The following is a 53,522-nucleotide window of genomic DNA, read 5'->3' as shown; positions in this document are numbered from 1 at the left end:
GGTGGACTCGCATGTCCGCGAGGTCGGTCTTTCAGCCGCCCACGATGTGCTGGAAAAGTTCAGGGCCTATGCCGATCACATGCCGCGCCAGATTCTCGATCAAATCGACGTCGTCCGACCGAAGATCATCGCGCTCATTGCCAATGTTCAGAGCCGGGCGTAGGGTGGATTAGTTGGTTGGCCGGCAGGCGTGATCCACCCTGCTTCTCCACGTATGGCGAAGAGAGCCGGTTGCGCTCCGCTAACCCGCCATACGAAGCTTTACGAACCCCGCGCCATCTTCTCGAACTTCTTCACCAGCCGCTCCCGCTTCAGCCGCGACAGTCGCTGGATCCAGAACACCCCGTCGAGCTGATCGATCTCATGCTGATGACACACGGCGCGTAGCCCATCCGACTCCTCGGTCTGCATGTTGCCGTCGACATCCTGATAGCTGATCCGCACGCGGGCGTGGCGCTGGACCTCGTCGTTGACGCCGGGCATCGAGACGCTGCCTTCGCGGTGCAGGAGCATCTCTGCTGAGGCCCAGTCGATCTGCGGATTGACGTAGGTCCGCGCGCCATCCTTTGGGTCGAGTTCGAGCACCACGACGCGCAAGGGAATGCCGATATGCGGCGCAGTGATGCCGATGCCGGGCGCCGCGTGCATCGTCTCGAGCAGGTCCTGTGCGAGCTCCCGCAGCGCGTCGTCGAACACGGTCACGGGCCGTGCCGGGATCGCGAGCCGGCGGTCGGGATAGCGAACGATCGGGTGGATGGTCATGATCTCTGGGGCTCGACGGTGACGATTCCAAAGCGGCGCAGCGCGGGTGGCGTTGCTGCCATAGCAGGCCGCCGCGCGGGTCAGCCGACCTCTATGTTCATCTCCGCAATCAGCCGCTCGCGACCCGCCAGGGAGTTCAGCGCCTTGTCACCCAATTCCCGCGCGACGAGGTTGAGCAGCGCTTCACAGAAGACGACATAGGCGCCCATGCTGTTCGAATAGAAGCTGCTCGCGTGGGGGATGAAAAAGGCATGCTCGGCAGGAGGAACGAGCGGTGACGACCGGGAATCCGTAATCGCGATCACCCTCTGGCCGTTCGAAGCCGCAACCCGGCCCACCTCTGCGACGCTGCGCGTATAGGGCGCGCAGCTCGCGACGATGACGACGTCGCCAGGGTCGAGCTGTGACAATGCCTCGGCGACGCCGAGGCGCGGCGCGTCGAGCAGCGCGACGTCCGAGCGCACCATTCCCAGGCAATAGGTGAGAAAGCTCGCCAGCGAATGGAATTGGCGAACGCCATGGACACGAATACGGCGGGCATTTGCCAGCAGCTTCGTGGCCCCTTGCAGAGCGGCTCCGTCCAGCTGTCCGAGGAATCCGTCGACATTCGCTGCCGTTTCCCGCGCCAGCTGCGCGAACGCCTGGACTTCGGCATTGCCGGCGGACGGCGCGGCCATCAGCCGGCCGGCCTGGCGGCTGTAGAAATACTGCTGCTCGTTCGCGATGGCCTTGCGGAAGACCGCCTGGAAATCGCTGAAGCCTTCGAAGCCGAGACGTTTCGCCAGTCGGGTCAGCGTCGACGGATTGATGCCGAACTGATCGGCAAGCTCCGAGATCGAGCGAACCGCCGACTGTTCCGGTGCTTCCACCAGCTTAGCGAAGACGTCGTGCGCTTTGGAGCCGAGCGAAAAGCCTGCCTCGTCGCGGCCAACCGAGAGCGCGAGTGCCCTGAGATCCTCGATGGTGCGCGGCGGCACCGCGATGGCTTCCTCTGGCATCACCCTAGATCCTGTTCACGCCGCGAAGGGCACCAGCCCATCCCGCATATCGAAGCGAGCCGCTTCGTGCGCTCCATCGTAGACAGACCACTCGACCTTGTCAGCCCCGACCCGGAAGACGGCGCTTGCGAGCGTGTTCTCGACGTCGCTATCGGCCGGGTCTGTGCGGTAGATCGGCAATTCCGCGTCGGCCGCGTCCCACAAGATGTCGAGCGCGCGGGCTTGCGGTTCCGACTGGAGCGTTTGGCCGAGCAGCATCTCGCCGCGCCGTTGTCGCACGCCGGACGAACCGGTGACGATCTGCGACATGCGCCCGGTGTCGGCATGGGTCAGATGATTCGAATGGACACGCGGCGTCCGGACCCGATCGACCGACAGGGCCCGGGCGGTGAACTCGACGCTGAGAAGCCGCTCGTCACCGGCTTGCGCCAACGTCAGGTGAAATGCGCCGGCGCGCGGCGCGGATTTGAGCACGGTGAGTGCCGCGTCGAGGTCCGGCGCGTCGAGTATCGCGCGGGCGAGCACCATGCGCGGCGTGCCCGCGCCGCCGGCCAGCGGCCTGATATTGTTGACGGTCTGGACCACTCCCTTCGACGTGGCCGCAAATGTGTGTCCCGGCAGCGAGCCCGGGTACACAAAGGCGGTGAACGGTGTGCCTCCTTCGGATGCAAGATGGGCGAGGGCGCAGTGGCCTGCAAAGTCGGGGTCGCCATCCTCGTTGTGGCCGATCACATGCGGAGAGCCGGGCAATTGCACGGTGGTGCAGCCATCCGGTGCCATCGCCCAGATATCGCCGCGGCAGTTCCACAGGAAGACGTCGTCGAAGGGCAGCGCCAGCCCGACGGCGAGGCCCTGCAGCTCAGCCCAGTATCTTGGAAACCGGTCCCGGACGATGGCCGCCATCTCGCCGAGCAAGGGATCGCCGCGGCGCGTCGTGAGCTCGCGCCACGCAGCAGAGGTGCGGAAATGATCCTGCAGGGCCGCTCGGCCGAAGCGCCCGAGGGTTGCTCCGACATCGAATGGCGAACCTGCGACATCGATGAAGGAAAGCCGGCGGGCGGCGTCATACGACATGTTGCAGAAACTCTTTCAGACGAGGGTTTTGCGGATTGGCCAGCAGCTCCCGTGGCTCGCCGTCGACTGCGATCTTGCCACCTTCCATGAAGATCAGCCTGGTGCCGACCTTGCGGGCGAAGGCCATCTCGTGGGTGACCACGATCATGGTCATGCCTTCCTCGGCCAGCGACTGCATGACGCGCAGCACTTCATGCCGCAGTTCCGGATCGAGTGCGGATGTCGGCTCGTCGAACAGCATCAGCTTCGGCTTGACGGCAAGCGCGCGGGCGATCGCGACGCGCTGCTGCTGGCCGCCGGACAGCTCGCTCGGATAGTGGTGAGCGCGGTCGGCGAGGCCGACCTTGGCGAGCATTTCCAGCGCCCGCTTTCGCGCATCCTGCCGCGACTCGCCGCGCACGCGGCGCGGGCCGAAGGCGACGTTCTCGAGCGCCGTCATTTGCGGAAACAGGTTGAATTGCTGGAAGACCATGCCGGCTTCCTGGCGGATCATGCGGACCATGCGGCCGCCGGCCTTGACGCTGATGCCATCGACGACGAGATCACCGCCATTGATCTCCTCCAGCGCGTTGATGCAGCGGAGCAGCGTCGACTTGCCGGATCCGGAGGGACCGATCAGCACGACCTTCTCGCCGGCCTCTATCGACAGGTCGACCTCGTTGAGGATCGTGACCTGGCCGAACCGCTTGGTGACCTTCTTGAACTCCACGATGCTCACAGGATGCGCATCCTCTTTTCGGTCATCCTGAGGATAAGCGTGAGCGCGCCGGTCATGATCAGGTAGAACATCGCCACGGCGGACCAGATTTCGACGGCGCGAAAATTGGCCGCCATGATTTCCTGGCCTTGCCGCGTGAGTTCGCCGACACCGATGACGATGAAGAGCGACGTATCCTTCAGGCTGACGATGAACTGGTTGCCGAGCGCCGGAATCATGCGGCGGAAGGCGAGCGGGCCGATGATGTAGAGAAGCACCTTCCAGAGCGGCAGGCCGAGCGCCAGACCCGCTTCCCGCAATCCTTTATGGACGGAGAGAAACGAGCCGCGCACGATCTCGGCGATATAGGCTCCGGCGTTGACGATGATGGCCATGATTGCCGCCGCGAGCGGGTAAATGCGGACATTCGCGAGGATCGGCAACGCGAAATAGATGAACATCACCTGCACGATGATCGGCGTGCCGCGGATGAGCTCGACATAGGCGAAGGCTATGGCGTTGAGGACGGCATCGCCGTAGGCGCGCGCCAGGCCGGCCGCGAAGCCGATCACTAGGCCGCCGGCGAGCCCGGCCAGCGCGATCAGCACGGTGAGGCGGGCACCCTTCAGGAGCTCAGGCAGGGCCTGCCAGATAACCGACCACTCGAAATCCATGAGAGCATTCCTCTAGGGAAGGCGCGCCGGCTAAAGCATGATCCGGAAAAGTGCGAAGCGGTTTTCCGAAAAGATCATGCTCAAACAACAACCTAAAGCGCGATGGCGATTTATCCTGATCTCATCGCGCTTTAGGCCGGCGCGCGCCACGGAACGTGGATCAGCTCTTCGGCGGCTCGGCGCCGAACCACTTCTTGTAGATGGCGGTGTAGGTGCCGTCGCCCTTCAGCTTGACCAGCGAGGCGTTGACCTTGGCGATGAGCTCGCTGCCCTTCGGGAAGGCCATGCCATATTGCTGGGCCATCATCTGCGGACCGACGGTCTTCACTTTCCCCTGACCGTTGGTCTTGATGTAGTAGAGGACGTTGGGGGTGTCGTGCATCGCGGCGTCCGCGCGTCCGGTCGCGACTTCGAGATAAGCGTTGTCGCTGTTGGGGAAGAGGCGGAGCTCCGTCCCCTTGAAGTGCTCCTTGGCGTAGTCGGTCGCCGACGTGCCGGTCTTCACGGCGAGCGTCTTGCCGGGAAGGTCTTCCGGACCCTTGATCGTGCTGTTGACCGGCACCATCAGCAGGAATCCGCTGTCGTAATAGCCGTCCGAAAAATCGATGACCTTCTTGCGCTCATCCTTGATGGTGATGCCGGCCAGCCCGACGTCGACCTGCTTGGTCTGGAGCGCCGGGATGATGCCGTTGAAGTCCATCGGCTGCAGTGTGTAGGTCACGCCGATATCCTTGGCGATGGCGGCCCAAAGGTCGATGTCGAAGCCGACATACTTGTCGCCCTCCTTGAACTCGAACGGAACGAAGGCCGTGTCTGTTGCGACGATCAGGTCGCCGGCACGAGCAGGCTGGCCGAGGGCCAGGGTTGCCGCGAAGGCCGCGGCGGCGGTCAGGCTGGCGAGCGCGAACTTCATTTGGGGGTCCCCTTTTGTTGGGATTGCCACGGAAGCCCCCACATCGTCGCACAAAATAGGAAAATTTAAAGTGCATCTTTTTGTGCAATGCATTGAATATTTGCACAATCTAGTGGCGGGTGATGCCCGGGGCGGGGCTGAATACCTTGGATGGAACCCGGTCGGCGTCCGGGACGGTTGCGTGCGAGTGATCGAGACACGCGGCATCGAGGACACTTAGTGCGGCCTACTGCGCCCTGATCCGCTGACGGTGCGCGGCCTGTTTGGCGCGATTGCCGCAGATGGCCATGCTGCACCAGCGTCGCCGATGACCGCGCGTGTGGTCAGCGAAGAGCAGCGTGCAGGCCGGTCCTTCGCAGGCCTTCACGTTTGAAAAATCTTCCACGCAGACAAATTGTGCCAGTGCGTCTCCGATGGGAGCGAGAAGGGCTTCGGGCGTGCGCCATCGGCGGATCGACTGCCGCTGGAGAGGCGACGGTGCGCCCTTCGGCGCAGCCACGATGCGGTCGAAGCAATCATCCCGCTGCAGCAGGCGATTGAGCGGCTCGAGTTCGGCGAGAGTCCTTGTCGTCAGGGGACGGCCCTTGTGCTTGCGCACAAAGCCTCGGAACCACTCGCGCAGGCTCCTTGCCTGATCTGCGACCTTGTCCAGCTCGCCGGGCAGCGCCTGGGAGCGAATGCTCCCAAGTGCGTCTGCAGGCACGAGCTGCGCCTGCTCGAGCCAGTTCAGCAGGCCCTCGCCATCATCGAGCCAGTCGAGGGGCGTATCGACTGGGGTGGCGATTGAATTCAGGAAATCCAGTCCGGGCGCATCGCCGACGAAGATCGCGGGAGGATGTTGGTTCATCGAAGGCTCCTGTTCCGGGCGCTGGCCCAATTCCATCACCCAACCGTGAACGTTGTTCCATAGATAACCGCCCTAATGCAGATTGACAAGTTACGTTCGTCGATAGTAACCAGTTTAAAGCTAATAAATGGGTTACTGACCCGAACCCCCGGAGGAGAGCGGCGATGTTGGCGAACGAAGTGACGGTTGTGCTGGTCCATGGCGCCTGGGCTGACGGATCGACTTGGGCCAAGGTCATCCAGCTATTGGCGGCCGAGGGCACCAGGGCCGTCGCGGCGCCGCTGCCGCTCACATCGTTCCGCGATGATGTGGCGGCGCTTGATCGGATCCTCGAGCGTGTAACGGGGCCGGTGGTTCTCGCAGGCCATGCCTATGCGGGGGCCGTGATCGGGGCGACGCGGAATGAGAGGGTGAGGGCGCTGGTCTATGTCGCAGCGCTTGCGCCGGACGAGGGCGAAACGGTCGCCGAAATGTTCTATCGCGCGGAACCGCACCCGCAGGCACCTAAGCTAGCGCCGGACCATCACGGCCTGATCTATTTGCCCGATGAAGCCTTTGCCGCCGCTTTCGCCCAGCGGGCGTCAGCCGAGGAGTTGACGCTCCTGACCGCGGTTCAGCGACCGATCTCGCCAGCCTGCATCACCGTCGCGGTCGATCGGCCGCTGTGGAAGGATCGCCCCTCGTGGTTCCTGGTTGCGGAGCAGGACCGGATGATCGCTGCGGAGACCCAGCGTTTCATGGCGGCGCGCATGAAGGCGCGCGTGCGAGCGCATCAGGTCGATCACACTCCCATCGTCACCGCGCCCGGGCTCGCGGTGGACATCATTCGCGAAGCCGTGCGCGATGCGGCCGCACTTGCGCGCTGAGATCAGAAACGTCGCCCCGCCAGGCACGAAGAATGGTTAGCGCCAGGCGGCGAGCGAACGTAACCTTTAATGTGGTAAAATACAGGTTACCAAACAGGAGCACCGCAATGTCTACCATCACCTATCGCACTGCCGACGTCGACGGCTGGAAGATCTTCTATCGTGAAGCCGGGCGTGCGGATGCGCCGACGCTGCTGCTGCTGCACGGCTTCCCGAGCGCGGGCCACATGTTCCGCGATCTCATCCCGCTGCTCGCCGATCGCTTTCACATCGTGGCCCCCGATCTGCCCGGCTTCGGGCAGTCGGACACGTCGGCGCGCGGCATGTTCGCCACCACCTTCGATCATATTGCCGAGGTCATCGATCGCTTCACCGAGGTGATCGGCCTAAAGCGCTTTGCGATCTATGTCTTCGACTACGGTGCGCCCACGGGCTTTCGGATCGCTGCAAAACACCCCGAGCGCATCACGGCGATCATCTCGCAGAACGGCAACGCCTACGAGGAAGGCTTGAGCGACGGCTGGAATCCGATCCGCGCCTATTGGCAGGATGCGTCGGAGCAAAACCGGCAGGCGTTGCGCGCCTTCCTCAAGCCGGAGACGACGATCTGGCAATACACGCATGGCGTTCCCGACGTGACCAGGATTTCGCCGGACGGCTATTCGCTCGACAACTACTATCTCTCGCGGCCCGGCGCCGACGAGGTGCAGCTCGATCTGTTCGGCGACTACAAGAGCAACGTTGCGCTGTACCCGGCCTTCCAGAATTATTTTCGCACCCATAAGCCGCCGTTCCTGGCGGTGTGGGGCAAGAACGATCCGTTCTTCCTGCCGGCAGGGGCGGAGGCATTCAAGCGCGACATACCGAATGCAACGGTGCGTTTCCTCGACACCGGCCATTTCGCGCTGGAGACCCACGCCGCCGAGATCGCAGCCGCCATCCGCGACTTCCTTGCCCGCTGACTTCGCAACCGCGCCTGCCTCGCAAGTGCCAAGCGTCATGGAGGCCGATGAGGCGCGCGGAAAAATGGTCGTGGTCCGCGACTCACACTGAAATGTTCGATGGAGGATACAGATGTCGAAATCAGTCGCTCTCATCACCGGCGCCAGTCAGGGCATTGGCAAGGCTACGGCAATCCGGCTCGCGCGTGACTTCTCCGCGCTAACCCTGGTGGCGCGCAGCCGTACCAGTCTGCAGCAGACCGCCGAAGCGGTGAGGGCGGTCGGCGCGGAGGCGCTGGTCGTCGATGCCGATCTGAGCCAGCCGTCGGCGGCGCAGATGGTGGTGGACAAGACACTCGAGGCGTTTGGCCGCCTCGACGTGCTGCTCAACATCGCCGGCGCCGTGCCGCAGATCGACCTGTTCGAGATGACGGACGAGCAATGGGAGGCTGGCCTCGCCTTGAAGCTGCACGGTGCGCGACGGCTGACGATTGCGGCGTGGTCGGCGCTCAAGGAGGCAAAGGGCTCGGTGGTGCTGATGTCGGGCAACTCGGCCCTGTTTCCGAAGGCGCCTTATGCGGCGGTCGGCACCATCAATGCCGCCATCGTTGCGCTGGCAAAGGCGTTTTCGGATCGCGGCATCGCCGATGGCGTGCAAGTCAACAGCGTCCTGCCCGGACCGGTCATGACGGGCCGCCGCCGCTCCTATCTCCAGCACTGGGCCCCGCTGCACGACATGACCGTGGAGGAGGCAACCGCCAACTTCCCGAAGGAAGCCGGCATCGCCCGCTATGGCGAGCCGGAGGAAATTGCCGAGTTGATGGCGTTCCTGGTTTCGCCGGGCGCGCGCTGGATGACCGGCTCGACGCTTCGCATGGACGGCGGTGAGGTGAAGTCGATCTGACGCAAAGGCTACTCGTCGAACAAAATACTTGTCAGTGGTGCTGACCCCTGACAGAGCGCGATGAGATCGAGTTGGCTGGATGATGCCATCGTGCCGGTGATTTGCCCGACGTGTCAAATCGCTTCCCGACATCGTCAGGCGACGCACCGGCAGCCGGGCTACTTTGCATGGGGTTGTTTTCGAGCTTTTTGGAACCTCGTCCCGAGACCCGCGATCACATCTGAGGGTGCGCGGCAAAATGCGACATCAAACGGTCTGGTGCGTGCTGCAAGATGCACCGCATTGAGGCCCGGATCCTCAATTGCACCAAATCGTCACGATGGAGGGACCTCCATGAAGATCGTCGTCATCGGCGGCACCGGCCTGATCGGCTCGAAAGTGGTCGCCCTTCTGCGCCAGGGTGGCCACGACGTCGTCGCCGCCTCGCTCAAGAGCGGCGTCAACGTCATCACCGGCGAAGGGGTCAAGGACGCCATGACCGGCGCACGGGTCGTGGTCGATCTCGCCAATTCGCCCTCGTTCGAGGACAAGGCCGTGCTGGAGTTCTTTGAGGTTGCCGGCCGCAATGTGCTCGCGGCGGAGGCCGCAGCCGACGTCCGGCACCATGTCGCTCTGTCCATCGTCGGAACCGACCGGACACAAGAGAACGGCTATTTCCGCGCGAAGGTCGCCCAGGAAAAGCTGATCGTGGCCTCCGGCATCCCCTACACCATCGTTCGCGCGACCCAGTTCATGGAATTTCTCGGCGCCATCGCCGCATCGAGTGCGCAAGGAAATACGCTCAGGGTTTCACCCGGCCTGTTTCAGCCGATTGCGGCCGACGATGTCGCGAGGTCCGTTGCCGGCGTGGCGCTCGAACCGCCGCGAAACGGCATAGTCGAGATCGCCGGCCCGGATCGCGCACCGTTCGACGAAATCGTTGCCCGCTATCTGAAGGCGACCGATGACCCGCGTGCGGTCGTGCGCGATCCAGAGGCACGATATTTTGGCGGCAAGGTCGAGCAGCATTCGCTGGTGCCGCTGGGCGAAGCGCGCCTCGGCCGCATTGGTCTCGACGAATGGCTCCGGCAGGCGCGCACGAAGGCCTGAGCGTTGCCCTCAAGGGCCTCTTGCACGCTTGGGCGTGCGTGAAGTCTCGGCGTTCTTCGCGCCTCGCGGCGCATCGGCGCCGCGGAATTTGACGTGCTCGATGAACGCGCGCAATTTTGGCAGGACCTGGCGTTTCCCCGGATAGTACAGAAAGACTCCAGGTCCCGTGACGGCAAAGGGCGCGAGCAGCGCTTGCAACCGGCCGTCGGCAATTGGGGCTCGGGCGAGGGGGGCGGGCACCTGCGCAAGGCCGACACCCTGGATTGCCGCACCCAGCAGCGAGACATAGTCGTGCGCGATGAGTGGCCCCGAGACGATTGCCTCGATTGATTTGTTGCCGTCCACGAAAGGCCAGGGCGCGATCGATCCGTTCGCGCGGCGCAGGCGGAGGCAAGCGTGCTCGCGAAGATCGTCGATGCGCTGCGGCCGCTTGCGCCCGCTAAGATAGTCGGGGCTGCCGACGACCATGAACGGGAACGGCTGCGTCAGCCTCACGGCGATCATATCCGGCGCGATGAGCTGGCCGAGACGGATACCGGCATCGAAGCCGCCTGCGGCAAGATCGACCATCTCCTCGCTTGCCGCGATCTCCACCTCGATCTCGGGATAGGCCTGGCAGAAGGCCGCGATCACCGGATCGAGGATCAGCGGCACGACCGAGCGGGGAACGGCGAGGCGCAGCAACCCGGCCGGTCGCTGCCCGAGGTCGCGCGCAGCCTCGCTGGCGGCGACGAGCTCCTCGAAGGCAGGTTTGGCGCGTGACAGGAATCGTTCGCCGGCTTCGGTCAGTCCGACGCTGCGCGTCGTGCGCGCGAACAGCGCGGCACCAATGCGCGCCTCGAGTGTGCGCACGGCCTGACTGACCGCCGACGGGGTCACCCCGAGTTCGGCGGCCGCACGATGAAAATTGCGGTGCCGGGCAACGACGAGGAAGGCCTCCACGCCGTCGAGCGCGCTCTGCCTGACTGTGAAGTTCTGCTTCATAGCCTGTCGAGATTATCGCGGATAGTCGCTGGCTGGAAGCGGTCCTACGTATGCGGCGAGACTTGAAGCCTTTATGGAGTCCTGCAAATGACCGATGTCCTTGATGGCGTGCGCGACCACTATGCGGCGAACGGCCTGACCGAGCGGCTGAAGACGGCGCTCACCGTCCTTGGGCCGGAGGATCAGCGGCTCGCGCCGCAGCAACTGGGAGCCCTCGACCAGTTCCACACCCGCGGCCTCGCGGCCACCGCCGAGCTCGCCAGGCTCGCTGGAATTACGGCCGAGATGTCGGTTCTCGATGTCGGCGCGGGTGTCGGCGGGCCGGCGCGCTTTCTCGCGTCGACTTATGGCTGCCGGGTGACCGGCGTCGATCTCAGCCAGCCGTTCGTTGATGCAGCGCGCTATCTGACCGGACGCACCGAACAAAGCGAGCGCGTGTCGTTCGAGACGGCCAGCGCGTTCGCGGTGCCGTTCGACAACGGCCGCTTCGACGTGGCGTGGCTCCAGCATGTCGCCATGAACATTCCGGACCGGGCGCAGCTCTATCGTGAGATCCGGCGCGTGCTGAAGGCGGGCGGCAGGTTTGCGACTTACGACGTCGTCTTGGCCGCCGGCGAGCCGCTCTATCCGGTGCCGTGGGCGCGAACGCCGGCGACGAGCTTTCTGCTGTCGGCCGCAGCTACGCGCGAGGCGGTCGAGGCAGCCGGCTTTCGCACGCTGGTCTTTCAGGACGACAGCGAGGCCGCCAAGGCCTGGGTCACCCAGCTTCGCGCGTCCGGACCGCCGCCGTCGCCTAATCTCGGCGTGGTGATGGGGCCGGACTTTGCCCAGCTCTCCGCCAATCTCGGACGAAATCTCCTGGAAGGCCGGCTCGGCATTCTGACCGCGGTGTTCGAAGCCGTACCCACAGCCGTCTGAGGAGACACCAGATGTCGACCGCAACCATCTTCCAGATTCATCTCGTTCTCGGCTACGTCCCGTGGCTGCTCTGCTTCTTTGCGTATGGCTGGCCCTGGCTCAAATCGATGGAGCCGGTCGAGGCGCAGCGCGTCATCGCCACTCTGCACAGCTTCCGCTTCTTCGGGCTGGTCTTCCTGATCCCCGGCGTGGTCGGGCCGAATCTGCCCGCCGGATTCGCCAGCTTCGCCGCCTATTTCGACTTCACGACCGGACTTCTGGCGATGCTGGCGCTTCTGACAGTGCGGGTGCCCACACTCTTCTGGCTGTTCGTCGTTGCCTTTAATCTCGTGGGGGCGGTCGACATCCTCGTCGACTACTATCATGGCAACCAGCTCGGCCTTGCGCCGCTAGCGGGGGAGCTGGGTGCCGTCTACGCGATCCCGATCATCTATGTGCCGCTGCTCATGATCACGCACGTGGCCGCGTTCTATCTGCTGGCGTATCGTCGGGGCCGGCTAGTGTCCGCCGTGGCGGCCGGATAGACGAAATCGAAGGCATTCTTCATCGCCGCGCGCTTCAGTGCGACACGAAGGGCGCGGCTAGAACCGCAAGCATGCCAAAAGCGGCAATGTTCCAGAACAGCGAGCGGATCAGCGGTATCCCGCAGATGTAGAGCGCAGTGTAAGCGATACGCCCGCCGAGATAGGCAAGCGATCCCCAATGGGTGAGCTCGTTGTGAACGCCAGTCGCCTGAGCGGTCAGAACTGCCGCTGCAAAGAAAGGAAATGTCTCCATGTAGTTGCGGAAATTGCGGTCGATCCGCCCGGGGATGGGTTTGAGCGGCGGCATCTCAAGGTCGCGCGGGCTTGCGGCCCATGCGAGCCCATACTGCGCGTTTGCGGCTTGCGCGGCAGCAACAAGCTGGAGGAAACCCCAAACACTCGCCGCCGTCAGCACCATTAGCTCGAAGCTCATTCCCATCCTTTTGTTCTCCTCCAAGCAGGCGGCCGGATTTCAGCAGCGCGTCGAATAAAGCGTCGCTGGGCGAAGCACGCCTCGGGCGCATCGGTCTCGACGAATGGCTCCGACAGGCGCGGACGATAGGCCTGAGTGTTGCCCTTAAGGGCCCTCTTGCACGCTTGGACATGCGGTCGCTGCGCCGCGCGGCGCTCTGGGAGATGCTGTATTTGTACTGTCACGTCTGCAGGTGCTCAGCGCAACGCGGTGCGGATTTCCTCGATCGTCCGGCCGGGCGCCTGAAGGTGAGGGTAGTGACCGATGCCGGGAAGAAGCGTGAGCTCGGCATGGATGCGCTCGGCGAGTTCGATGCCCATTTCCTTCTTGATATAGAGGTCGTCTGCGCCCCACACGACCTTCACTGGCGTTTTGAGCCGCGCCAGATTGGCCTCGAAGAACTCCTGATCGCGGGTGAAGAAGGAATAATAGTGGTAGAAGGCGTCCACACATGTCATCCCGCCGTGGCTCCATGCGCGTGCCATGTCATCTCTGAAATTCTGTGAAATCTCGACATGCGCGTCCTTCGGCAGGCCGCGCCGGAAGGTGTTTTCGAGGATTTCGTCGCGACCCGCGTTCATCGCGGCGCGGACGTGGTCCGAGGCGGGCTTCGACTTCAGCCCCTGCAAGTTCTCCCACATCAGGGCGGGCCGGTTGAAGGGCGCGAAGTCGCCCACGATGAGTGACCCGGCAACGTCGGGCTCATCGAGCGCCAGGAGCAGCACCGGCAGGGCACTGATGTCGGTCGCGTAGATCGTGAGATTCGAGCGATCGATACCTGCCGTTTCGAGATAGTCCTTCAGCACCCGCGCATAATCTCTGGGAGCGTAGGAGAAGCGGTCGACAGTCGGTCGCGACGAAAGCCCGAAGCCGGGCCAGTCGAAGCTGTGGACGTCATGGTTGTCGGCGAGGGCTTGCGAGATGTCTTTCCACGCAAGAACCGTTTCAGGAAATCCATGCAGCAGAAGCACGGTCCCGTTGGGATTCGGGCTGCGGACGACCATGCGCCGCAGCGTGATGTCGGGATCGATCACGACAGATCCGATCTCGACCTTGGGCTCCTGCACCTGGGCTTGCTTCGACATGTCGCCATTCCCCGCTCTGGCCGGCTGGTAGCGATCGACGTATGATCTCCAACAATACTATAGGAGCCCGACTCGGCGAAACCCGATCGTCCCAGGGTGCCCAAGGCGAGGTTGCTCTACCTGTTCCATCTCAAGTTCGTCTTGCCGCTCATCGAGCGCGTCATCACGAGATGCGACGTGCTCGCCGTCGTACGACGTTCAGCACGGATGCCAGGAGCACGAGCGCTTCGGACGTGGCAATGGCCTCAAAGACCACAAAATCGCGGTCGTGGTAGTCGACGGCTGATCCGTCCCGGAGCTGGCCGGAGATCAGCGTGACCCAGAGCGGGCCCGAGACGAGCGCCGAGGAGAGGGCGAGGATCAGTGTGATCCGACTGGCGGTGAGGCTCCGCGGCGCATTGCTGGCGAAAAGACTGTAGATCAGGAACGGAATGGCGCCGATCACGAGCAGGAAGCCGAGCGGCGGCCCCAGCAACGCCCAGAGAAAATACCAATCTGCGCCCACTCTTACCGGCTCCTTGGGAAAGCGTGGGCAAGGAAGCACGATTGGAACGCGCACGCCAACAGCGCCCACGCGGCTTATCCCGCCAATCCTGATATTTTTCCGACAAGCGGGCGAGGCCTGTCGACTTCCGCTGTTCCCATTCGTCTTCCACCCAGAGAAACCCTTTCGGGAGACCTGGAATGAACAATTCTCACTATCGCTGGGTGATCGTCGCCGCCGGCGGCCTGCTTGGCTGTGTGGCGATCGGCGGCATGTTTTCGTTGCCGGTATTCCTGCAGCCGATCGCAAAGGACACCGGGTGGTCCGTGACGGGCATCTCCAGCGCGATGACGATCGGCTTTCTCGCGATGGCCTTCACCAGCATGGCATGGGGCACGCTGACTGACCGGTTCGGCCCGCTGCCGGTGGTGCTGACGGGATCGGTGGTGCTGACCTTGAGCCTGTTTCTCGCGAGCCACGCGACCTCACTGATCGCGTTCCAATTCATCTTTGGCCTCCTGGTCGGCGCATCCTGCGCGGCGATTTTCGCGCCGATGATGGCGACAGTGACCGGCTGGTTCGACACCCACCGCAGCCTTGCGGTCTCGCTGGTGTCGGCCGGCATGGGCATGGCGCCGATGACGATGGCACCGTTCGCTGCCTGGCTCGTCTCCAGTCATGATTGGCGCATCTCGATGCAGCTCGTTGCGCTCGTGGTCGGCGCCATCATGATCCCGGTCTCGCTGCTGGTGCGCCGCCCGCCGGCGCTGGCGAACCCGCAGGCTGCAACGTCCGAAGCGGGCGCGCCGCAGGCCGAGATGTCGCTGTCGGAGGCGCTGCGCTCGCCGCAATTCCTGATCCTGGTTGCGACCAACTTCTTCTGCTGCGCGACGCACTCCGGCCCGATCATCCACACCGTCAGCTATGCCGTGAGTTGCGGCATTCCGCTGATCTCGGCCGTGACGATCTACAGCGTCGAAGGGTTTGCGGGCATGGGCGGCCGGATCGCCTTCGGTCTCATGGGCGATCGCTTCGGCGCCAAGCGGGTGCTGGTCTCGGGCCTGCTTGCGCAAGCCTTCGGCGCGCTCGCTTACGTCTTCGCGCACCAGCTCGCGACATTCTACGCGGTCGCCGCAGTGTTCGGTTTCATCTATGCCGGCACCATGCCGCTCTACGCCTCGCTTGCCCGCGACAACTTTCCGCTGCGCATGATGGGCACGGTGATCGGCGGCACGGCGATGGCCGGCAGCCTCGGCATGGCGACCGGCCCGCTCGCCGGCGGCCTGATCTACGACGCGTTCTCGAGCTACGCCTGGCTCTATATCGGCTCCTGGGCAATGGGCCTCGGCGCGTTCTTGATGGCGATGACGTTCCGGCCATTTGCCAAGAGGGAGGCTGAGCCCGCGCCGGTAGCCGCATGATTGGGCCGGCCGAGGCGCAGCCCTAAAGCTGCGCCTCGATCGCGGCCTTGTCGATCACCGACCAGACCTGCCAAATCTTGTCGCTCTGGAATTCGTAGAAGACGTTCTCGCAGAAGGATACGCGCTTGCCGTTGACGTCGAGCCCAAGAAAAGTCCCCACTGGCGTGCAATCGAATTTCAGTCGGCAGGCGATGCGGGGCGGATCGCAGATCAGCAGTTCGATATTGAAATGCAGATCCGGAATCCCGCGAAAGTCCTGCTCCAGCATCGCGCGGTAGCCGGCGAGCCCGAGCGCCTTCGCATTGTGGGAGACGTCGTCGTGAACGAACTGTCCGAGCGCCGGCCAATCCTGCCGGTTCAGGCAGGCGATGTAGCTGCGGTAGACGTCGGCGAGGTCGACGCGGGTCATGGCGGTGCTCCTGCGGCTTCAACGATAACGCAGAAGGAGCTGGATTCGGCGGTCCGCTCAGAGGTGCTTTTCGAAGAACAAATCCGGGTAGGGGTCGTCGTTGAAGCGCGGGATCTCGCTCCAGCCGGTCCTGCGGTAGAGCTGGCCCGCTTCCGGCAGCGCGCTGTTGGTGTCGAGCCGCAGCACGGTGATGCCGAGCTCGCGCGCAGCGCTCTCGGCGGCTTCCATCAGGCGTCGGCCGAGCCCCAGACCGCGCGCGGACGGGGAGACCCACAGCCGCTTGATCTCCGCATAGCCGTGCTCCGTTCCCTTCAACCCGACGCAGCCGAGCGGCAAGCCGTCGGACATCGCGACGATGAACGTGCCGCGCGGTCGGACCATGTCCTTGGCATCGGGATCGCGCGACAGCTTGACGTCGAAGCCCTGTTTGAAGCGGCGTCCGAGCTCGGCATAGTACTCGCCGAGGCAATAGCGCGCCTCGTCGCCGCGCGGGTTCATTTCCATCAACTCGGTGCGGCCCTGCCCAAGTGCGGAACCGATCATATCCATCGCCGCCAGCAGTGCGTCGGCTTGCGAATGGCTGGAGAGCAGGGCCTCGGCTTGCGCGTTCGACAACGCCTCATAAGCATTGTACTCGCGCCGGCCCGCGCGCGTCAGCCGGGCGACGCGGCGCCGCGCGTCGTCCTCGTGCGGGCTCGTCTCGATCATCCCTTCCTCCTCGAGACTGCGGAGTAGGCGGCTCATCAGGCCGGAGTCGAGGCCGAGATAGTCGCGGATCTCCGCGACGTCCTCGCGCCCATGCCCGATCGCGTTGAGCACGCGCGCGGCGCCCAGGGGCCGGCCGCGGCCAAGGAAGGAGGTATCAAGCGCGCCGACAGCGGACGTGACGGCGCGGTTGAAGCGACGGATACGGGAGATGCGGTCTAGCATATATCTGACTTTAGTCAGATAATTTCCGGGCGTCAATCGGGCAAGCGCCCTCACCTCACCGGCGTCAGCAGCGGCTTGTCCTTTTCGACGATATAGGTCGCAAGCTTGCTCGTGGTCTCGCGGCCGACGTTCTTAGCCGCATGGACCGTCTGGACCGCCTCATGGCCGCCGACGCTGAGGTCGTGGCGTCGCAGGTCGGTCCGCGTGACGCCTTGCGGCTGCGCCGCCGCCGGCAGCGTAAGAAGATTTCCGGCGAGCAGGATGGCGCTCGCCAGCATGCGCGTGGTTCTCGAACGACGATGGCTCATGGTCAACTCATTGTGCTTTGTCCGAACCACCGCACCGCGCGGGCCGAGCCTGTGCTCGGCCGCATCGGAGAGGTGCAGGTTTCAGGTGAGGGTGGTGGTCACCTCGATGTTGCCGTGGACTGCCTTGGAGTAGGGGCAGATGCCGTGCGCGGCTTCGATCAGCTCCTGCGCGATCGCGCGGTCGATGCCGGGGACGCTGACGTTGAGGCGCGCGCGGAGGAAGAACGAACCGCCGGCATTGTTGAGGTCGATCTCGGTATCGACTGCGGGCTCGCCCGACAGCTTCACCTTGCGCTGCTGGGCTGCGAGTTGGAGCGCGCCGAGGTAGCAGGCCGACCAGGCTGCGGCGAAGAGATTTTCGGCGGCCGGGTGCGGCTGCGGCAGCTTGATGTCGAGAAAGCCGTCAGTGGAGCGCGCAGCGCCTTCGGCGCCAGCGGTGACGTGGGTCTTGCCGGTGAAGAGAAGCTTTGCGGGGGTGGTCATGGCGAAGTCCTTTCGGTGAGACATGTATCGCGTCCGATTTAATCGAATGCGATCTAAATAAATCCGGCCGTTCGCGAAGTCAATCTCTTCCGATTTAATCGGATGCGATTTATATTGGTTTGATCATCACGACTTCCGGAGGTTCCTGTGACCCGCTTGCCAAAACCCGCGCCAAATGGCCGAAAACTCTCGAATTTCCTGTGCTTTGCGGTCTATTCGGCCAATCTCGCCTTCGGCCGCGCCTACAAGCCCATCCTGGATGCGGTCGGGCTGACCTACACCCAGTACATCGCCATGGTGGCGCTATCGGAAGAAGACGAGCAGACCGTGAGTGTGCTCGGTGAAAAGCTGTTTCTGGAATCCAACACGCTGACGCCGATCCTGAAGAAGCTGGAGCAGATGGGCTACATTCGCCGCCATCGCGATCCCGCGGATGAGCGGCAGGTGAGGGTCAGCCTGACGCCCTCGGGCAGAAAGCTGCTCGACAAGGATCTCGGCGCGTCCCTGGTTACAGCCTCCGGGCTCGGCGACGAATTCCCGGTCGTACAGAAGACCGTGAGCCGGCTGCGCGACAATCTGCTGCGCGCGACGCAGGGCGACGACTAAGCCGCAAACTCCTGCGCCAGTTTCGGTCAATTCGGCAGCGGCTGGCCTGCCTGCTCTTTCACGATGTAGTCAGCGTACCAGTCTGGCCAGTTGTCATCGTGCTTGCCGCCGGTCCGCTTCTCGTGCTCGCCATGAGCCGTGGCCGCGCGCCGCAGCGCGCTTGCGAGCTCGGTTGTCGAATTGAACGTCGTGTCGGCTTCGACGCGACCGGGCAGGCGCGTCGTGATCTCCTGGAGCAACCAGCCATTGCCGTCGGGGTCGCGGAACGAGGCGAAGGAGCGGTAGCTGCCGCGCGCAGGATCCGGGCCGCTGACGCGGCGCGAGCCTGAGATGTAGGGCTCGTCGGGGCCGCTATGCGTCTCGCCGCTGCCGTGAAAGACCTCGCCGACCTCGATGCCGCGGGCAACGAGCGCATCGCGGGCGGCCTCGATGTCGGCGACGATCAAGTACAGGCCCTGCGCGGAGCCGGGCTTGGCCGGCGTGACGTTCCTGCCGAAGATGACCGAGGCATTCGAGCCGGGCGGGGTGAACTGGATCACGCGCCAGTCGTCGCCGGAGGCGAAGTCGGCATCGAGCCGCCAGCCGAGTTTTGCGTAAAACGCCTTGGCGCGATCGACGTCCGATACCGGCACGACGACCATCTCGAGCTTGAAATCGACGCTGCGCAGTTTCGGGGTGCTGGCAGCCTTGCTGTTCTCCGCGGTGGCCATGGGCTCCTCCCGTGATGTCCGTAAAGCGGTCCACGCATCTTGCGCGCCAAATGTGACGGCTTCAGCGATCCGGCGGAGCGACCTGAGCGGCGCATTGTCGCTCACAAACCTGGATTTCCGCGGTTGTGGCCGATCACGAAGACGTGCCTTGCGCCTCTCATCTCAAAACATATCTTACGATATATTCATAGCAGACGTAAGATATGTTTCGAGATAAGAATCACGGTCGGCACGACAGGGACGACCGGGAATTCCGTTTCGCATTCGCCATGGGCCGGCATGGTGGGCGGCATCGCTTCGGCCGCGGCGGGCATGGCTTCTTCGGCCGCGGTGGTGGCGCCGACTTTCCAGGTGCGCGGCGACTTTCGTCGCAGGACCTCCAGCTCGTCATCCTCGCGTTGCTCGCCGACCAGCCGGCACACGGCTATGAGCTGATCAAGACGATTGAGGAGCGCTCGGATGGTTTTTACAGCCCGAGCCCCGGCGTGATCTATCCGGCGCTGACCTATCTCGAAGAGGTTGGGCACGCCAGCGTCGAGCAGGACGCCGGCCGCAAGCGCTACAGCATCACCGCGCAGGGCCAGGCTCATCTCGCCGAGCATCGCGCCACCGCAGATGCGATCCTTCAGGCGCTGTCGCGGATCGGACGTCGCATGGACGAGGTGCGCGAGGCCTTTGCCGGCGTCAGCGATCTCGATGGCGATGCCTCCGACGAGCTGCATCGCGCTCGCCATGGCCTCAAGCGCGCGTTGCGTGCCAAGCACGGCTGCGATGCCGATGAGGCAAGGCGCATCGCCAAAATCCTCGACCGTGCGGCGGCCGAGATTCTGCGGAGCTGAGGGAATACGATCATGTCGCAAGATCAACCGCACAGCCCGATCCAGGATGCGCGTGTCAACGCCGTGATCGACCGCATGCAGGCCGCTCGCCACCGTCCACCGGGCGGCGGACCGCGCGGCGGCTTCGGTAGCCGCGATCCGCATGCCTATGCCGAGCAGGGGTTTTCAATTCATCCCGAGCAGGGCGAGCTGATCTACCTGTTGTGCCGGGGCATGCGCGCGACGCGCGTTGCCGAGTTCGCAACGTCCGTCGGCATGTCGACGCTCTATTTCGCGGCCGCCATGCGCGACAATGGCGGAGGCACAGTGATCGGCTCGGAAATCGTGCCGGCCAAGGTCGCAACCGCCCAACGCAATCTCGACGACGCAGGCCTTGGCGCCTACGCCGAGATCCGCGAAGGCGACGCGCGCAAGACGCTGCGCGATCTCGGCGGCCCCGTCGACTTCATCCTGATCGACGGCTGGCCGGGCGAGGAGGGGCCTTCGCTCGCGCGGCAGGTGATCGAGATCGTCGCGCCGCAGCTTCGCATTGGTGGCTACGTCATGAACGACAATGCCGAACCCGATTTCCTCGAGTTCGTCCGCGATCCCAACAACGGCTTCGTCTCGATGACGCTGCCGCTCAAGGGCGGGACGGAGCTCAGCCTGAAGGTGGCGTGACGCCACGGGCGGAGACGTTCTGTAGGGTGGATTAGCGAAGCGTAACCCATCACTTTTCTAACGGCACTGACGAGAAGAGGTGGGTTACGCCTTCGACGAACCCACCCTACCGTCCTTCGCGATGACGAATCTATGGAATCGCACGGTCATCATCCCAGCCGTAACTCATTCCGTGTCTTGCGCGTCAGCTTCGCAACGATGAGCGCGTGCGCCTGGTCGAGATAGGCAGCGAGTTCGGGGTCGGGCAGGGCGTCGTTGTCGACGAGCTGCACCCATTTGGCCCGCGCGAGATACGGAGCAGGCCGTGCAAGACCCTGCTCGATCAGTAGGTCGTAAGCCATGTTCGATGTCTTGAACATGAAGCCACCGGACTGCTCGACGAAGCCGCGCGCGAGCGCGAACATCTTGCCGCCGACCTTGAACACCGAGGCGCCTTCCCACTGCACCACTTTTGTTGCGGCAGGTAGTCGCAGGCAATGGGCTTCGAAGCGTTTGGGAGTCATATCAGGTCAAAAGCGAAAGGAGTGCGGCAAGATCATTGGCCGAGTGCGCGAAGCCGACAAGCCAAAACTTCCATGCAGCTTCACAGTTTTGCCCGAGGCGCGCATTACCAGCAGCTCTTCGAATCCTCAGCCCTCGCGGAGTTCCCATGCACACGCTGTCAGCCGACCGGCCGGCCACCCGGCTCGCCACACGGCTGTCCTTCCTCGTCGCAGGCTTCGGCATCGCCTGCTGGGCGCCGCTGGTGCCATTTGCCAAGCAACGGCTGGCGGTCGACGACGGCATCCTCGGCCTGCTGCTGCTCTGCCTCGGCATCGGCTCGGTTGCCGCGATGCTGCTGACGGGTGCCTTGAGCGCACGCTACGGCAGCAAGCCGATCATTCTCACCGGCGGCTTCGGCCTCGCAGTGATCCTGCCGTGGCTCGTCGTCGCGAGTACGCCGGCCGCACTGGGCCTGGTCCTGTTCGGCTTTGGCGCCGCACTCGGCTCGATCGACGTCGCCATGAATATTCACGCGGTCGAGGTGGAGCGCGCTGCGACGCGTCCGCTGATGTCGGGCTTCCATGCGTTGTTCAGCATTGGCGGATTTGCCGGATCGAGCCTGATGACGTTGCTGCTGTCGATCAATCTCGGCCCGCTTGCGAGCACGCTGATCGCGTCGGTCCTGATGCTGGCGGCGATGATCGTGGCCTCGCCGCTGTTGCTGCGCAGCGCACAGGCGCAGGACGGACCTCTGTTCGTCCTGCCGCACGGCATCGTTCTGCTGCTTGCTGCGCTGGCCGCCGTCACCTTCCTCGTCGAGGGCGCCATGCTGGACTGGGGCGCGCTGCTCATCGTCGGCGCGGGCCTCGTGCCGGAGACGCAAGGCGGGCTCGGCTACATGCTGTTCTCGATCGCGATGACTGCGGGCCGGCTCGGCGGCGACGCCGTGGTGGCGCGGGTCGGCGATCGCGCCACGTTGATCGTCGGAAGCCTGTTGGCGATTGCCGGCTTCGTCGTGCTGCTGGTCGCTCCGCTCGACTTCGTCGCCATGGCCGGGTTCGTCCTCATCGGCCTCGGCGCCTCGAACCTCGTACCGGTGCTGTTTCGCCGTGCGGGCTCGCAACAGGCCATGCCCACGGGACTTGCCGTCGCTGCGATCACCACCGCGGGTTACGCGGGCGTTCTGGTCGGGCCTGCCGGTGTGGGCTTCGTGGCGCGGGTCGCGAGTCTGCCGGTCGCTTTTGCGATGCTCGGTGCACTTCTATGCCTCGTCACATTATCCGCAGGCATTGTGACGTCAGGCGACCGCTCCAGCGGACGCGGTACGTAACGCGGCGCCCTGCATTGTGAGTTGAGTTGTCATCACGGACGGCTACCATGCCACTCAAGTTTTCCGGCGAAATGCCGGAGGCATTGTTGAGGGGAGGCGACATGAGCGGCCAGGCGCGGATGGTGAAGGGATCGGATCTTTTTGTCGCCGCCCTCGAGAACGAGGGCGTCGACCGAATCTTCGGCGTCCCCGGCGAGGAAAATCTCGACTTGGTCGAGTCCTTGCGCAACTCCAAGATCGAATTGATCCTGACCCGCCACGAGCAGGCCGCAGCCTTCATGGCCGCAACCCATGGACGGCTGACGGGCAGGCCCGGAGTCTGTCTTTCCACGCTCGGCCCGGGCGCGCTCAACCTGTCGACGGGAGCGGCCTATGCGCATCTCGGCGCGATGCCGATGATCATGATCACCGGTCAGAAGGCGATCATGAGCAGCCGACAGGCGCGCTTTCAGATCGTCGATGTCGTCGCGAGCATGAAGCCGCTCACAAAACTGGCGCGGCAGATTGTCAGCGCGTCGAGCATTCCGACCGTGGTCCGCGACGCCTTCCGCGTTGCGACGGAGGAGCGGCCGGGGCCGGTGCATCTCGAACTGCCCGAGGACGTCGCGGGCGAGGAGGTAGCGTCCGTGCGCACGGTGCCGGTGCACCCGATCGAGATTCCCGTCGCCCATCGGGCCGCACTCGACCGCGCCGCCGAGATGATCCTGGCGGCGAAACGCCCGCTGGTCATGATGGGCGCGGCGACCAGCCGGCCACGGTCGACCCACGGCATTGCCAATTTCGTGCGGCGGACGCAGATTCCGTTCTTCACCACGCAGATGGGCAAGGGCACCGTCCCTGGCGGTACCAATCTCTATATGGGTACCGCGGCACTGTCCGAGCGTGATTATGTCCACGAGGCCATCGACGCTGCCGACCTGATCATCGCGATCGGTCACGATGCGATCGAGAAGCCACCTTTTATCATGGGGCCGTCGGGCCCGAAGGTGATCCACGTCAGCTACACGCCGGCGAGCGTCGAGCAGGTCTATTTCCCCGATGCGGAGGTCGTCGGCGACGTCGGGCCGAGCCTCGAATTGCTGGCCGACCGCCTCGAAGGCCGGCTGCCGGATGCCGGCGCGCTGTTACCGCTGCGCGAGCAGATTCTTGAGCATATCGCCGATCGCGCGACTGAATCGCGCTGGCCGCCGACACCGCAACGTATCGTGCACGACATCCGACAGGTGATGCCGGAGAACGGCATCGTCGCGCTCGACAACGGCATGTATAAGATCTGGTTCGCACGCAACTACCGCACCAGAGTAGCCAACACGCTGCTGCTCGACAATGCGCTCGCGACGATGGGCGCAGGCCTGCCCTCGGCGATGATGGCCGCGATGCTGTATCCCGAACGCCGCGTGCTCGCGGTTGCCGGCGACGGCGGCTTCATGATGAACAGCCAGGAGATGGAGACCGCCGTCCGGCTCAAGCTCAACCTGGTCGTGCTGATCCTTGAGGACAACGCCTACGGCATGATCCGGTGGAAGCAGGCGGTCGATCATTTTGCCGATTTCGGCCTGACGTTCGGCAATCCCGATTTCGTCCTGTATGCGAAATCCTATGGCGCCAAGGGCCATCGCATCGAGACGATCGACAGTTTCGTACCGACGCTCGATGCCGCCTTCGGGGAGGGCGGCGTGCACCTGATCTCGATCCCGATCGACTATTCGGAGAACGTACGGGTGCTTGTCGATGAGCTCAGGGCCCGCGACAAGCGGTAGTTTTCCCGAGCCATGTCCGAATGGCGCCAGGTCATGCTAGCCATTCCCTTGATATATATCGCATCACGATATATTGGCGTGGCGTTGGAAATCCTCCCAAAAAGAGCAGTCATGCGCCAGACCCTCGACATAGCCCGCGGGCTCCCGCGTCATCGCGGCAAGCCCGGAGATTTCACGGCGGACGCCCGTGTGCTGGTGCTGATCGGCATGGCCTTGGTTGTCGGTAGCTTCGGGGCGGGGGCCGCATGGGTGCTCTTGAAGCTGATTGCCTTGGTGACGAACCTCATCTGGTTCGGCCATGTCAGCACAGAGAGCGTCTCGCTGGCGAACGCCCGGCCAGGGCTGTGGATGGTGCTGGCGCCCGCGCTCGGCGGTCTCGCGATCGGGCTGATGGCGCGTTTCGGCTCCGAGAAGATCCGCGGCCATGGCATTCCCGAAGCCATCGAGGCGATCCTGATCGGCGGCAGCCGGATGCAGCCGAAAGTGGCGATCCTGAAGCCGCTGTCGTCGGCCATTTCGATCGGCAGCGGCGGCCCGTTCGGCGCCGAAGGTCCGATCATCATGACCGGCGGCGCGATCGGCTCGATCTTCGCCCAGTGCTTCCACCTCACGGCTGCCGAGCGCAAGACGCTGCTGGTCGCCGGTGCCGCCGCAGGCATGACGGCGATCTTCGGCACGCCGATTGCGGCGGTGCTGCTTGCGGTCGAACTCCTGTTGTTCGAATGGAAGCCGCGCAGCTTCCTCCCCGTGGTAACGGGCGCGGTCGTTTCGGCAGCGTGGCGTCCCCTGTTGTTTGGGACGGGCCCGCTGTTTCCCTTCGCGGAGCGGCTGGATCTGCCGTGGTGGGGACTTGCGGTCGCGATTGGCGTCGGGATCGTTGCCGGCCTCCAGTCCGGACTGATGACGCGGCTGCTCTACGCGGCCGAGGATCTGTTCGACCATGTGCCGTTGCACTGGATGTGGTGGCCGATGCTGGGCGGCCTCGTGGTCGGGCTCGGCGGTCTCATCGATCCGCGCGCGCTCGGTGTCGGCTACGACGTCATCGCCGATCTCCTCTCGGGCCACATGATGCGCGATGAAGCGATCAGGATATTGCTCGTGAAGTCCGTGATCTGGGTCGTTGCGCTGGCCTCCGGAACGTCGGGCGGCGTGCTGGCGCCGCTCCTTATTCTCGGTGGAACCGCCGGATGGCTGGAGGGGCAGATGCTGCCTGGCGGCGGGTCGTTCTGGGCACTGGTCGGCATGGCCGCGATGATGGGCGGCACGATGCGCTCGCCGCTGACAGGCGTGATGTTTGCGGTCGAACTGACCGGTAATCACGAGATGCTGTTGCCGCTGCTGGCTGCGACCGGCGCGGCGCACGCCGTGACGGTGCTGCTGCTCAAGCGCTCGATCCTCACTGAGAAGATCGCGCGCCGCGGCCAGCACATCACGCGCGAATACACCGTCGACCCGTTCGAACTGTTGCGGGTTGCCGACGTCATGGTGAAGAGCGTCGACACCCTGCCGGTCGACATGCCTGTCGACGCGGCAGTCAAGCTCTTCACGTCGGAGGAGCGGCGCCATAAGTCCTATCCCGTCGTGGCCGCGAATGGCCGTCTTGTCGGAATGGTGACGCGGGCCGACGTGTTGCGCTGGCGCACGGAGGGCGATCACCAGGCCGCGACAGTCGACGACGTCGTCTCGGATACTTCGGCGGTGGTCGCCTATCCCGATGAAGTGCTCGGACGTGTCGCTGATCTCATGGTCTCCTCGGATCTCGGCCGCATCCCGGTCGTCGATCGCGAGGCGCATCGCGTGGTTGGCCTCGTCGCGCGCAAGGACTTGTTGCGCATTCGCGCTGTCGTCAATGCCCAGGAGGAGGATCGCAGCGCCTATTTCCCGCGCGAAAAGGTGCTTGTACCGATGGGCTAGATCGCGGAAGCTTGCGCGTCGAAATTAACAACAGGAATGGAAATGTCCCGCGTACGCTGTATCACCGAGATGGGCATGGGCGTCGACGTTCATGGCAAGGACGCGACCAAAGCGGCCAAGCGCGCGGTGTCGGATGCGATCAGGCACTCGAGCCTCGGATTCTTCCGCATGCTCGGCAAGACCGCCAATGACATGTTCGTCGACGTCACGATTGCGGTGCCAAATCCGGAAGCCGTCGACAAGGGGGCGGTGGCCAAGGAGCTGCCTTACGGCACCGTGACCGTCAATGCAGTCAAGGGCGGCCTCGAAATTCCGGCCGAGCAGGGCAGCGACGCCATCATCATCGCCAATGCGGCCGTGATCGTGAGTCTCGACAAGGAGTAGAGCCCGTGTCCGATTCCGATTTGGCGCTGCTGGACCGGCCGATCTGGAGCGCACTGACGACACGACAGCGGCATCTGGCGCAAGGCGATGCGCGAGCGCTGCGTTATCCCTCCGCGATCGGGCCCTTCGCCGATTTGGTCGACCTGTCGCCAGCAAGCTACGCGGAACTCGGCGAGTTGATGTCGCCATCAGAATATATCGTGCTGTTCACGCATGACGCGGCGGTCGCGCCGGCCGGCTTCAAAGTGCTGCTGGCAGAGACGGGCGAGCAGATGATCGGCACGCCCGTCGAGAGTCCGCTTCACGATGCCGAGATCGTGACGCTCGGCATCGATGACGTTCCGGCGATGGTGGCGTTGGCAGCGATGACCAGGCCCGGTCCGTTCAGCAAACGGACGCACGAGCTCGGAACCTTTCTCGGCATCCGCGTCGGGGGCGACCTGGTCGCAATGGCGGGCGAACGGATGAAGCCCGGCAATTTCACGGAGATGACGGCAATCTGTGTGCATCCCGATCATCGCGGACGTGGCTACGCGCAGGCGCTGCTTGGAGCGATTGCGCGCCAGATCGTGGCGCGCGGCGAAACTCCCTTCCTGCACGTGTTTTCCAACAACGCGTCGGCGATCGCGCTCTACCAGCGGCAGGGAATGAGCATTCGCCGCCGCCTGCATGTCACCGTGCTGCAGAAGGAGGCGTGAGGCCCGGTGGCGCTGCGACCGGGCCCCTTGGCTCAAGTCTTGTAGTCGACGAGCAGCGAACTCGACGCGGAGGAGGACGACGCGTTGCCGCTGGAGCTGTAGGAATTCGACTGGCTGGTCGCATTCTGAAGCAGCGCGATCAGCTCCTTCATCAGGTCAGCGGTGCTCGTGGAGGATGAGCTGGACGAAGAGCTGGAGTCAGTGCTGCTCGTGCTCGATGAGTCGCTGCTCGCATCCGGCGGCGGAGGCGGAGCGCCGGCACCGTTGGAGAACGTGTTGGCGAACACGTTCTTGAGCTCGTCCGCCTGATCGCTGGTCAGCTTGCCGCTCGACACCTCGTTCTGGATGAGGTCGTCGATCTTGGACTGCATCTCGTCGGGCGAGGGCGGCGTCGAGGAGCTGGAGCTGCTCGCGCTGCTCTTCATCGCGGAATCGATATCGTCGAGCGCGGACGAGAGTGCAGACTCGTCGCTCGAGCTGATCGTGCCCGCGGAGACTTCCTTGGTGAGCTCGCTCTTCAGGAGGTCGAGTGGAGAATAGGAACTGGTGGAGGTTGCAGAGATCGAGGTCATTGCCGGTCACCCGTGATCGTGAATGGATTGAGGTACGCCTAACATGGGTGTGAGGCTAAAGGTCGCGCCCTTAACGGGCTCTTGCCAGGCGCTTGCCTGGAAGGTTGCAGAGCTTTTCGTTGTGTTGCTCGCATCCGGATGAACACGCGGCGAAACAAAAAAGTCGGCGCTCGCGTGCACCGGACCGGCTCGAAGGAAGGGCTTTCCTGTCGGGGATTCCTCGTTATATCGATGTCAACCAGTTCAGGGAGACAGCAGCAGATGGACGTCAGGACACCCAAATTTTCCGCCGCACGGACGGCGATGCAGCGCTACGTCGATCAGGAGATCGTCGCCGGCGTGTCCTGGGCGGTGCTGCGCGGACGGGAGGTCGTCGACCAGCAATGCGTGGGGCTGGCCGATCGCGAGGCGAATGTGGCGCTCCGGCCCGATCACATCTTTCGCGCCTTTTCCAACACCAAGATCATCGTTACCTGCGCGATTATGCTGCTGGTCGAGGAGGGCCGTATCGGCCTTGACGATCCGATCGAGAAATTCCTGCCGCAGCTTGGCAATCGTAAGGTACTGAAGCAGGGCGCGACGAGCATCGCCGATGTCGAGCCGGCGCGGGGCCCGATCACGATCCGACAATTGCTCACGCATACCTCAGGCCTCAGCTACGGCATCTTCGATCCCGGCACGGTGCTGTTCAAGGGCTACAACGAGGCGGGTATCCTCAATCCGTTCACGACACTCTCCGACATGATCGATAAGCTTGCCGATCTGCCGCTATCCTATCAGCCGGGCACCGGCTGGGAATATTCGGTTGCCATCGACGTGCTCGGACGCGTCGTGGAGGTTGTCTCCGGCAAGACGCTCGACGTCTTCCTCAAGGCGCGCATTTTCGATCCCCTCGGCATGGTCGACACTGGCTTCTTCGTGCCGGAAGCGGAGCAGGGCAGGCTCGTTGCTCTGTACAACGGTGCGGACGTGCTGGACCCGATGAAGCCCGGTCTGACACGGGCTGACGATCTGCCTTATCCGCAGGCGTACCGCCGGCCGTTCCCGCAGCTGTCGGGCGGGGGCGGCCTGGTGTCGACACTGCAGGATATGCTCGCGCTTGTGCGCAGTCTGGTACCGGGCGGGGATATGCTGCTGAAGCCGGAGACGCTGCGGCAGATGATGACGAACCAGCTTTCCGCCGGCCGAACCATCCGCTTTGCGGGGCTCGGGCCGATTCCGGGCAAGGGGTTTGGCCTTGGTGGCGCAGTGACCTTCGCGCCGGCGCCGTTCGATCCCCCCAACTCCACAGGCGAATTCCAGTGGGGTGGCCTCGCGGGGACGCATTGGTGGATTTGTCCTGGGGCCGATACCGCCGGCGTGCTGATGGCGCAGCGGTACATGGGCTTCTGGAATCCATTCTTCTTCGAATTCAAGCGCCTCGCTTACGAGGCGTTGGGGGCAGGCTGACGCGCTCCGCGAAGATCGCTCAAGCGAACGGCGCAAGCGAAGTGGGAGGCATCGCCTCCCGCTCATTGTTTGCGTCAGTCCTTCCGGGGATCGAACTCACCTTGCCGACCATGGCGACGGCGCCGCTAGCCCGCGCTGTTCAGAGCCGTCGGAACTAGGCCAAAGATAATTAAACCGATTGGTTGACAATTGGCTTCAGTCGATTATGTTAAACCATATGGTTGAACAATTCTCGCATCTGGACGCCATTTTTCATGCCCTCGCGGATCCAACGCGGCGGGCGATGCTTGGTCATCTGGCGGAACGGGAGCTCACGATCGGGGAGCTTGCGACACCGTTCAGCATGAGTTTCGCGGGCGCCTCGAAGCACGTTCGGGTGCTGGAGAATGCAGGCCTCGTCACCCGCACGATCCGCGGCCGTACCCATCTCTGTCGGCTGCAAGCCGCTCGGCTCGCGGAAGCCGATGCCTGGCTGCGACGTTACGAACGCTTCTGGAATGACAGGCTCGACTCGTTGGAGGCGTTGCTGCGCGCTGAAGACGAGGCGAAGGCAAAAAAGAAGTGAGGAGCAGAACGATGGATGCAAAGATAAAGCCCGATGCCTATGGCGAACTGATCGAACCGGCGACGCTGAAGCTTCAGCGCCTGCTACCCGGACCGATCGAGCGTGTCTGGGCGTATCTCACCGACAGCGACCTTCGCCGCAAATGGCTGGCGGCGGGCGTGATGGAGACGAGGGTCGGTGCGTCCTTCGAGTTCGTCTGGCGCAACGATGACCTCAACGATCCCCCGAGCAAGCGCCCGCTCGGCTTTCCCGAAGAGCATCGGATGCAGAGCCGGATCACCGAGTGCGATCCGCCACGAAAGCTTTCGATTGCCTGGAGCAACAGCGGCGACGTGACCTTCGAACTGGAGCCGAAGGGAAAGGGCGTTGTGCTCACCGTGATCCATCGTCGTCTGCCCGACCGCTCGACCATGCTCAAGGTCGGCGCCGGCTGGCACATGCATCTCGACATTCTGGTCGCGCGCATCTCCGGCGAAGAGCCGGCGCCGTTCTGGGATGGCTGGGCTCGGCTCCAGCAGGACTACGACCGGCGGCTGCCGGCCTGACGGTACGCACCAAACAACAAACAGGAGGTCAGCTATGCAAACTCATGTCGTTTCGGCGCAGGAGTGGGAAGCAGCGCGTCAGCAGTTGCTCGTCAAGGAGAAGGCTGCAACCCGAGCCCGTGACGCACTGGCCGCTGAGCGGCGGCGGATGCCGTGGTTCGCGGTGGAGAAGAGCTACGCGTTCGACGGACCCGAGGGCAAAGCGAGCTTGCTCGATTTATTCGAGGGCCGCCATCAACTCATCGTTTACCGCGCCTTTTTCGAGCCGGGCGTATTTGGCTGGCCCGACCACGCTTGCCGGGGCTGCTCCATGGTGGCCGACCAGGTGGCCCATCTCGCTCATCTGAACGCGCGCGACACTACGCTCGTCTTCGTCTCGCGTGCTCCGCAGGCGGACATCGCACGTCTCAAGGCACGGATGGGATGGGAGATACCGTGGTACACGATCACGGATGACTTCGACGCCGACTTCGGCGTGGGCGAGTGGCACGGCACCAACGTGTTTTTCCGCGACGGCAGCCAGATCTTCCGCACCTATTTCATCAATAATCGCGGCGATGAGCAGATGGGAGGTACCTGGAACTACCTCGACATCACACCGCTGGGCCGGCAGGAGGTGTGGGAAGACTCGCCCGAGGGCTATCCCCAGACGCCGACCTACAAGTGGTGGAACTGGCATGACAATTACGAGGCAGGTGCGGCGCCCGACAAGAGATGGGTCGAGGTGTCGGATGCCGGAGAGGCGGCGTTCCGGAAGCAGCAGGCGAGCGCAAAGTCGTGAGCGGGACCGCGGCGATCGGCGCAGCCAATTGGCTACGCCTCGCGGCAGCGCCGACCTTCGCGATCATGGCGCTGCTGACGGCCGTTCTTGGCGGCGGATCAATGGATGCGTTGTGTTCGACTGTGGGAGCGTCGCCGTTCGGTGGAATGGTCCCGATGTACCTGCTGATGAGCGCGTTCCATTTGGCGCCCTGGCTGAAGTTGATCGGCAGCCGTGCCAGGCTGTCCCGCGTGGGTGAAGGCCCGACGTGAAACCGAGTGACCCGGGCGCGGGAGGCCGCGCCCGGGTCGTTCGTGTGGACGCATCAGTGCAGCGTCGTCTCCGATGCCGCGATCCACGCGATCACGGCCTCAGAGAACCCGTTGACGCGCGTCCAGCCGCCGTGGCCGACGCCATGCTGATACGAGGCGATGTTGACCAGCGTTCCGCGCGCCGCAGGGTCCGGCACCCGGTCGTGGCTCTGCTCGTCGGTGAAGACGATCAGGCGGTCGCCCTTGCGATCGATCTCGGACACGGCCTTGCCGAGATAGGTCCCGCCATGGGCCTGCGAGTTGATGATCGCATCCCTGAGCGCAAAGCCGCGGCGCGGAGGGACCTTCACCACCTCATTGCTGAAGGTGAAGATCTCCACCTCGTCGCAGACCTCGCGGGCGAGGATCGCCAGACCGCACGCGGCCTCCGCACGCGTCATTTCCGACTGCGCGGAGAGGGTCGCGAACATCGAGCCCGACACGTCGATCAGGAGTCGCGTGCGGCCAGGCAGCCGCACATGGTCCTTGACCGACTTCAGCATCGCACCTTCGAGCTCGGGCTCGAAATCCGGTGCGTAGCGCGCGGCCGTGATGAAGCGATAGGGTAGGATCCGATCCGTCCGCATCGCCTCGATCGCGCCCGCGATCACCTCGCGCGGCACCTGCGCATTCTGCATCAGTCGCAGGTTGCGCAGGAGCGCCATGCCGCCGAGCTTCTTCTCGGCAATCAGCCGCTCGAAGCTCTCGCGCTTGCTCTTGCCGGCCGAGAGCGAGACCTCCCAGGTGTCGGCGGAGGCGAGCTCGCCATCGACGAGCTGCTTCCACACCTTCTCCTGCGCGGCATCCTTCGGCTTGGCGTGCACCAGAAACAGCACGTCCCTGATCCGTACCGCGCCGTCGCGGTCGTACTTCGCGAGCTGATAGGCGTCGAACTTGGTCAGTGCGCGGGCAAGGCCCTTCTTGACCTGCGCCGAGACCGGCTGACGCTTGCGCTGCTGCTGCGGGCCGAGCGCGTCCGCCCAATAGATCGCGAGCAGCTCCGTCATCTCGTCGGGGCGCTGGATCACCTGCGCGAGCGTATCGGCAACGAGAGTACGATGCTTCTCGCTGCGCGCCATCTCGCGGACCACGAGGAGCGGTGCGTGCCGCAGCTTCATGACCTCGCGCGCCTCGATCGCAAGCTGCGCCACGTGGGCAGGGGCGACCTTGGGGACGAGTGCCTTGATGCGATCGGCGATCGAGACGCCGTCCTCGTAGAACTGGTCCTCCCAGAGAAGGCAGTTCATCAGCGCGCGCTTCAGCTCCATCTCGGGCGTGAAGCGAGTTGCGCGCGCGCCCTCACGCGTGAAGGCGCGAACGATCTTGTTGAGCCTGACCATGACGGCCTCCTCTAGGGTTGATGGTGGAATGGAAACGGGTGCCGGGGAACAAGCGAGGCTGTACTGCCCTTGCAGGCTTGTCGCACGCTCTCCCTCTGAGCTACGGACTTGCGTCCGGGAGGACTTGAACCTCCGTCCTTGCGATCCCGAAGTAACAGCGCTCTTCACCACCGGCGGTGGGGACGAAAGGGACACGATCCGGGAACAGGCGATTGCTGTGACCCGGCCAACTGACGTTGGCCGGAAAGCGCTCTGTCCACTGAGCTACCGGCGCATGGAACACCGGACGGGATTCGAACCCGCGACCTCTCGCGTTGCAGGCGAAGTAACAGAAATCTTCACCACGGATCGTGATGGGGTTGGCGGGGAACGGGCGATGCTGCGAGTCTGAGCTACGGCATTTCAGCCGACGGGATGCGAACCCGCGACCTCCGTTCTGGCAAACCAGCACGGCGCTCTAACCGAAGTAACAGTCATCTTCACCACCGCCAAGCCGATGCATTCGCATCGGCCGTGATGGGTACGCTGGGGAACGCTTGATATCGGCTTTTTGGGATGGTGCGCAGCGTTTTTCCTCACCCGCTCTTCCATCGTGCGAAGTATTCGACATCTTCACCACCAGCGTCGGTTGAGCCGCGAAGACCGCGGCAAACCGGACTACGAAATTCTTGATTGCGGCGCTGTCGACGCGCCGCCGTTTGCGAACCCTTTCGAGGTCCGCTCTGCCATCGGTGTCCGGCTCATCGCCTCGTTCCCTCCGGCAGGCCCCGCGCGCTTGGGCGCGCGCTTCTCCAGCGCGAGCCCCGGGATCCGGGTCTCCCGTTCCGGCGTCATGCCGGGGTATTCGAACGGGCCGCACGGCGGGCAACAAAAAACCCTCCGGAGCGACTGGCTCGGGAGGGTCCGTGAGAAGCGGACTTTCGATCTCGCTCTCAAGCGAGATCGCTCCCATGAGCCGGGCATGCGCTATCGATCGGTCCGAGACCGTTCGACAGTCGTGCAAATCTTTCGTAGCGATGCTTCATCACTCGGTTCATGATCTTTTCGCGAACGGAAGTGTTCGCGAGGGCGCGGGAAATACGCCCGCAACTTGCGGATGTCAAGCGCGCTCGAAGACATGCAGCGGACGGAAGAGGGAATGCCAACCTATCTCGGCCTCGACGGCTTTCGGTTTGGCTGGGTCGCGGCCTGGATAGATGGGCGCGGCGATCATGGGTTCGACTATGCGCCGGGCCTTACGCGCTTGCTCGCGATGCCGCACAAGCGAGCAATGATCGACATGCCGATCGGATTGAAGATGACAGGCTATCGAGCCTGCGATCTTCGCGCCCGCGAATTGGTCGGAGCCGCGGTCTTCCTCGGCGCGCGTCGCGATCTCTGGACGTTTCCGGACATGGCTGCTGCGAACCGGCACTATTGGCAACAGAACGACAAGGGCGTGTCGTGTCAGCTCTGGAACATCAGAGACAAGATGAGGGAGCTCGACGACGTCATGACACCGGAGCGCCAGAAGACGATCGGCGAAGCGCATCCGGAGTTGATCTTCTGGACTCTTGCGGGCCAGCGGAAGCTGGAACGAAAGACGTCGGCGGCCGGGCGCGAACAGCGCATCAGGTTGCTGGAGAAACAGGGCTTTGCCAAGCTCCGGAAATGGCTGATGCAGCGTCACGGCACGGGCATCGGGCGCGACGATCTGATCGATGCCTGCGCCTGCGCGATCGCTGCGCGCGACAGCACCAGATGCCTCGATGGCGAAGATCCAGATCCGCGCGGGTTGCGGATGGAGATCAACTATTGAGCGCGATCAGTTGCCCCGATCGCCTCCGCTCCGGTGCGGCCGGGACTCGCACGGCGCTGCTTGAGATGCTGCCGAAGTTGATCTTCCTGGTGCTCCAGCCTCAAAGCTCTGGCTTCATACTCCTCGGCCATCGCCCGCAGCCGTCGCGCGGCTTCGTTATGGGCAAGGTCGTCCGCGACCCGGCGACAACGCTCGGCATGATCGAGCAAGGCGCGCTTCTCGATATTCATCTCCCGACAACGCGCGCGTGGCTCAATGGTCCCTCGCTCTGGTTTTGGAACAGAGTGCTTATCTTGTGCTCGGAGTGGGAAAGAGTGGCAATCTTTTCGCGGGAGCGGGGAACATGGCGAACGGGCCGACGTTGAGAGATCAAGTTTTTTGCTGAGGGACAAATGCAATGAACGATGTCAGCCAATTGGCGACCGCGATGCTTGCGATCGCCTTTACGGCGATGCTGCTGGTGACGGGGCAATGGTTCATGGAGTATCGGCTGCAACATGACTCGACGATGCCGATCGCAGCGTTGATGACGCTGCCACCATAGTTGCGTTAGACAGGCTCGTGCTGGATTTTATCGTCGTGACCATAACGTGCAGGTCGTAGTAAGCCGGTGATCTTGCGTTGGTCGGCGTCTCGCCTAGATTAGATGCGCTCCAACATACGCATCCAAGGTCCCGATGTCCGATCTCTCAGCCTTCCCCATCACCAAGCGCTGGCCCGCGAAGAATCCCGAACTTCTTCAACTCTACTCCCTGCCGACGCCGAACGGCGTCAAGGTCTCGATCATGCTGGAGGAGATCGGGCTGCCTTACGAGGTCCATCTCGTCGACTTCGGCAAGGACGACCAGAAGACAGTGGAATTCCTCTCGCTCAATCCGAACGGCAAGATTCCGGCGATCCTCGATCCCAACGGGCCCGGTGGCAGGCCGCTGCCGCTGTTCGAATCCGGCGCGATCCTGCAATACCTTGCGGAGAAAACCAGCAAGCTTCTGCCGCAGGACGCGGCGCGCCGCTACCAGACCATCCAGTGGGTGCACTTCCAGATGGGCGGCATCGGGCCGATGTTCGGCCAGGTCGGCTTCTTCCACAAATTCGCCGGCAAGGATTTTGAAGACAAGCGGCCGCTCGAGCGCTACGTGAGCGAGTCCAAGCGTCTGCTTGGCGTCATGGAAACGCATCTCGCCGGCCGGCAATGGTTCATGGATGACGACTACACCATCGCCGACATTTCCATGCTCGGCTGGGTGCGCAATCTCATCGGCTTCTACGGCGCCGGCGATCTCGTCGCGTTCGGCCAGTTCAAGTCGGTCGCGGCCTGGCTCGAACGCGGGCTGGCGCGGCCTGCCGTGCAGCGCGGGCTCAACATTCCGAAGCGGCCGTAAGATCAACTCAGGGCCTTGTAGGTCATGTAGAGCGCCGTCAGCCCGACGAATCCGATGATGGTTTGGCGCAGCACCGATTTGCTGACGTTGTTGGCCATGCGTGCACCGAGATCGGTGCCGACCCAGAGGCCGGCAACGATACCAATGATGGCCGGCCAACCGACCATCAGCCCCTTGCTCCAATAGATCCAGGCCGCGGGAATGTTGGTCGGGATGACCGAGAAGATGAGGCTGATGAGCTGCGCTTGATGCTGCGGTACGCGGAGACCGGCAGCGAGACCGACCGTTATCGCGAGCCCGCCGCCGATGCCCATGAAGCCGGAGGAAAAGCCGGCAAGCACGCCGATCAGGAGCAGGGGGAGCCAGGATCGTTGGTCCTGATCACGGGCGTCGCTGCTGCTGTCCTTGCGGTCGCGACGCAGGATCAGGAGAGCGATCAGCGCGACGAGATAGACGACATAGGTCGATTGCAGGACCGTGTCGGGGACGGCGGCCGCCGCATAGCCGCCGCCCGCGCCGCCGACGAGAAATCCGATGCCGATCCAGAAGATCCATTGCAGCGGGCTGCGGTTGCCGCTCTGCCAGTAGCGGCGCACACCGGCGAGTCCTGTCGGCGGGACCTGTGCAATCAACGCGGTGCCCTGGGCGATGTGTTGCTCCGCGCCGAGCAGCAGCATGCAGAAGATGACGAGGCCGCCGCCCGGACTCGTGCCCATGAAGCCGGATGTCAGTCCGCCGACAAGACCGACGCCGATGCCTGCTAGGAGGTCGTGAAGCGTCGACATCGCTCACGTCCTGGTTCGTCGCTTGAAGTCCGGCTTGGTCGTGCGAAAACTCTCGATCACGCCGGTGACGGCCGCCATGCAGGCTTTGAGGTCGAACTCCTCGCCCCAGCTTTTTTGCAGCACGAAGCCCTGGAAGATTGCGATCAGCACGCGTGCGATCGCATCCGCCTCGAGATCGCGCTTGACGAGGCCATCGTGCTGGGCGCACTCGACCAGCGCGACGATCAGCGCGCGCGGCATGTCGATGCCCTCGACGACGCTGGTGCGGACTCGGCGGTTGCGCAGCGCCTCGGCCCAGCCGTGGATTCCGACGCGCCGGCGCGCCTCGCCCATGGGATCGGTGAGCCATTGCGCGTAGACGCGGACCAGCGCCTGCAATCGCTCCAGCGGATCGGCCGACCCTTGTGCGACGGAATTGAGCATGGCCTCGCGGCGATGCCGGTCGTCGGCCAGTGCCTCGATGAGATCGTCCTTGCTCTGGAAGTAGAGATAGACGGCGCCGTGGCTGAGCCCGGACCGTTTGACGATGTCGGCCATGCCGGTCTGGTGGAAGCCGTTTTCGGAGAAGCAGGCGAGAGCGGCCTCGAGAATCTGCTGGCGGCGGCTCTCGCGCTGTCTTTCGCTGATCTTCGGCATGGCGGCTCGCCTCGCTAAATAACTGACCAGATGATCGTTTTGTTTGCGTTTTTCTTTTTTTATGAGGAGAAGTCGTTATAATAAAAAACGATCAGTCAGTCAGTTTATCGCTGACGAACGGTCGCGTCAAGTGACCGGCCGGCCATCGCTGGGATGCCAGAGTCGAGCGACGGTACATGGCTGATGGACTGAGGTGGCTAGAACAGCCGGCCGCCGTTCGGCACGGGTTTGCTAGGCTGCATCAGCACGACCTTGCCCCCGGCGTCGGGGAAGCCGAGCGTCAACACCTCGGAAACAACCGGCCCGATCTGGCGCGGGGGGAAATTGACGACGGCTGCGACCTGCTGTCCCACCAGCGTTTCCAGCGGATGGTTTTCGGTGATCTGCGCCGAGCTCTTGCGCACGCCGATCACGGGGCCGAAGTCGATCCACAACCGCCAGGCCGGCTTGCGCGCTTCGGGGAACGGCTTTGCGTCGATGATGGTGCCGACGCGGATGTCGACCTTCAGAAACGTGTCGAAGTCGATCGTCGGCGCCGCGGCGGCAGCGGAATCGTGATTGACATGCATGGTGAAATCCGTGTGGCGAACTTGGTTGGCGAATATTGTGGGGCGCGCGGTAGTTTCGTACAACGCCGATCATCGTCACGCGACCCATGCATGAGGAGCGGCCTTGCCCACCACGATTTATGGCATCAAGAACTGCGACACCATGAAGAAGGCGCGCGCCTGGCTGGATTCCAAGGGTGTGGCCTATGACTTCCACGACTACACGGCCGCGGGCGTCGAGAAGGAGAAGCTCAAGGCGTGGAGCGACAAGGTCGGCTGGGAGACGCTGCTCAACCGTGCCGGCACCACCTTCAAGAAGCTGCCCGAGGCCGACAAGGACGGCCTCAACGAGAAGAAGGCGCTCGCGTTGATGCTGGCGCAGCCCTCGATGATCAAGCGGCCAGTGCTTGAGATGGGCGGCGGCAAGCTCCTGGTCGGATTCAAGCCGGATATCTATGCCAAGGAAGTCGGCGCCAAGAAACGCTAAAGCAGAGGCTGGTTCGGCTCGATGATCTCGGGGGGCGCGCCAAGTGCGGGCTGGTCGGCGAATTCGATAACGTCTGCGGCTGCGATGCGATGAAAGAGATCGCGTCGATCACCGGCGTCGTGTCATTTCCGCGCATCAGCTTCATGATCTCGAAGCGACGGCTTGACGATCGATGCTTTGCGCGCGAGGTCATCGGGCAGGTGCGACATCAATGCCTTCGACTAAGGGAGCATCCATCCCGTAGTCGGCAATGTGACCGGCTCAGCTTTCCGCCTTGCCTAACCCCCGTCACCTCCGGCATATTCCGCCGCCGGAGGCGGCGTTCCGGGAAGGCTCCAAGGCCTTCGGAGCCGATAGCAATAAGCAAAGCCACGCGCGGCCAGCGCGTCGCGCGGGCAGGGGGAAATTTGTTTGGCCGATGAGTTCATTCTCGAAACGGAAGGGCTGACCAAGGAGTTCGCGGGATTCTTCGCCGTCCGCGATGTCGCCCTCAAGGTCCGCCGTGGGAGCATTCACGCCTTGATCGGTCCGAACGGGGCCGGGAAGACGACGTGCTTCAATCTCCTGACCAAGTTCCTCAGGCCCTCTGCCGGAAAAATCCTCTACAAAGGGCAGGACATCACCGCGATGGCGCCGGCCGACGTCGCGCGCATGGGATTGGTACGCTCGTTCCAGATATCGGCGGTATTTCCGCATCTCACCGCGCTGGAGAACGTCCGGGTCGCGTTGCAGCGTCAGCATGGCAGCTCGTTCGACTTCTGGCGCTCCAAGTCGGTGCTCAACCGCTTCAACGATCGCGCGCGCGAGCTGTTGAACGATGTCGGCCTCAGCGAGTTTGCGAACACGCCTGCGGTCGAGATGCCCTATGGGCGCAAGCGCGCACTCGAGATCGCAACGACGCTCGCGCTCGACCCCGAGATGATGCTGCTGGACGAGCCGATGGCCGGTATGGGCCACGAGGACATCGACAAGATCGCGGCGCTGATCAAGCGCATCTCCGCGAAATACACCATCCTGATGGTCGAGCATAATTTGAGCGTCGTGGCCAACCTTTCCGACATCATTACGGTGTTGACGCGCGGGCAGGTCCTTGCGCAGGGCCATTATAGCGAGCTCACCAAGGACGAGCGGGTCAAGGAAGCCTATCTGGGAGCCGGTCATGCCTGACACTGCGATCGCCGAGGCACCGGCAAAGGCCGCAACGACCGGCGGTAACATCCTCCAGGTTCGCAATCTAGAGGCGTGGTATGGCGAGTCCCACATCCTGCACGGGATCAATTTCGACGTGAACGCGGGTGAGGTCGTGACGCTGCTTGGGCGCAACGGCGCCGGCAAGACGACCACGCTGAAGTCGATCATGGGGGTCATCGCCAAGCGCACCGGCTCGGTGCGGTTCAACAATCAGGAGATCATCCGCGTAACCTCGGACAAGATCGCGCGCATGGGGATTGCCTTCTGCCCAGAGGAGCGCGGCATCTTCGCAAGCCTCGACGTGCGGGAAAACCTGATGCTGCCGCCGGTGGTGCGGGCAGGCGGTCTTCCGCTCGATCAGATTTTCGAGCTGTTTCCGAATCTGAAGGAACGCCTCTCGAGCCAGGGCACCAAGCTCTCCGGCGGCGAGCAGCAGATGCTGGCGATTGCGCGCATCCTGCGCACCGGCGCGAGCTTCCTGATGCTGGACGAGCCAACGGAAGGCCTCGCGCCGGTCATCATCCAGCAGATCGGCCACACCATTGCGCGGCTGAAGAAGGAGGGTTTTACCATCCTGCTCGTCGAGCAGAACTTCCGCTTCGCCTCGACCGTCGCCGACCGCTATTATGTCGTCGAGCACGGCAAGATCATTGACGGATTCTCCAATGCGGAGCTTGCCGCCAATATGGACAAGCTCCACGCCTATCTCGGCGTCTAGAACTGCCAACGAGAAACTTCAAAAAGGAAAGTGCATGAAGACAAGGTCGATTGCGTCATTTCTGCTCGGCACCGCGCTGTCACTCACCGCAGTGGGCGCGGCTTGCGCACAGGACAAGACCGTCAAGATCGGCGCGCTGTCCGATCAGTCCGGTCTCTACGCCGATCTCGGCGGCCCCGGCTCGACGCTGGCGGCGCAGATGGCGGTCGAGGATTCCGGCCTAACCGCCAAGGGCTGGAAGATCGACATCATCTCCGGCGACCATCAGAACAAGCCGGACATCGGTACCGCCATCGCGCGGCAATGGTTCGACGTCGACAAGGTCGACGTCATCGTCGACGTGCCGAATTCCGGCGTGGCGCTTGCCGTCAACAACGTCATCAAGGAGAAGAACGGCGTCTACATCAATTCGGGCGCCGCGACTTCCGATCTCACCAACGCGCAGTGCTCGCCCAATACCGTGCACTGGACCTACGACACCTACATGCTTGCCCACACCACGGGCCAAGCGCTGGTGAAGGCCGGCGGCGACACCTGGTTCTTCCTGACCGCCGACTACGCCTTCGGTGCGGCGCTCGAGCGCGACACGACGGCGGTGGTACTGGCCAATGGTGGCAAGGTCGTCGGTGGCGTCAAGCATCCGCTCAACACGCCGGACTTCTCCTCCTTCCTGCTCCAGGCGCAGTCGTCCAAGGCCAAGGTCATCGGCCTTGCCAATGCGGGCGGCGATACCACCAACTCGATCAAGCAGGCGGCCGAGTTCGGCATCACCAAGGGCGGCCAGAAGCTCGCGGCGCTGCTTCTGTTCCTCACCGACGTCAAGGCGATCGGGCTCGAGACCGCCCAGGGCCTCAACTTCACCGAGACCTTCTACTGGGACATGAACGACCAGACCCGCGCCTTCTCGAAGCGCTTCGCCGCGAAGATGAAGAATGGCGCACCGCCGACCATGGTGCAGGCCGGCGTCTATTCGGGCCTGCGTCATTACTTCAAGGCGCTGGAAGCGCTCGGCGGCAATCCGCACGACGGCGTCAAGGTCGTCGAGAAGATGAAGTCGATGCCGACCGAGGACGACCTGTTCGGCAAGGGCGAGATCCAGCCGAACGGCCGCACCATCCACAACGCCTATCTGTTCGAGGTGAAGAAGCCCTCCGAATCCAAGGCGCCGTGGGACTTCTACAAGCTGGTCGGTACGGTGCCGGGCGATCAGGCCTTCACACCGTTGTCCGAAAGCAAGTGCGCGCTGTTGAAGAAGTAAGCGGTAATAACGGTTCGCCGGCCGACGCCGGCGAACCACGTGAGGAACGCTGAAGGGACTGGGTGCGGGATCGATGCAGGCTCTCTATGCACAGCTACTGGTGGGACTGATCAACGGCTCGTTCTACGCGCTGCTCAGTCTCGGGCTTGCCGTGATCTTCGGCATGCTGAACATCATCAATTTCGCCCATGGCGCGCTCTACATGATGGGCGCGTTCGTCGCATATTTTCTGCTCAACAACGATTACCTCAGTATCGGCTACTGGCCGGCGTTGATCATCGCGCCGATCGTGGTCGGCATCTTCGGCATGATCCTGGAGCGGACCATGCTGCAATGGCTGACCGGGCTCGATCACCTCTATGGCCTGTTGTTGACGTTCGGTATGGCCCTGATCATCCAGGGCGTGTTCCAGAACTATTTCGGCTCGTCCGGTCTGCCCTATGCCATTCCCGACCAGCTCAAGGGCGGCATGAATCTCGGATTCATGTTCTTGCCCGTCTACCGCGGCTGGGTGGTCGTCTTCTCGCTGGTGGTGTGCCTCGCGACCTGGTTCCTGATCGAGAAGACCCAGCTCGGCGCGTACTTGCGTGCCGCGACCGAAAACCCGACGCTGGTGCGCGCCTTCGGCATCAACGTGCCGCGCATGATCACGCTGACTTACGGTCTCGGCGTCGGTCTTGCCGCACTCGCCGGCGTGCTCTCCGCGCCGATCAACCAGGTGCGGCCGCTAATGGGTGCCGACCTCATCATCGTGGTGTTCGCGGTGGTGGTGATCGGCGGCATGGGGTCGATCATGGGCTCGATCATCACCGGCTTCGCGCTCGGGGTGATCGAAGGCCTGACCAAGTATTTTTACCCCGAGGCCTCCAACACCGTCGTGTTCGTGCTGATGGTGCTGGTGCTGCTCGTGAAACCGACGGGACTGACGGGAAGGGCGGCCTGATATGACAGCCTTGACGGACGATACCCTGCCGATGACGGCGCGCGCGATGCGCGACGAGATGATCGTGTTCGTATTCATGGCGCTGGCCCTGGCTGCCGTGCCGTTCACCGGCATCTATCCGTTCTTCGTGATGCAGGCGCTGTGCTTCGCGCTGCTCGCCTGCGCCTTCAACCTGCTGATCGGCTATGGCGGTCTCTTGTCGTTCGGCCACGCGATGTTTCTCGGCACCGCCGGCTACTGCAGCGCGCATGCGCTGAAGGTGTGGGCCCTGCCGCCAGAGCTCGGCATACTCGCCGGCGTTGCCGCGGCCTTCGTGCTCTCGATCGTAACCGGCTACATCTCGATCCGCCGGCAGGGCATCTACTTCTCGATGATCACGCTGGCGCTGTCGCAGCTCCTCTATTTCATTTATCTGCAGGCGCCGTTTACGCATGGCGAAGACGGCATTCAGGGCATTCCGCAGGGCCATCTGTTCGGGATCTTCGATCTCTCCAAGCCAACTGTGCTCTATTACGTCGTGCTGGTCGGCTTCCTTGCCGGCTTCCTGCTGATCTACCGCATCATCAACTCGCCATTCGGCGAGGTCTTGAAATCAATCCGCGAGAATGAGCAGCGCGCGATCTCGCTCGGCTACCGCACCGATCAGTACAAGCTGCTGGCCTTCATTCTCTCGGGCACGCTGGCGGGCTTTGCGGGCTCACTGAAGGTGTTCGTGGCGCAGAACGCCTCGCTCACGGACGTGCACTGGTCGATGTCGGGTGAAGTCGTGCTGATGACGCTGGTCGGCGGTCTCGGGACCATTTTCGGGCCCGTGGTGGGCGCCTTCGTGATCATCGCCATGCAACAGTACCTGGCGAGCTACGGCCAGTGGGTGACGGTGATTCAAGGCGCGATCTTCGTGATCTGCGTGCTCACCTTCCGCCGCGGCGTCGTCGGCGAAATCGCGCATTACTTCCGGAGATCGCTTTAAGCGGTTGACTTAACGGTCATTTCCAAATGGGCAGCTCGATTACATCACGAGCTTCAACCCGACGATGCCGCCGACGATCAGCCCAATGCTGGCGAGGCGCAGTGCCGTGGCCGGCTCGCCGAACAGGATGATCCCCAGCGCGGCGGTACCGACCGCGCCGATCCCGGTCCAGACCGCATAAGCGGTTCCAATCGGCAGCCACTTCAGTGCCAATCCGAGCAGGATGACGCTGCCAGCCATGGCGGCGAGCGTGAGCACGGATGGAACGAGCCGCGAGAAACCATCGGTGTATTTGAGGCCGATCGCCCAGCCGACCTCCAAAAGACCGGCGACAAACAGGATAGTCCAGGCCATGACGCCCCTCCGTTCAAGGCAGGGTCGTCCCCGCGACCGATGTGCTGATTAGAGGAAGGTCGTCCTTCCCACGGGGATATGGGGCTGGCCTTGGCGCCCCGCAATCACCAAATGATCCTTGATTAGCCCCGTTTTCCCTGCCAAACGCTCCCGCCATGTCCGACATCGCCATCACAGCCGAATCGCCGGCCCGTTCCCCGCTTGCTGCCGAAGTGGCGCGGCGGCGTACCTTTGCGATCATCTCCCACCCGGACGCCGGCAAGACCACGCTGACCGAAAAGCTGCTGCTGTTCGGCGGCGCCATCAATCTTGCAGGCCAGGTCAAGGCCAAGGGCGAGCGGCGTAACACGCGCTCGGACTGGATGAAGATCGAGCGCGAGCGCGGCATCTCCGTCGTTACCTCGGTGATGACCTTCGAGTTCGAGGGCCTGGTGTTCAACCTCCTGGACACGCCCGGCCATGAGGACTTTTCGGAAGATACCTATCGCACGCTGACGGCGGTCGACTCCGCCGTAATGGTGATCGACGCTGCAAAAGGCATAGAGGCGCGCACGCGAAAACTGTTCGAGGTCTGTCGCCTGCGCGACATCCCGATCATCACCTTCATCAACAAGATGGACCGCGAGAGCCGCGACGTTTTCGAGCTCCTGGACGAGATCGAAAAGACGCTGGCGCTCGATACCACGCCGATGACCTGGCCGGTCGGTCGCGGCCGCGACTTCCTCGGCACCTATGACGTCGTCAATGGCGGCGTGCGTCTGCTCGAAGGTGGTGGCGCCAAGACTGGTGCCGCCCAGCAGATCGAGATCGCCGAGCTGGCCAAGCTCAATGCCAATCTCGACGCCGCTGCCGTCAAGGACGAGCTCGAGCTTGTCACCGAGGCGTCCAAGCCATTCGATCTGGGGGCGTTTCGCGAGGGCCATCTGACACCGGTTTATTTCGGCAGCGCGCTGCGCAATTTCGGCGTCGGCGACCTCCTGGAAGGCCTTGGCAAATTCGCGCCCGAGCCGCGCGCGCAGGAGAGCGACCAGCGCAAGGTCGAAGCAACCGACCCACGCATGAGCGCCTTCGTGTTCAAGATCCAGGCGAACATGGATCCGAACCATCGCGACCGCATTGCCTTCGCGCGGCTGTGCTCGGGCAAGCTCAGCCGCGGCATGAAGGCCAAGCTCGTGCGCACCGGCAAGAGCATGCCGCTGTCGAGCCCGCAATTCTTCTTCGCGCAGGACCGCTCGGTCGCCGATGAAGCCTTCGCCGGTGACGTCGTCGGCATTCCCAATCACGGCACCTTGCGCATTGGTGACACGCTGACGGAAGGCGAGGATTTCACCTTCGTTGGCGTGCCGAGTTTTGCTCCGGAAATCGTCCGCCGCGTGCGGCTTACCGACGCGATGAAGGCGAAGAAGCTTAAGGAAGCGCTGCAGCAGATGTCCGAAGAGGGCGTGGTGCAGGTGTTCCGCCCGCGCGACGGCGCGCCAGCGCTGGTGGGCGTCGTCGGCGCGCTGCAGCTCGACGTGCTGAAGGCGCGGCTCGAGGCGGAATATTCGTTGCCGGTCGAGTTCGAGGTGAGCGAGTTCCAGCTTGCGCGCTGGGTCTCCTCGGATGACCGCAAGAAACTCGACACGTTTGTCGCCGCGAACACCTCCAGCATTGCCGACGACGTCGACGGCGACCCCGTGTATCTGGCCAAGAATGAGTTCTATCTCGGCTATACCAGGGAGCGCGCCGAGGGGATCGAATTCGCCAACGTCAAGGACGTGAAGAAGAAGGGGTAGGGCGGAGCCCTCTCTCTGCTGGAGCTTCAGCAAGGGCGGCAGGCCGCGCAACGACCACGAACTGAACGCGCGCATGTGAACGCCGGTGGGCTTGACGGGTCGACGGCCGGTGCCACGTTTGAAGCATGTGGCATTGCGGTCTGGCGGTCATGTGGCGCTGCATCCTTGTTCTGCTCTTGGCGACGGTAACGTCGGTCTCTGCCGATGCGCGGTACCGACACTTCCATTCGATTCCGTACTTCTACCAGCCTTATTCCTACGAGCCTTGCGGCGGACCATTTCAGGGGCCCTGCATCACCGAGATACCCTTTCCATTCGGCGAGACACTCCAGGTCACTGTCGAGACTGTTCCATCGCAAGCCGACAGCGCGAAGTACCAGAAGCCGGATCACGACCTCGACACGATCAGCGACCTGATGGCCCAGTTGCGCTCATGCTGGTCGCCTCCCTCGGTCGATCTTGCGCGGGAGGGCATGCAAATGTCGGTGCGTTTCAGTCTCAACAGGTCGGGCAGCTTGATCGGCCCGCCGCGCCTGACATTTGCGACGGCAGGCGCGTCGGCGGACACACGAACCACGTACCTGGATGCGATCAACGCGTCGCTGAATGCCTGCCTGCCGCTGAAGCTCACCGACGGTTTTGCCGGGGCGTTGGCTGGACGGCCGATCGCGATCCGCTACGTCGACAATCGCGAGCTGAACAAGCCCGGGACGCAGCAGTGATCCGCGAATGACGCATTGCGGGCGGCAGGCGTGAAGTGATACCCGATAGAGGGGGCGCTAATTGAGGGGACGACGTCATGGGTCTGCTGGTGATGATCCTGGGGCTCGCTTTGTTTTTCGCGGCCCACATCTTTACGACCAAGCGCGAGGCGCGCGCACAGGCGATCGCGCGGCTCGGCGAGGGCACCTACAAGATCCTCTATTCGGTGGTTTCGCTGGCCGGCCTTGCGATGATCGTGTGGGGTTTTGCCCAGTATCGTGCAACTGGCTGGATCGACGTCTGGTACCCGCCGAAGGCGATGAAGCACATCACCGTCGCCCTGATGCTGCCGGCGGTGATCCTGGTGGTGGCGTCCTACATCCGCGGCCGCATCTATGCGACACTGAAGCATCCAATGCTGGCCGGCATCAAGCTGTGGGCGGCGGCGCATCTCTTGGCCAATGGCGATCTCGGCTCCATCATCCTGTTCGGCTCGTTCCTCGGTTGGGCGGTGTATGACCGGATCTCGCTGAAGCATCGCAAGGATGCTGGCGGCCCGCCGATTCCGGTCGGCGGCGTCACCAACGATCTGATCGCCGTCGCCGTCGGCGTCGTCGCTTATCTGGCGCTCGCCTTTGCCTTCCATCCCGTCGTGATCGGCGTTCCCGTGATGGGAGGTTAGAGCATGATCCGGAAAAGTGTGAAGCGGTTTCTCCTCGCGACAAACGCAGAATGTGTTTTGCGCGGAGATCATGCTCAAACAATAACCTAAAGCGCGATGACGATTCATCCCAATCTCATCGCGCTTTAGCGACAGCCGATCAGCGCAAGACAAGACCGGCTGTCCATGCAGGGAAGGTGAAGACAAAAAAAGCCGGGAGCATCCCGATGGACTGGTCGCAATCTCAGCTTCCCCCGATGCGGCTCGAGGCGCGCTTCGCCGACCGCATGGTGAGCGCATTCTGTGAGCGGCCGACAAGCATCTGGGCGATGATCGCGGAAGCAGCCGACCGCAATCCCGATGGTGAGGCGATGATCGCGGAAGCAGCCGACCGCAATCCCGATGGTGAGGCGCTGATGTGCGGCAGCATCCGGCTGACCTGGCGGCAGGCCGTCGAGCAGTCGGCGCGGATCGCCGCCGGACTTCGCACGCTCGGTCTGCAACGCGGCGATCGCGTCGCGCTCCTGCTGGGCAACCGCATCGAATTTCCGCTGATCCTGTTTGCTGCCGCGCATGAGGGCCTCGTCACCGTGCTGCTGAGCACGCGCCAGCAGAAACCCGAGATCGCCTATGTGCTCGCCGACTGCGGCGCCAAGGTCCTGATCCACGAGGCGGCGCTTGCCGACCGTCTTCCGGAGCCGCGCGATGTCCCCGATGTCGTGCATCGTATCGCGGTCGACGATGACATGCGTTTGTCCGAGCTCAGCGATCACGCGCCTGCAGATGCGCCGGCTGATGTCGGCGAAGAGGATACCGCGATGATCCTCTACACCTCCGGCACCACGGGCAAGCCGAAGGGGGCGATGCTCGCCCATTGCAACATTATCCACTCCTCGATGGTCTTCGCGACTTGCCTGAAGCTCACGGCGGCGGATCGTTCGATCGCGGCGGTGCCGCTCGGTCACGTCACCGGCATCGTCGCCAACATCACGACGATGATCCGCTGCGCCGGCACGCTGATCATCATGCCGGAGTTCAGGGCGGCCGACTATCTCAAGCTCGCCGCGCGGGAGCGCGTCACCTACACGGTGATGGTGCCGGCGATGTATAATCTCTGTCTGCTCCAGCCGGACTTCGACAGTTATGATCTCTCGAGCTGGCGCATCGGTGGCTTTGGCGGCGCGCCGATGCCGATTGCGACCATCGAGAAGCTGGACGAAAAAATTCCCGGCCTGAAGCTGATGAACTGTTATGGGGCGACCGAGACAACGTCGCCGTCGACGATCATGCCGGGAGAGCTTACCGCACGCCACATCGACAGCGTCGGCTTGCCCTGTCCCGGCGCGCGGATCGTCGCGGTCGATACAGAGGGGCGCGAGTTGCCGCGTGGCGCGATCGGCGAGCTCTGGATCGGAAGCGCGTCCGTGATCAAGGGCTACTGGAATAATCCGAAGGCGACCGCCGAGAGCTTTACCGGCGGCTTCTGGCACTCCGGCGATCTCGGCTCGGTCGATGCCGAAGGCTTCGTCCGCGTCTTCGACCGCCAGAAGGACATGATCAACCGCGGCGGCCTGAAGATCTACTCCGCCGAGGTGGAATCCGTGCTGGCCGGACATCCGGCCGTGGTCGAGAGCGCGATCATCGCAAAACAGTGTCCGGTGCTCGGCGAGCGCGTCCATGCCGTGGTCGTCATGCGCGAGGCGGTTGCAGGCGAGACGCTGCGTGCCTGGTGCGCCGAGCGGCTCTCCGACTACAAGGTGCCAGAGACGATTTTCCTCACCGTCGACCCGCTGCCGCGCAACGCCAATGGCAAGGTGCTCAAGCGGCAGTTGCGAGAGACGCTGGCCGGATCATGAACTCCGGCCGGAACCCGGTAGGGGCGGCTGCGGAGGGTTAACGCCTTGATCCGGCTCGCTTTGCCTTGCCACCGCCATATCGATAGCGTATCGCAGCCGCGACGCGGGGACGGGATTCCTGACGCGAACGCTAAGGCGCGCGCTCCCGACCGGGCATGGGATTAGCATAAGTGTCTGAATTATTTGACGAAGTCGACGAGGAAGTACGTCGTGAACAGCTCAAGAAGCTGTGGGACAAGTATTCGATCTATTTTATCGCCCTGATGGTCCTGATCGTGGCCGCCGTCGGTGGGTGGCGCGGTTATCAGTACCTGGAGGCCAAGAAGGCCGCGGAGGCCGGCGCCGCCTTCGAGAAGGCAGTGGAACTGTCCGAGCAGAACAAGCATGCCGAGGCCGAGGCGGCCTTCACCGAGCTCGCCGCCAAGGCACCCGGAGGCTATCGCACCTTGGCGCGCTTGCGCGCCGCTGCCGAGGCTGCTGCACGCGACCCCAAGGCTGCCGTCAAGACGTATGACGATATCGCGGCCGACAGCAGCGCTGGTGCCGAGCAGCAGGCGCTCGCAAAACTCCGCGCCGCAGGGCTTCTGATCGATACGGCGCCCTATGCCGACATCCAGCAGCGGCTGGAGGCATCCGCCGAGGCCGGCTCTACCTTCCGCCATAGCGCACGTGAAATGCTGGCCCTGTCGGCCTGGCGCAATGGCGATGCGGCCGCCGCACGCAAATGGCTGGATGCGATTGCCGAAGATGGTGAAACCCCGCAGGGCCTGCGCTCGCGTGCCGAGGCCTTGCAGGCTCTGCTGCCGCCGGTCGCCAAGAGCTGACGGACCGAGAACAGTTGGACGAGACCTGAGATGCGCCGTACGCAACGTTTGATCGCAGCTGCCGTTCTGATCGCCTTCTCGGGCCTCCTTGGCGGCTGCTCGAGCGGCGGATTCGATCCGAGCGACCTTATGGACTGGCTCGACACCAAGAAGAAGCTGCCGGGCGATCGCAAGCCGGTCTTCCCCGAGGGCGTGCCGGGCTTGGAGCAGGGCGTGCCGAAAGATCTCTACAAGGGCGCTCAGCAGCAGCAGGACCAGCAGAATGCGGACGCCGCGGCTGCTGCTGCCGCACCGCCGCCCGAGCCGCCGAAATCCGCCAAGGCCGCGAAGTCGAAGAAGACCAAGCAACCGGCGGCAGCCGCCGCTGCGCCGGCCGAGGCGCCGGCTGGCGAAGTCGACGGCGAGGCCCAGCCCGAAGCGGCGCCGGCCCCCGCGGCACCGGCGCCGAAGCAGAAGATCGTCCGCAAGCGCACCACCGCGCCGCCGCCGGATCAGGATCAGACCAGCCAGCCCGCGCAATCGACCCAGACCACGCAGCAGCAGTCGCAGGGAGCTTTCCCGGCGCCGATGCCGAGCGGCAGCTTCACGCGCTGATATTTTTCACTGCATTGACAGGCGCAGCCTCGGCAGCGCACGAATGACCAATGTCTTTTACGATTGCCATCATCGGCCGGCCCAATGTCGGAAAGTCGACCCTGTTCAACCGCCTGGTGGGACAGAAGCTCGCGCTCGTCGATGACCTGCCCGGGGTGACCCGCGACCGCCGCGAGGGCGATGCAAAGCTCGGCGATCTCGCATTCACCATCATCGACACGGCCGGTCTCGACGAAGGCGCCAAGGGTTCGCTGACCGCGCGGATGCGGGAGCAGACCGAGACCGCGATCGCGCAAGCCGACGCACTGTTCTTCGTCATCGACGCCCGCGTCGGCCTCACGCCGACCGATCGCGCCTTCGCCGATTTTGCGCGCCGCGCCAACAAGCCGGTGCTGCTCGTTGCCAATAAGAGCGAGGGCAAGCACGGCGATGCCGGCGCGATGGAATCCTTTGCGTTGGGGCTCGGCGATCCCATCCAGATTTCCGCCGAGCATGGCGAGGGCATGGGCGAGCTCTACGATGCCTTGAGCAGGCTCCTGCCCGAGCCGCTCGATGAGGATGAGGTCGAGGACGAGGAGGAGCTGTCCGAGGAGGAGGCCGCCAGGCGCCCGATCCGGGTTGCGATCGTCGGCCGCCCCAATGCCGGCAAGTCGACGCTGATCAACCATCTGCTCGGCGAGGAGCGCCTCTTGACCAGCCCGGAGGCGGGCACCACGCGCGACTCGATCGCGGTCGAGATCAACTGGAAGGGGCGCAATTTCCGCGTCTTCGATACCGCGGGCCTGCGCCGCCGCTCGCGCATCGAGGAGAAGCTGGAAAAGCTCTCGGTCGCCGATGCCTTGCGCGCCGTGCGCTTTGCCGAAGTCGTCGTGCTGATGATGGACGCGCAGCACCATTTCGAGGAGCAGGATCTGCGCATCGCCGACCTGATCGAGCGCGAGGGCCGCGCCGTCGTGCTGGCGGTCAACAAATGGGACCTGATGGAAAGCAGGGGCGGCGGCGCGATCTCCAATCTGCGCCGCGATGCCGATCACTGGCTGCCGCAGGTCAAAGGCGTGCCGATCGTCGCCGTCTCCGGCCTGATGGGGGAAGGCATCGACCGCCTGATGCAGGCGATCCAGGACGCCTATGCGGTCTGGAACAGGCGCGTGCCGACATCGGCATTGAACCGGTGGTTCGAGCAGGCGATCCAGGCCAACCCGCCGCCGGCGGTTTCGGGGCGCAGGCTGAAGCTCAACTACATCACCCAAACCAAGGCGCGCCCGCCGAGCTTCGTGTTGTTCTGCTCGCGCGCCGATGCCGTTCCGCAGGCCTATTTGCGCTACCTCACCAACTCCATGCGCGACGCCTTCGAGCTGCCGGGCACGCCGGTGCGGATCACGTTGCGCGAGAAGGCCAACCCGTTTGCGCACAAGCGCAAGCGGCTGTCGTGAGCGGCAAGGCGCGTGAGACGATAAGCTCGGATGCTGCGCCGATCCGGCGCGGTGCGGTCGCCTTTATCTTCGTCACCATTCTGCTCGACATGCTCGCGCTTGGTGTGATCATGCCGATCCTGCCAAAGCTCATCGAGAGTTTCGTCGGCAACGACACCGCGCACGCGGCCCGCATCTTCGGCCTATTCGGCACCGCATGGGCGCTGATGCAGTTCGTGTTCTCGCCGGTGCTGGGTGCGCTGTCCGATCGCTTCGGCCGGCGGCCGGTGGTGCTTTTGTCGAACTTCGGCCTCGCCGCCGACTACGTGCTTATGGCGCTGGCGCCGTCCCTGATCTGGCTGTTCATTGGGCGCATCATCTCAGGCATCACGTCGGCGAGCATCTCGACCGCCTTTGCCTATATCGCCGACCTGACACCGCCGGAGCGCCGCGCCGCGGTCTTCGGCAGGATCGGTGCGGCATTCGGTGCGGGGTTCATCTTTGGCCCGGCGCTGGGCGGGCTGCTCGGCGATATCGATCCGCGGTTGCCATTCTGGGCTGCGGCGGTACTGAGCTTTGCCAATGCGATCTATGGTCTTCTAATCCTGCCGGAATCGCTCGCGCCGGACAGGCGCGCGCCGTTCCGGTGGCGCCGCGCAAATCCGCTCGGTGCGCTGCATCTGTTGCGCTCGAACGTGGTGCTCGCGGGCCTCTCCGTCGTCAATTTCATCGCGCAGGTGGCGCACGTCGTGCTGCCCTCGACCTTCGTGCTCTATGCGACCTATCGTTATGGCTGGGACTCCAAGACCGTCGGCCTCACGCTCGCGATGGTCGGCATCTGTGCCATGGTGGTGCAGGGGCTCGGCGTCGGCCCAATCGTGCGTGCGCTCGGCGAGCGCAACGCGCTGCTCCTCGGCTTGAGTTGCGGCGCCATCGGCTTTCTGATCTTTGGGAGTGCACCGACCGGCCCCTTGTTCTGGCTCGGCATTCCCGTGATGTCGCTGTGGGGCGTGTCAGGCGCGGCCGTGCAATCGCTGATGACGCGGCTCGTCGCACCCGATCAGCAAGGACAATTGCAGGGTGCAACCACGAGCGTGCAGAGCGTGTCGCAGCTCGTAGGACCCTTCCTGTTCACGCTGACGTTCTCGTATTTCATCAGCGGCAGCGCGTTCTGGCATCTGCCCGGCGCGCCGTTCTTGCTTGCGGCCGTATTGATGGTCATGGCGGTGATGATCGCGATGCGAACGCTGGCCGCGACGAAGGCGGCTTCGTAGGGTGGGCAAAGCGACCTGTCCGCCGTTGCTCGAGGAGCGAGGGCGGAAGCGTGCCCACCGCTTCTATCAACAGCGATGGAGGAGCGGTGGGCACGGCGCTTTCGCGCCTTTGCCCACCCTACGACACCATCGTTTACTTCTTCACCAGCGGACACTCGCTCGCCTCGAGTGGCTTGGCGGCGTCTTCCGGTGCGATGGTGGCGACCAGCTTGTAGTAGTCCCACGGACCCTTCGACTCTTCCGGCTTCTTCACCTCGAACAGATAGGCTGGGATGAGGCGGCGGCCGTCTGCGCGCAGCGGGCCCTTGCCGAACAGCGGATCATCTGTCGGCAGTTCCTTCATCTTGGCGACGACCTTGGCGCCGTCATGCGGGTTGCTGCCCAGCGCGTCCATCGCCTTCAGATAATGCAGGATGCCTGCATAGAGACCGGCGACCGTCATCGACGGCATCGAGCCCTTCGGCGAGACCTTCTGGAAGCGCTTCGACCATTCGCGCGTCTGGTCGTTGAGATCCCAATAGAAGGACTCGGTGAAGGTCAGCCCCTGCGCGGTCTTGAGGCCGAGCGCGTGCACGTCGTTGATGAACAGCAGCAGCGCTGCGAGCTTCTGGCCACCCGCGACGATGCCGAATTCGGACGCCTGCT

General features: G+C 63.7%; 63 protein-coding genes (2 of these 63 cut by a window edge). 39 read left to right on the top strand and 24 right to left on the bottom strand.

Going from position 1 to position 53,522, the window contains the following annotated elements; all coding sequences use genetic code 11:
* On the top strand, window positions 1-163 hold the end of the coding sequence (locus SO156_RS03380; RefSeq protein WP_458145056.1) for a hypothetical protein. 401 nt of this gene lie to the left of the window's left edge; the window shows 163 of its 564 coding nt (coding positions 402-564); its start codon lies off the left edge, out of view; it ends in the stop codon at window positions 161-163.
* Window positions 164-261: 98 nt separating this feature from the next.
* On the opposite strand, the gene SO156_RS03375 is transcribed toward SO156_RS03380, so the two are convergent.
* The 7 genes from SO156_RS03375 to SO156_RS03345 form a co-directional block, all read right to left on the bottom strand.
* Complete coding sequence (locus tag SO156_RS03375) at window positions 262-762, bottom strand: peptide deformylase (protein WP_498533815.1); 501 nt, start codon at window positions 760-762, stop codon at window positions 262-264.
* An 80-nt stretch (window positions 763-842) separates the two neighbouring features.
* The gene (locus SO156_RS03370; protein WP_458145058.1) at window positions 843-1,760 is read right to left on the bottom strand and encodes a MurR/RpiR family transcriptional regulator; all 918 of its coding nucleotides are present in this window, start codon (window positions 1,758-1,760) and stop codon (window positions 843-845) included.
* Between the two features lie 15 nt (window positions 1,761-1,775).
* Window positions 1,776-2,834, bottom strand: coding sequence for a C45 family autoproteolytic acyltransferase/hydrolase (locus SO156_RS03365; protein ID WP_498533814.1), 1,059 nt, complete (start codon window positions 2,832-2,834; stop codon window positions 1,776-1,778).
* Window positions 2,824-3,552, bottom strand: a complete 729-nt coding sequence (gene glnQ / locus SO156_RS03360; RefSeq protein WP_458145060.1) for a glutamine ABC transporter ATP-binding protein GlnQ — start codon at window positions 3,550-3,552, stop codon at window positions 2,824-2,826. Before glnQ ends, SO156_RS03365 begins: the two co-directional genes overlap by 11 nt.
* Window positions 3,549-4,205, bottom strand: coding sequence for a glutamine ABC transporter permease GlnP (gene glnP / locus SO156_RS03355; protein ID WP_498533813.1), 657 nt, complete (start codon window positions 4,203-4,205; stop codon window positions 3,549-3,551). Before glnP ends, glnQ begins: the two co-directional genes overlap by 4 nt.
* 160 nt (window positions 4,206-4,365) lie before the next feature.
* Complete coding sequence (glnH, locus tag SO156_RS03350) at window positions 4,366-5,118, bottom strand: glutamine ABC transporter substrate-binding protein GlnH (RefSeq protein WP_498533812.1); 753 nt, start codon at window positions 5,116-5,118, stop codon at window positions 4,366-4,368.
* A gap of 226 nt (window positions 5,119-5,344) precedes the next feature.
* Window positions 5,345-5,965: a CGNR zinc finger domain-containing protein gene (locus SO156_RS03345; protein ID WP_498533811.1), complete on the bottom strand. Its 621-nt coding sequence runs from the start codon at window positions 5,963-5,965 to the stop codon at window positions 5,345-5,347.
* 164 nt (window positions 5,966-6,129) lie between these two features.
* On the opposite strand from SO156_RS03345, the gene SO156_RS03340 reads away from it, so the two are divergent.
* From SO156_RS03340 to SO156_RS03325, 4 genes are all read left to right on the top strand, one after another.
* Window positions 6,130-6,831: an alpha/beta fold hydrolase gene (locus tag SO156_RS03340; protein ID WP_498533810.1), complete on the top strand. Its 702-nt coding sequence runs from the start codon at window positions 6,130-6,132 to the stop codon at window positions 6,829-6,831.
* 107 nt (window positions 6,832-6,938) lie between these two features.
* On the top strand, window positions 6,939-7,793 hold the full coding sequence (locus SO156_RS03335) for an alpha/beta fold hydrolase (RefSeq protein WP_458145063.1): 855 nt from the start codon (window positions 6,939-6,941) through the stop codon (window positions 7,791-7,793).
* 112 nt (window positions 7,794-7,905) lie between these two features.
* Entirely contained in the window at window positions 7,906-8,676 is a 771-nt protein-coding gene (locus tag SO156_RS03330; protein ID WP_498533809.1) for an SDR family oxidoreductase, read from the top strand.
* A gap of 333 nt (window positions 8,677-9,009) precedes the next feature.
* A complete protein-coding gene (locus tag SO156_RS03325) occupies window positions 9,010-9,765 on the top strand; it encodes an SDR family oxidoreductase (protein ID WP_498533808.1) in 756 nt (251 codons plus the stop codon).
* A gap of 9 nt (window positions 9,766-9,774) precedes the next feature.
* Here the strand turns inward: SO156_RS03325 and SO156_RS03320 are convergent, their stop codons facing one another.
* Complete coding sequence (locus SO156_RS03320) at window positions 9,775-10,749, bottom strand: LysR family transcriptional regulator (RefSeq protein WP_498533807.1); 975 nt, start codon at window positions 10,747-10,749, stop codon at window positions 9,775-9,777.
* Window positions 10,750-10,836: 87 nt separating this feature from the next.
* Here SO156_RS03320 and SO156_RS03315 point away from each other — a divergent pair, with 87 nt between their 5' ends.
* Both SO156_RS03315 and SO156_RS03310 read left to right on the top strand, forming a co-directional pair.
* Window positions 10,837-11,667: a class I SAM-dependent methyltransferase gene (locus tag SO156_RS03315; RefSeq protein ID WP_498533806.1), complete on the top strand. Its 831-nt coding sequence runs from the start codon at window positions 10,837-10,839 to the stop codon at window positions 11,665-11,667.
* Between the two features lie 11 nt (window positions 11,668-11,678).
* Window positions 11,679-12,191, top strand: coding sequence for a DUF8737 domain-containing protein (locus SO156_RS03310; RefSeq protein WP_498533805.1), 513 nt, complete (start codon window positions 11,679-11,681; stop codon window positions 12,189-12,191).
* 34 nt (window positions 12,192-12,225) lie between these two features.
* On the opposite strand, the gene SO156_RS03305 is transcribed toward SO156_RS03310, so the two are convergent.
* The 3 genes from SO156_RS03305 to SO156_RS03295 all read right to left on the bottom strand — a co-directional run bounded on the left by SO156_RS03305 (window position 12,226) and on the right by SO156_RS03295 (window position 14,253).
* Window positions 12,226-12,630: an MAPEG family protein gene (locus SO156_RS03305; protein WP_498533804.1), complete on the bottom strand. Its 405-nt coding sequence runs from the start codon at window positions 12,628-12,630 to the stop codon at window positions 12,226-12,228.
* A gap of 230 nt (window positions 12,631-12,860) precedes the next feature.
* On the bottom strand, window positions 12,861-13,748 hold the full coding sequence (locus tag SO156_RS03300; RefSeq protein WP_498533803.1) for an alpha/beta fold hydrolase: 888 nt from the start codon (window positions 13,746-13,748) through the stop codon (window positions 12,861-12,863).
* Between the two features lie 163 nt (window positions 13,749-13,911).
* On the bottom strand, window positions 13,912-14,253 hold the full coding sequence (locus SO156_RS03295) for a hypothetical protein (protein WP_498533802.1): 342 nt from the start codon (window positions 14,251-14,253) through the stop codon (window positions 13,912-13,914).
* Between the two features lie 179 nt (window positions 14,254-14,432).
* Here SO156_RS03295 and SO156_RS03290 point away from each other — a divergent pair, with 179 nt between their 5' ends.
* Window positions 14,433-15,653 (top strand): MFS transporter, encoded by a 1,221-nt coding sequence (locus SO156_RS03290; protein ID WP_498533801.1) that lies wholly within the window; start codon window positions 14,433-14,435, stop codon window positions 15,651-15,653.
* Between the two features lie 22 nt (window positions 15,654-15,675).
* On the opposite strand, the gene SO156_RS03285 is transcribed toward SO156_RS03290, so the two are convergent.
* The 4 genes from SO156_RS03285 to SO156_RS03270 form a co-directional block, all read right to left on the bottom strand.
* Window positions 15,676-16,062, bottom strand: coding sequence for an ester cyclase (locus SO156_RS03285; protein ID WP_498533800.1), 387 nt, complete (start codon window positions 16,060-16,062; stop codon window positions 15,676-15,678).
* Between the two features lie 57 nt (window positions 16,063-16,119).
* Entirely contained in the window at window positions 16,120-16,992 is an 873-nt protein-coding gene (locus SO156_RS03280; protein ID WP_498533799.1) for a bifunctional helix-turn-helix transcriptional regulator/GNAT family N-acetyltransferase, read from the bottom strand.
* A 50-nt stretch (window positions 16,993-17,042) separates the two neighbouring features.
* Window positions 17,043-17,300, bottom strand: coding sequence for a cupin domain-containing protein (locus SO156_RS03275; protein WP_498533798.1), 258 nt, complete (start codon window positions 17,298-17,300; stop codon window positions 17,043-17,045).
* A gap of 81 nt (window positions 17,301-17,381) precedes the next feature.
* Window positions 17,382-17,783 carry an Ohr family peroxiredoxin gene (locus SO156_RS03270; RefSeq protein ID WP_458145076.1) on the bottom strand — a complete coding sequence of 134 codons (402 nt, stop codon included), beginning with the start codon at window positions 17,781-17,783 and terminating at the stop codon, window positions 17,382-17,384.
* Window positions 17,784-17,930: 147 nt separating this feature from the next.
* On the opposite strand from SO156_RS03270, the gene SO156_RS03265 reads away from it, so the two are divergent.
* The gene (locus SO156_RS03265) at window positions 17,931-18,389 is read left to right on the top strand and encodes a MarR family winged helix-turn-helix transcriptional regulator (RefSeq protein WP_458145077.1); all 459 of its coding nucleotides are present in this window, start codon (window positions 17,931-17,933) and stop codon (window positions 18,387-18,389) included.
* 26 nt (window positions 18,390-18,415) lie between these two features.
* On the opposite strand, the gene SO156_RS03260 is transcribed toward SO156_RS03265, so the two are convergent.
* Window positions 18,416-19,099 carry a VOC family protein gene (locus SO156_RS03260; protein ID WP_498533797.1) on the bottom strand — a complete coding sequence of 228 codons (684 nt, stop codon included), beginning with the start codon at window positions 19,097-19,099 and terminating at the stop codon, window positions 18,416-18,418.
* A 203-nt stretch (window positions 19,100-19,302) separates the two neighbouring features.
* On the opposite strand from SO156_RS03260, the gene SO156_RS03255 reads away from it, so the two are divergent.
* Both SO156_RS03255 and SO156_RS03250 read left to right on the top strand, forming a co-directional pair.
* Window positions 19,303-19,938, top strand: coding sequence for a PadR family transcriptional regulator (locus SO156_RS03255; RefSeq protein ID WP_458145079.1), 636 nt, complete (start codon window positions 19,303-19,305; stop codon window positions 19,936-19,938).
* 12 nt (window positions 19,939-19,950) lie between these two features.
* On the top strand, window positions 19,951-20,598 hold the full coding sequence (locus SO156_RS03250) for an O-methyltransferase (protein WP_458145080.1): 648 nt from the start codon (window positions 19,951-19,953) through the stop codon (window positions 20,596-20,598).
* A 149-nt stretch (window positions 20,599-20,747) separates the two neighbouring features.
* Here the strand turns inward: SO156_RS03250 and SO156_RS03245 are convergent, their stop codons facing one another.
* A complete protein-coding gene (locus SO156_RS03245) occupies window positions 20,748-21,101 on the bottom strand; it encodes an MmcQ/YjbR family DNA-binding protein (protein WP_498533796.1) in 354 nt (117 codons plus the stop codon).
* Window positions 21,102-21,247: 146 nt separating this feature from the next.
* On the opposite strand from SO156_RS03245, the gene SO156_RS03240 reads away from it, so the two are divergent.
* The 5 genes from SO156_RS03240 to SO156_RS03220 all read left to right on the top strand — a co-directional run bounded on the left by SO156_RS03240 (window position 21,248) and on the right by SO156_RS03220 (window position 27,167).
* The gene (locus tag SO156_RS03240; protein ID WP_498533795.1) at window positions 21,248-22,411 is read left to right on the top strand and encodes an MFS transporter; all 1,164 of its coding nucleotides are present in this window, start codon (window positions 21,248-21,250) and stop codon (window positions 22,409-22,411) included.
* Window positions 22,412-22,530: 119 nt separating this feature from the next.
* Window positions 22,531-24,171, top strand: coding sequence for an acetolactate synthase large subunit (locus SO156_RS03235; RefSeq protein ID WP_498533841.1), 1,641 nt, complete (start codon window positions 22,531-22,533; stop codon window positions 24,169-24,171).
* A gap of 111 nt (window positions 24,172-24,282) precedes the next feature.
* The gene (locus SO156_RS03230) at window positions 24,283-26,085 is read left to right on the top strand and encodes a chloride channel protein (protein ID WP_498533794.1); all 1,803 of its coding nucleotides are present in this window, start codon (window positions 24,283-24,285) and stop codon (window positions 26,083-26,085) included.
* Window positions 26,086-26,127: 42 nt separating this feature from the next.
* The gene (locus SO156_RS03225; RefSeq protein WP_458145084.1) at window positions 26,128-26,469 is read left to right on the top strand and encodes a Lin0512 family protein; all 342 of its coding nucleotides are present in this window, start codon (window positions 26,128-26,130) and stop codon (window positions 26,467-26,469) included.
* A gap of 5 nt (window positions 26,470-26,474) precedes the next feature.
* Window positions 26,475-27,167: a GNAT family N-acetyltransferase gene (locus SO156_RS03220; RefSeq protein ID WP_498533793.1), complete on the top strand. Its 693-nt coding sequence runs from the start codon at window positions 26,475-26,477 to the stop codon at window positions 27,165-27,167.
* A 32-nt stretch (window positions 27,168-27,199) separates the two neighbouring features.
* Here SO156_RS03220 and SO156_RS03215 read toward each other — a convergent pair whose 3' ends face one another.
* The gene (locus SO156_RS03215; RefSeq protein WP_498533792.1) at window positions 27,200-27,739 is read right to left on the bottom strand and encodes a hypothetical protein; all 540 of its coding nucleotides are present in this window, start codon (window positions 27,737-27,739) and stop codon (window positions 27,200-27,202) included.
* Window positions 27,740-28,000: 261 nt separating this feature from the next.
* Here SO156_RS03215 and SO156_RS03210 point away from each other — a divergent pair, with 261 nt between their 5' ends.
* The 5 genes from SO156_RS03210 to SO156_RS03190 all read left to right on the top strand — a co-directional run bounded on the left by SO156_RS03210 (window position 28,001) and on the right by SO156_RS03190 (window position 31,330).
* On the top strand, window positions 28,001-29,188 hold the full coding sequence (locus SO156_RS03210; RefSeq protein WP_498533791.1) for a serine hydrolase domain-containing protein: 1,188 nt from the start codon (window positions 28,001-28,003) through the stop codon (window positions 29,186-29,188).
* Between the two features lie 217 nt (window positions 29,189-29,405).
* Window positions 29,406-29,753: an ArsR/SmtB family transcription factor gene (locus SO156_RS03205; RefSeq protein ID WP_498533840.1), complete on the top strand. Its 348-nt coding sequence runs from the start codon at window positions 29,406-29,408 to the stop codon at window positions 29,751-29,753.
* 11 nt (window positions 29,754-29,764) lie between these two features.
* Window positions 29,765-30,298, top strand: coding sequence for an SRPBCC family protein (locus SO156_RS03200; protein WP_498533790.1), 534 nt, complete (start codon window positions 29,765-29,767; stop codon window positions 30,296-30,298).
* A 34-nt stretch (window positions 30,299-30,332) separates the two neighbouring features.
* Window positions 30,333-31,079, top strand: a complete 747-nt coding sequence (locus tag SO156_RS03195; protein WP_498533789.1) for a DUF899 domain-containing protein — start codon at window positions 30,333-30,335, stop codon at window positions 31,077-31,079.
* Window positions 31,013-31,330: a hypothetical protein gene (locus tag SO156_RS03190; RefSeq protein ID WP_498533788.1), complete on the top strand. Its 318-nt coding sequence runs from the start codon at window positions 31,013-31,015 to the stop codon at window positions 31,328-31,330. Before SO156_RS03195 ends, SO156_RS03190 begins: the two co-directional genes overlap by 67 nt.
* A 53-nt stretch (window positions 31,331-31,383) precedes the next feature.
* Here SO156_RS03190 and SO156_RS03185 read toward each other — a convergent pair whose 3' ends face one another.
* The gene (locus SO156_RS03185) at window positions 31,384-32,709 is read right to left on the bottom strand and encodes a TROVE domain-containing protein (RefSeq protein WP_498533787.1); all 1,326 of its coding nucleotides are present in this window, start codon (window positions 32,707-32,709) and stop codon (window positions 31,384-31,386) included.
* Window positions 32,710-33,847: 1,138 nt separating this feature from the next.
* On the opposite strand from SO156_RS03185, the gene SO156_RS03180 reads away from it, so the two are divergent.
* The 4 genes from SO156_RS03180 to SO156_RS03165 all read left to right on the top strand — a co-directional run bounded on the left by SO156_RS03180 (window position 33,848) and on the right by SO156_RS03165 (window position 35,889).
* Window positions 33,848-34,507, top strand: coding sequence for a DUF429 domain-containing protein (locus tag SO156_RS03180; RefSeq protein ID WP_498533786.1), 660 nt, complete (start codon window positions 33,848-33,850; stop codon window positions 34,505-34,507).
* Window positions 34,504-34,872, top strand: a complete 369-nt coding sequence (locus SO156_RS03175) for a hypothetical protein (RefSeq protein WP_498533785.1) — start codon at window positions 34,504-34,506, stop codon at window positions 34,870-34,872. The genes SO156_RS03180 and SO156_RS03175 overlap by 4 nt, the downstream gene beginning before the upstream one ends.
* A gap of 32 nt (window positions 34,873-34,904) precedes the next feature.
* A complete protein-coding gene (locus SO156_RS03170; protein ID WP_498533784.1) occupies window positions 34,905-35,051 on the top strand; it encodes a hypothetical protein in 147 nt (48 codons plus the stop codon).
* 133 nt (window positions 35,052-35,184) lie between these two features.
* Window positions 35,185-35,889 (top strand): glutathione S-transferase family protein, encoded by a 705-nt coding sequence (locus SO156_RS03165; RefSeq protein WP_458145096.1) that lies wholly within the window; start codon window positions 35,185-35,187, stop codon window positions 35,887-35,889.
* Between the two features lie 2 nt (window positions 35,890-35,891).
* On the opposite strand, the gene SO156_RS03160 is transcribed toward SO156_RS03165, so the two are convergent.
* The 3 genes from SO156_RS03160 to SO156_RS03150 form a co-directional block, all read right to left on the bottom strand.
* Window positions 35,892-36,674, bottom strand: coding sequence for a sulfite exporter TauE/SafE family protein (locus tag SO156_RS03160; RefSeq protein WP_498533783.1), 783 nt, complete (start codon window positions 36,672-36,674; stop codon window positions 35,892-35,894).
* Window positions 36,675-36,677: 3 nt separating this feature from the next.
* Window positions 36,678-37,310 (bottom strand): TetR/AcrR family transcriptional regulator, encoded by a 633-nt coding sequence (locus SO156_RS03155; RefSeq protein ID WP_498533782.1) that lies wholly within the window; start codon window positions 37,308-37,310, stop codon window positions 36,678-36,680.
* Window positions 37,311-37,507: 197 nt separating this feature from the next.
* Window positions 37,508-37,879, bottom strand: coding sequence for a tRNA-binding protein (locus tag SO156_RS03150; protein WP_458145099.1), 372 nt, complete (start codon window positions 37,877-37,879; stop codon window positions 37,508-37,510).
* 103 nt (window positions 37,880-37,982) lie between these two features.
* On the opposite strand from SO156_RS03150, the gene SO156_RS03145 reads away from it, so the two are divergent.
* From SO156_RS03145 to SO156_RS03120, 6 genes are all read left to right on the top strand, one after another.
* A complete protein-coding gene (locus tag SO156_RS03145; protein WP_498533781.1) occupies window positions 37,983-38,345 on the top strand; it encodes an ArsC family reductase in 363 nt (120 codons plus the stop codon).
* A gap of 411 nt (window positions 38,346-38,756) precedes the next feature.
* A complete protein-coding gene (locus SO156_RS03140; protein WP_183239622.1) occupies window positions 38,757-39,512 on the top strand; it encodes an ABC transporter ATP-binding protein in 756 nt (251 codons plus the stop codon).
* Window positions 39,505-40,254 carry an ABC transporter ATP-binding protein gene (locus SO156_RS03135; RefSeq protein WP_458145101.1) on the top strand — a complete coding sequence of 250 codons (750 nt, stop codon included), beginning with the start codon at window positions 39,505-39,507 and terminating at the stop codon, window positions 40,252-40,254. Before SO156_RS03140 ends, SO156_RS03135 begins: the two co-directional genes overlap by 8 nt.
* Before the next feature lie 34 nt (window positions 40,255-40,288).
* Window positions 40,289-41,512, top strand: a complete 1,224-nt coding sequence (locus tag SO156_RS03130; RefSeq protein WP_498533780.1) for an ABC transporter substrate-binding protein — start codon at window positions 40,289-40,291, stop codon at window positions 41,510-41,512.
* A 73-nt stretch (window positions 41,513-41,585) separates the two neighbouring features.
* The gene (locus SO156_RS03125) at window positions 41,586-42,455 is read left to right on the top strand and encodes a branched-chain amino acid ABC transporter permease (protein WP_254094789.1); all 870 of its coding nucleotides are present in this window, start codon (window positions 41,586-41,588) and stop codon (window positions 42,453-42,455) included.
* Between the two features lies 1 nt (window position 42,456).
* A complete protein-coding gene (locus SO156_RS03120) occupies window positions 42,457-43,425 on the top strand; it encodes a branched-chain amino acid ABC transporter permease (RefSeq protein WP_458145103.1) in 969 nt (322 codons plus the stop codon).
* Between the two features lie 39 nt (window positions 43,426-43,464).
* On the opposite strand, the gene sugE is transcribed toward SO156_RS03120, so the two are convergent.
* Window positions 43,465-43,779 (bottom strand): quaternary ammonium compound efflux SMR transporter SugE, encoded by a 315-nt coding sequence (gene sugE, locus SO156_RS03115; protein ID WP_498533779.1) that lies wholly within the window; start codon window positions 43,777-43,779, stop codon window positions 43,465-43,467.
* A gap of 155 nt (window positions 43,780-43,934) precedes the next feature.
* Between sugE and SO156_RS03110 the strand changes: the two genes are divergently transcribed.
* The 8 genes from SO156_RS03110 (at window position 43,935) to SO156_RS03075 (ending at window position 52,877) form a co-directional block, all read left to right on the top strand.
* The gene (locus SO156_RS03110; RefSeq protein ID WP_498533778.1) at window positions 43,935-45,554 is read left to right on the top strand and encodes a peptide chain release factor 3; all 1,620 of its coding nucleotides are present in this window, start codon (window positions 43,935-43,937) and stop codon (window positions 45,552-45,554) included.
* Window positions 45,555-45,703: 149 nt separating this feature from the next.
* Window positions 45,704-46,276, top strand: a complete 573-nt coding sequence (locus SO156_RS03105; protein WP_498533777.1) for a UCP034077 family protein — start codon at window positions 45,704-45,706, stop codon at window positions 46,274-46,276.
* Window positions 46,277-46,353: 77 nt separating this feature from the next.
* Entirely contained in the window at window positions 46,354-46,938 is a 585-nt protein-coding gene (locus tag SO156_RS03100; protein ID WP_458145107.1) for an NnrU family protein, read from the top strand.
* 206 nt (window positions 46,939-47,144) lie between these two features.
* Entirely contained in the window at window positions 47,145-48,773 is a 1,629-nt protein-coding gene (locus SO156_RS03095) for a class I adenylate-forming enzyme family protein (RefSeq protein WP_498533776.1), read from the top strand.
* Between the two features lie 170 nt (window positions 48,774-48,943).
* On the top strand, window positions 48,944-49,597 hold the full coding sequence (locus SO156_RS03090) for a tetratricopeptide repeat protein (protein WP_498533775.1): 654 nt from the start codon (window positions 48,944-48,946) through the stop codon (window positions 49,595-49,597).
* A 30-nt stretch (window positions 49,598-49,627) separates the two neighbouring features.
* Complete coding sequence (locus SO156_RS03085) at window positions 49,628-50,191, top strand: hypothetical protein (protein WP_498533774.1); 564 nt, start codon at window positions 49,628-49,630, stop codon at window positions 50,189-50,191.
* Between the two features lie 50 nt (window positions 50,192-50,241).
* Complete coding sequence (gene der / locus SO156_RS03080; RefSeq protein ID WP_498533773.1) at window positions 50,242-51,624, top strand: ribosome biogenesis GTPase Der; 1,383 nt, start codon at window positions 50,242-50,244, stop codon at window positions 51,622-51,624.
* Window positions 51,621-52,877, top strand: coding sequence for a TCR/Tet family MFS transporter (locus tag SO156_RS03075; RefSeq protein WP_498533772.1), 1,257 nt, complete (start codon window positions 51,621-51,623; stop codon window positions 52,875-52,877). The genes der and SO156_RS03075 overlap by 4 nt, the downstream gene beginning before the upstream one ends.
* 133 nt (window positions 52,878-53,010) lie before the next feature.
* Here the strand turns inward: SO156_RS03075 and SO156_RS03070 are convergent, their stop codons facing one another.
* A protein-coding gene (locus SO156_RS03070) for an ABC transporter substrate-binding protein (protein ID WP_498533771.1) crosses the window boundary here: on the bottom strand, window positions 53,011-53,522 show its 3' portion. It continues 715 nt past the right edge of the window; the window shows 512 of its 1,227 coding nt (coding positions 716-1,227); its start codon lies off the right edge, out of view — the gene reads right to left on this strand; it ends in the stop codon at window positions 53,011-53,013.

The sequence above is a fragment of the Bradyrhizobium sp. UFLA05-125 genome, from assembly GCF_059803515.1.
This window is presented reverse-complemented; position numbering and strand designations above follow the sequence as displayed.

What these genes read in the sequence shown, in the direction of transcription:
- SO156_RS03280 (WP_498533799.1), bottom strand. Translation starts at nt 16,992, where the DNA reads ATGCTAGACCGCATCTCCCGTATCCGTCGCTTCAACCGCGCCGTCACG.
- SO156_RS03335 (WP_458145063.1), top strand. Translation starts at nt 6,939, where the DNA reads ATGTCTACCATCACCTATCGCACTGCCGACGTCGACGGCTGGAAGATC.
- SO156_RS03105 (WP_498533777.1), top strand. Translation starts at nt 45,704, where the DNA reads ATGTGGCGCTGCATCCTTGTTCTGCTCTTGGCGACGGTAACGTCGGTC.
- SO156_RS03240 (WP_498533795.1), top strand. Translation starts at nt 21,248, where the DNA reads ATGCACACGCTGTCAGCCGACCGGCCGGCCACCCGGCTCGCCACACGG.
- SO156_RS03250 (WP_458145080.1), top strand. Translation starts at nt 19,951, where the DNA reads ATGTCGCAAGATCAACCGCACAGCCCGATCCAGGATGCGCGTGTCAAC.
- SO156_RS03200 (WP_498533790.1), top strand. Translation starts at nt 29,765, where the DNA reads ATGGATGCAAAGATAAAGCCCGATGCCTATGGCGAACTGATCGAACCG.
- SO156_RS03255 (WP_458145079.1), top strand. Translation starts at nt 19,303, where the DNA reads ATGTTTCGAGATAAGAATCACGGTCGGCACGACAGGGACGACCGGGAA.
- SO156_RS03375 (WP_498533815.1), bottom strand. Translation starts at nt 762, where the DNA reads ATGACCATCCACCCGATCGTTCGCTATCCCGACCGCCGGCTCGCGATC.
- SO156_RS03260 (WP_498533797.1), bottom strand. Translation starts at nt 19,099, where the DNA reads ATGGCCACCGCGGAGAACAGCAAGGCTGCCAGCACCCCGAAACTGCGC.
- SO156_RS03305 (WP_498533804.1), bottom strand. Translation starts at nt 12,630, where the DNA reads ATGGGAATGAGCTTCGAGCTAATGGTGCTGACGGCGGCGAGTGTTTGG.
- SO156_RS03180 (WP_498533786.1), top strand. Translation starts at nt 33,848, where the DNA reads ATGCCAACCTATCTCGGCCTCGACGGCTTTCGGTTTGGCTGGGTCGCG.
- SO156_RS03370 (WP_458145058.1), bottom strand. Translation starts at nt 1,760, where the DNA reads ATGCCAGAGGAAGCCATCGCGGTGCCGCCGCGCACCATCGAGGATCTC.
- SO156_RS03340 (WP_498533810.1), top strand. Translation starts at nt 6,130, where the DNA reads ATGTTGGCGAACGAAGTGACGGTTGTGCTGGTCCATGGCGCCTGGGCT.
- SO156_RS03320 (WP_498533807.1), bottom strand. Translation starts at nt 10,749, where the DNA reads ATGAAGCAGAACTTCACAGTCAGGCAGAGCGCGCTCGACGGCGTGGAG.
- glnH (WP_498533812.1), bottom strand. Translation starts at nt 5,118, where the DNA reads ATGAAGTTCGCGCTCGCCAGCCTGACCGCCGCCGCGGCCTTCGCGGCA.
- SO156_RS03085 (WP_498533774.1), top strand. Translation starts at nt 49,628, where the DNA reads ATGCGCCGTACGCAACGTTTGATCGCAGCTGCCGTTCTGATCGCCTTC.
- SO156_RS03130 (WP_498533780.1), top strand. Translation starts at nt 40,289, where the DNA reads ATGAAGACAAGGTCGATTGCGTCATTTCTGCTCGGCACCGCGCTGTCA.
- SO156_RS03315 (WP_498533806.1), top strand. Translation starts at nt 10,837, where the DNA reads ATGACCGATGTCCTTGATGGCGTGCGCGACCACTATGCGGCGAACGGC.
- SO156_RS03225 (WP_458145084.1), top strand. Translation starts at nt 26,128, where the DNA reads ATGTCCCGCGTACGCTGTATCACCGAGATGGGCATGGGCGTCGACGTT.
- SO156_RS03290 (WP_498533801.1), top strand. Translation starts at nt 14,433, where the DNA reads ATGAACAATTCTCACTATCGCTGGGTGATCGTCGCCGCCGGCGGCCTG.
- SO156_RS03235 (WP_498533841.1), top strand. Translation starts at nt 22,531, where the DNA reads ATGGTGAAGGGATCGGATCTTTTTGTCGCCGCCCTCGAGAACGAGGGC.
- SO156_RS03310 (WP_498533805.1), top strand. Translation starts at nt 11,679, where the DNA reads ATGTCGACCGCAACCATCTTCCAGATTCATCTCGTTCTCGGCTACGTC.
- SO156_RS03095 (WP_498533776.1), top strand. Translation starts at nt 47,145, where the DNA reads ATGGACTGGTCGCAATCTCAGCTTCCCCCGATGCGGCTCGAGGCGCGC.
- SO156_RS03155 (WP_498533782.1), bottom strand. Translation starts at nt 37,310, where the DNA reads ATGCCGAAGATCAGCGAAAGACAGCGCGAGAGCCGCCGCCAGCAGATT.
- SO156_RS03195 (WP_498533789.1), top strand. Translation starts at nt 30,333, where the DNA reads ATGCAAACTCATGTCGTTTCGGCGCAGGAGTGGGAAGCAGCGCGTCAG.
- SO156_RS03285 (WP_498533800.1), bottom strand. Translation starts at nt 16,062, where the DNA reads ATGACCCGCGTCGACCTCGCCGACGTCTACCGCAGCTACATCGCCTGC.
- sugE (WP_498533779.1), bottom strand. Translation starts at nt 43,779, where the DNA reads ATGGCCTGGACTATCCTGTTTGTCGCCGGTCTTTTGGAGGTCGGCTGG.
- SO156_RS03300 (WP_498533803.1), bottom strand. Translation starts at nt 13,748, where the DNA reads ATGTCGAAGCAAGCCCAGGTGCAGGAGCCCAAGGTCGAGATCGGATCT.
- glnP (WP_498533813.1), bottom strand. Translation starts at nt 4,205, where the DNA reads ATGGATTTCGAGTGGTCGGTTATCTGGCAGGCCCTGCCTGAGCTCCTG.
- der (WP_498533773.1), top strand. Translation starts at nt 50,242, where the DNA reads ATGTCTTTTACGATTGCCATCATCGGCCGGCCCAATGTCGGAAAGTCG.
- SO156_RS03110 (WP_498533778.1), top strand. Translation starts at nt 43,935, where the DNA reads ATGTCCGACATCGCCATCACAGCCGAATCGCCGGCCCGTTCCCCGCTT.
- SO156_RS03330 (WP_498533809.1), top strand. Translation starts at nt 7,906, where the DNA reads ATGTCGAAATCAGTCGCTCTCATCACCGGCGCCAGTCAGGGCATTGGC.
- SO156_RS03160 (WP_498533783.1), bottom strand. Translation starts at nt 36,674, where the DNA reads ATGTCGACGCTTCACGACCTCCTAGCAGGCATCGGCGTCGGTCTTGTC.
- SO156_RS03100 (WP_458145107.1), top strand. Translation starts at nt 46,354, where the DNA reads ATGGGTCTGCTGGTGATGATCCTGGGGCTCGCTTTGTTTTTCGCGGCC.
- SO156_RS03345 (WP_498533811.1), bottom strand. Translation starts at nt 5,965, where the DNA reads ATGAACCAACATCCTCCCGCGATCTTCGTCGGCGATGCGCCCGGACTG.
- SO156_RS03120 (WP_458145103.1), top strand. Translation starts at nt 42,457, where the DNA reads ATGACAGCCTTGACGGACGATACCCTGCCGATGACGGCGCGCGCGATG.
- SO156_RS03215 (WP_498533792.1), bottom strand. Translation starts at nt 27,739, where the DNA reads ATGACCTCGATCTCTGCAACCTCCACCAGTTCCTATTCTCCACTCGAC.
- SO156_RS03165 (WP_458145096.1), top strand. Translation starts at nt 35,185, where the DNA reads ATGTCCGATCTCTCAGCCTTCCCCATCACCAAGCGCTGGCCCGCGAAG.
- SO156_RS03210 (WP_498533791.1), top strand. Translation starts at nt 28,001, where the DNA reads ATGGACGTCAGGACACCCAAATTTTCCGCCGCACGGACGGCGATGCAG.
- SO156_RS03125 (WP_254094789.1), top strand. Translation starts at nt 41,586, where the DNA reads ATGCAGGCTCTCTATGCACAGCTACTGGTGGGACTGATCAACGGCTCG.
- SO156_RS03230 (WP_498533794.1), top strand. Translation starts at nt 24,283, where the DNA reads ATGCGCCAGACCCTCGACATAGCCCGCGGGCTCCCGCGTCATCGCGGC.
- SO156_RS03365 (WP_498533814.1), bottom strand. Translation starts at nt 2,834, where the DNA reads ATGTCGTATGACGCCGCCCGCCGGCTTTCCTTCATCGATGTCGCAGGT.
- SO156_RS03325 (WP_498533808.1), top strand. Translation starts at nt 9,010, where the DNA reads ATGAAGATCGTCGTCATCGGCGGCACCGGCCTGATCGGCTCGAAAGTG.
- SO156_RS03275 (WP_498533798.1), bottom strand. Translation starts at nt 17,300, where the DNA reads ATGAGCCATCGTCGTTCGAGAACCACGCGCATGCTGGCGAGCGCCATC.
- SO156_RS03205 (WP_498533840.1), top strand. Translation starts at nt 29,406, where the DNA reads ATGGTTGAACAATTCTCGCATCTGGACGCCATTTTTCATGCCCTCGCG.
- SO156_RS03190 (WP_498533788.1), top strand. Translation starts at nt 31,013, where the DNA reads ATGGGTCGAGGTGTCGGATGCCGGAGAGGCGGCGTTCCGGAAGCAGCA.
- SO156_RS03170 (WP_498533784.1), top strand. Translation starts at nt 34,905, where the DNA reads ATGAACGATGTCAGCCAATTGGCGACCGCGATGCTTGCGATCGCCTTT.
- SO156_RS03185 (WP_498533787.1), bottom strand. Translation starts at nt 32,709, where the DNA reads ATGGTCAGGCTCAACAAGATCGTTCGCGCCTTCACGCGTGAGGGCGCG.
- SO156_RS03150 (WP_458145099.1), bottom strand. Translation starts at nt 37,879, where the DNA reads ATGCATGTCAATCACGATTCCGCTGCCGCCGCGGCGCCGACGATCGAC.
- SO156_RS03270 (WP_458145076.1), bottom strand. Translation starts at nt 17,783, where the DNA reads ATGACCACCCCCGCAAAGCTTCTCTTCACCGGCAAGACCCACGTCACC.
- SO156_RS03245 (WP_498533796.1), bottom strand. Translation starts at nt 21,101, where the DNA reads ATGACTCCCAAACGCTTCGAAGCCCATTGCCTGCGACTACCTGCCGCA.
- SO156_RS03135 (WP_458145101.1), top strand. Translation starts at nt 39,505, where the DNA reads ATGCCTGACACTGCGATCGCCGAGGCACCGGCAAAGGCCGCAACGACC.